Genomic DNA, 54,748 nt, shown 5'->3' with positions numbered 1-54,748 from the left:
CCCGGGGAGGCGTCGTCGCAGGTCGGGCCCTTCCGGTCAGCCGCTGCAGCGGCGGCCGGCGCAGGTCAGGGGGCGCTCAGATAGCCCTTGAGCAGCTTCTTGCACTCGGCGACCAGCACCGGGTCGCCTTCCGGATCGACCCGGAAGGCCAGCCGCAGCACGGCGTCCGCGCACTCCAGGGCGACCCGCAGCTGCACCTGGCCGTGGTTCTCGTCGCCCCGGCTGATGATCGGGCCGAACAGCGTCCACAGGCGGTTGGCGACGGCCGTGTTGTTCTCCAGTTCGGCGTCGAGCAGGTGGAGGCTGCCCGAGTCCTCCCGGCCCACCGGGCCGAAGTCCACGATGCCGAAGCCGGGGGTCACCCGGTGCATGGCGACGTACTCCTCCACGGCCAGGTCGACCAGGGCGGTGACGTCGGCGGGCTGCTCGGCCTCCATCCGCCGGGCCAGCCGGTCCGTGTAGTGGGTGAGGTTGCGCTCGGCCAGTGCGCCCAGCAGCCCCTCGACGCCGGTGAAGAACTGGTAGAGCGTCCCGATCGGCACCTCGGCGCGCCGGGCGACCTCCTTGGTGGTCAAGGCCGTGTAGCCGACCTCGTCCAGCAGCTGGGCGCAGGCGTCGAGGATCCGCTCGAAACGCTCCTGGCTGCGCCGCTGGACCGGACGGCGGCGGACGGAGGAGCCGGTGCTGGAACTTGCGAGGGGTTGCATGTCCCCACTCTGCCGGATGACGTGTACAGTCGGCCATCAGCAGAGATGAGTGTCACTCATGTTGGCTGGCGGATCGACCCCTGGAGGCGGACCGATGCATCCCGCAAGGCTTCCCGCAGGCTTCGAATGGGGCGTGTCCACCGCCTCGTACCAGATCGAAGGCGCCGTCCGGGAGGACGGCAGGGGTGCGTCCGTCTGGGACACCTTCACCGCCCGTCCGGGTGTCGTGAGGAACGGCGACACCGGCGACATGGCCTGCGACCACTACCACCGCTATCGCGAGGACGTCGGCCTGATGGCGGGGCTGGGGCTGGACGCCTACCGGTTCTCGCTGTCCTGGCCGCGCATCCTGCCCGAGGGCCGGGGCCGGGTGGAGCCGCGCGGGCTGGACTTCTACGACCGCCTGGTCGACGAACTGCTCGCGCACGGGATCACGCCCACGCCCACGCTGTTCCACTGGGACCTGCCCCAGGCCCTGGAGGACGAGGGCGGCTGGCTGCGCCGGGAGACGGCGGAGGCCTTCGCCGCGTACGCGGGGGTCGTCGCGGACCGTCTGGGCGACCGGGTCCAGCGCTGGATCACCCTCAACGAGCCCTTCGTGCACCTGGCCTTCGGCTACGCCTTCGGAGTGCACGCCCCCGGCCGTGCCCTGATGCTGGACGCCCTGCCGGCGGCGCACCACCAGCTGCTCGGCCACGGGCTTGCGGCCCGGGAGCTGCGGGCCAGGGGCGCGGGGGAGGTGTGGATCGCCAACAACTGCACTCCCGTGCGCGACGCCGGGTCCCCGGTGGCGGCGGAGGCGTACGACGCGCTGCACAACCGGATGTTCAACGACCCGCTGCTGGTAGGGAGTTACCCCGACCTGAGCGCGTACGGGGTGACCGGTCCCGAATGGGGAGGGATCGTCAGGGAGGGGGATCTGGAGCTGCTGCACGGTTCCCTCGACGGGCTGGGGGTCAACTACTACAACCCGACATGGGTGACAGCCCCGGGGGAGGGGGCGGGCCTGCCCTTCGAACTGGCGGAACCGGACAAGGACTACCCCCGCACCGCCTTCGACTGGCCGGTCGTCCCGGAGGGGCTGACGGAACTCCTGACGGGCCTTCAGGCCCGGTACGGGGACGCGCTTCCCCCGGTGTGGATCACGGAGAACGGCTGCTCGTGCGACGACGTCGTGAGGGCGGGGGGCGTGGACGACCAGGCACGCGTCGACTATCTGGCCGCCCACGTGGACGCGGTCGGGGAGGCGGTGGCGCGGGGGGTGGACGTGCGGGGGTACTTCGTCTGGTCGCTGCTGGACAACTTCGAATGGGCGGAGGGGTACGCGCAGCGCTTCGGCCTGGTGCACGTCGACTACGCGACGCAGCGGCGGACACCGAAGGCCTCCTACCACTGGTACCGCGACCTGATCGCCTCGCTGCGGTAGGGCACCCCCTGCGGGGCCCCCGCGCCCCTTACGGCGCGCGGGGGCTGGTGCGGTGTCCCTCGCGCCGCTACGCTCGGCGGACCAAACATGAGTTGGGCTCGTGAATCCCGGGAGGGACCGTGCAGCGGGTCGAGGACGGCACGGACGCGGCGCCGGCGGCCCTGCGGGAACCCACGCGCCGGGTCACCGGGGTGTGGGTGGCGAGCCTCAGCCTCGCGAACCTCGGCGTCTTCATGGCCTTCATGACGCCCATTCAGATGCTGCTGCCCCTGCAGCTCGAGCACCTCGACCCCGCCCACAAGTCCACCGCCCTCGCCTGGGTCACCGGGGCCGGGGCCCTCGTCGCCGTCGTCGCCAACCCGCTCGCCGGAGCGGTCTCCGACCGCACCGCTGGCCGGTTCGGGCGGCGGCGTCCGTGGATCCTCGGCGGGGCTCTGGCCGGCGCCGCCGGCCTGCTGCTGACCGCCGCCCAGCACAGCGTCCTCGGCGTGGCCCTCGGCTGGTGCGTGGCGCAGGCGGGACTGAACGGGATGCTCGCCGGGGCGACCGCGCCGGTCGCCGACCAGGTGCCGGTGGGCCAGCGGGCGGAGGTGTCGGGCTGGACCGGGATCACCCAGTCGCTCGGGCTGGTCCTCGGCGCACTGCTGACCGTGCTGCTCTTCACCGGCGTCCTGTCCGGATACGCCGCGCTCGCCGTGCTGGCCGTCGCCCTGGCGCTGCCCTTCGTCCTCGGCTTCGGCGACCCCGTGCTGCCGCGGGCCGCGCGGCCGCCACTCCGGCTGACGTGGTGGATCAGCCCGCGCGAGCATCCGGACTTCGCCTGGGCCTGGGGCACCCGATTCCTGCTGAACCTCGGCAACGCCCTGGGGACGCTCTACCTGCTCTACTTCCTCACCGACGCGGTCCACTACCGCGGCGACGCGGCCACCGGGGTGCTGATCCTCACCGTCGTCTACACCGTCTGCGCCGCCGCCACCGCGGTGCCCTGCGGGCGCCTCTCGGACCGCCGGGGCAGCCGCCGCGGCTTCGTGCTGCTGTCCGCCGTCGTCATGGCCGCGGCCGCGCTGCTGCTCGCCCTCGTGCAGACCTGGCCCGCCGCCCTGGCCGCCGCCGCGGTGCTCGGGGCCGGCTTCGGGGTCTACCTCGCCGTGGACCAGGCGCTGGTGACGCAGGTGCTGCCGAACGCCGTGGACCGGGCCCGGGACCTGGGCGTGATCAACATCGCCAACTCCGGCCCGCAGGTACTGGCCCCCCTGCTCGCCGCGCCGGTCGTGGCCCATGCCGGCGGGTACGCCGGCCTCTACCTGGCGACCGCGCTGGTGACCCTGGCCGGCGGGGTGCTCGTCCGCCGGATTCGCTCCGTGGCCTGAACGGACCTGAACGCCGCTTGTGTCTTCAGCCTGACGAAGCCGCAGGCTGACCGATTCCTCCGCTTCTGCGGCATAGGTTTGGCAACGATCCGCCTTCAACCTTGACGGGAGATTGCCTGGCGGGCTGAGCTAAGAGTTCACAAGTTGTATGCCAAATGGCCCAACGGGGGTTTGGCACAGAGCTCCGCCGCAAGGGCGCGGGGAGGGTGGAACATGTCCGTGGAGACGCCGGGATCGCAGTCGTCACTGCACCGGGCCAACCTGGAGCGGGTGCTCAAGGCGGTCCGGATGGCAGGATCGCTGACCCAGGCCGAGATCGCCCGGAGCACCGGGCTGTCCGCAGCGACGGTGTCGAACATCGTCCGGGAGCTCAGCGAGGCGGGGACGGTGGTGGTCACCCCGACCTCCTCCGGCGGCAGACGGGCCCGCAGCGTCTCGCTCAGCGGGGACGCCGGCATCGTCGTCGGGGTCGACTTCGGGCACACCCACCTGCGCGTCGCGGTCGGCAACCTGGCCCACCGGGTGCTGGCCGAGGAGAGCGAGCCGATCGACACGGACGCCTCGGCCGACGAGGGCTTCGGCCGGGCCGAGACGCTGGTCGCGCGGCTGCTCGAGCAGACCGGGTTCGCGCCGGGGAAGGTCATCGGCGTCGGCCTCGGCGTCCCCGGCCCGATCGACGTGGAGACCGGCGCGCTGGGCTCCACCGCCATCCTCCCCGGCTGGACCGGGATCGCCCCCGCCCACGAGCTGTCCCAGCGCCTGGGCATGCCGGTGCGGGTGGACAACGACGCCAACCTGGGCGCGCTCGGCGAGCTGGTCTGGGGAGCCGGGCGCGGCCTGGGCGACCTGGCCTACATCAAGGTCTCCAGCGGCGTCGGCGCCGGCCTGGTGATCAACGGTCAGATCTACCGGGGGCCCGGCGGCACCGCGGGCGAGATCGGGCACATCACCCTGGACGAGTCCGGGCCGGTCTGCCGCTGCGGCAACCGCGGCTGCCTGGAGACCTTCGTCGGCGCCCGGCACGTGCTCGGGCTGCTCCAGGCGAGCCACGAGCCCGGTCTGACCATCCCCAAGGTCGTCCAGTTGGCCCAGCGCGGAGACCTGGGCTGCCGGCGCGTGATCGCCGACGCGGGCCGCCAGATCGGCACCGGAGTGGCGAACCTGTGCAACCTGCTCAACCCGCGCCGGGTGATCCTCGGCGGCGACCTCGCCGAGGCCGGTGACCTGGTGCTCGATCCGATCCGGGAGTCGGTGGCCCGCTACGCCATCCCGTCGGCCGCGCGGCAGCTCTCGGTGGTTCCTGGAACTCTCGGTGGGCGCGCCGAGGTCCTTGGAGCCTTGGCGCTGGTAATGTCCGAAATGGTCGACTAAGTACTGAGTTACGGGCCGCCGATCCGTCGGCCTGTAAGTTTCGTTGCGGTCTTGCCTTCAGGAACATAACGAAACGGTTCGGATTCGACGGAGCATGGTTTTACTTATTGACGCCAGGCTCGTCGGGGATGTTGACTCCCTGACACCTCGGTCGCAATGTGGCGACCGCGTCAGGGAGGCACCCCAAAGATGAACACCACTCTGCGCCGTACCGTCGTCGCGACTGCGGCCGTCTCCATCGCGCTGGGCATGGCGGCCTGTGGCAAGGCCGGCTCCAGCAACAGCTCTTCCTCCACTTCCTCCGCGTCCGCCGCCGGCGGGTCCGGCTCCGGCTCCATCGCTCTGCTGCTGCCGGACAACGTGACCACCCGTTACGAGAAGTTCGACAAGCCGCTGTTCGAGGCCAAGGTCAAGGAGCTGGCCCCGAACGTGACCGTCGAGTACGCCAACGCGGCGGGCAGCGCCCAGACCCAGGCGCAGCAGGTCACCACCATGATCAACAAGGGCGTCAAGGTCATTGTGATCAGCTCCCAGGACGCCGCGGCCATCAAGTCCTCCATCCAGGCCGCGCACGACAAGGGCATCAAGGTCGTCGCCTACGACCGCCTCGCGCAGGGCCCGGTCGACGCCTACATCTCCTTCGACAACTACAAGGTCGGCCAGCTCCAGGGCCAGGGCCTGCTGCAGGTCATGGGCGCCAAGGCCACCCCGTCCGCCAACGTCGTGGAGATCGACGGCGACTCGGCCGACCCGAACGCCGCCGACTTCAAGAACGGCTTCACGGACGCGGTCAAGGGCAAGGTCAAGATCGCGTACGACGCCTCCGGCCTGTGGAAGCCGGACGTCGCCGCGCAGAAGGCGACCGCCGCGATCAACCAGCTCGGCAAGAACAACATCGCCGCCTTCTACTCCGCGAACGACGGCATGGCCGGCGGTATCGCCGCCTCCATGAAGAACGCGGGCCTCAGCTCCCTGCCGCTGACCGGCCAGGACGCCCAGCTCGACGCCATCCAGCGGATCGTCGCGGGCACCCAGAGCCTGACCATCTACAAGGCCTACAAGCCCGAGGCCGAGGGCGCCGCCCAGCTGGCCGTCGACCTGCTGAACGGCACCGACGTCAAGTCCGTGGCCACCGCCACCAAGACGAACGCCTCCGGCAACCAGGTCCCGTCGGACCTGCTGACCCCGGTCCTGGTCACCAAGTCCAACATCAAGTCCACCGTTGTCCAGGACGGCCTGTACTCGGTCAGCGACATCTGCACCGGCGAGTTCGCCGCGGCCTGCAAGTCGGCCGGCCTCCAGTAAGTCCCCTGCAGCCCGCGCGGGTTGCCCTGTCTCCAGGGCTTCCCGCGCGGCTCGCGGAGGGGGACATTTCTCTTGTGGCCTGCGTGTTGTGACGACATGCGGGCCCTGCCCCCAAGACTCTCCAGTCTTTGCTCTACCCCGCAGGCGCCTGGGACGGCGCGGCACCCACCCGAGGCACCGGGTGGAGAAGGAGTTGGTTCACGTGACAAGCGCACCCGTACTGGCGTTGCGCGGGGTCTCCAAGCGGTTCGGCGCGGTGCAGGCCCTGACCGACGTCGATCTCGAGGTCCACGCCGGAGAGGTGGTGGCCCTGGTCGGTGACAACGGCGCCGGAAAGTCCACCCTGGTCAAGACGATCGCCGGTGTTCATCCCATCGACGAGGGCGTCATCGAGTGGGAGGGCAAGCCGGTTTCCATCCAGAAGCCGCACGACGCCCAGAACCTCGGTGTCGCGACCGTCTACCAGGACCTCGCGCTCTGCGACAACCTCGACGTCGTCAACAACCTCTACCTGGGGCGCGAGCTGAAGAGCCTCGGCACCCTGGACGAGGTCTCCATGGAGAAGAAGGCGCTCGAACTGCTGAGCACCCTCTCCATCCGCATCCCCAGCGTGCGCATCCCGGTCGCCAGCCTCTCCGGCGGCCAGCGCCAGGTCGTCGCCATCGCGCGTTCGCTGATCGGCGACCCCAAGATCGTCATTCTGGACGAGCCCACCGCCGCCCTCGGCGTCGAGCAGACCGCTCAGGTCCTCGACCTGGTCGAGCGGCTGCGCGAGCGCGGTCTCGGCGTGATCCTGATCAGCCACAACATGGCGGACGTCCGCGCGGTCGCGGACCAGGTCGCCGTGCTGCGGCTGGGCAAGAACAACGGCACCTTCCCGGTGCAGGAGACCACGCAGGAAACGATCATCGCCGCGATCACGGGCGCCACGGACAACGCGGTGACCCGTCGTCAGGCGCGCACGGCGGAGGCCGCACAGTGAGCACCGAGAAGACCACCACCGACCAGACGCCGCCGCCCGCCGTAGAGCAGGCGATCGACCCCCGGCTCCTCGTCCGCGAGGAGGGGTTCAAGGGCTACTGGACCGAGTTCAAGCGCAAGCTGCGCGGCGGCGAGCTCGGCTCGCTGCCGGTCATCATCGGCCTGATCATCATCTGGGCCATCTTCGGCGTGAAGGGCACCAACTTCCTCACCGCCGACAACATCTCCGCCGTCCTGTACTACATGTGCGGCATCGGCACCCTGGCCATCGGCCTGGTCTTCGTGCTGCTGCTCGGCGAGATCGACCTGGCCGTCGGTTCGGTCAGCGGCCTGGCCGCCGCGATCTTCGCGGTGCTGAGCGTCTCGCACGGCGTGAACATCTGGCTCGCCGCCGTGCTGACGCTGATCACCGGCATCGCCATCGGCTCGCTGCACGGCTGGATCTTCGCCAAGATCGGCGTTCCCGCGTTCGTGGTCACCCTGGCCGGCTTCCTCGGCTGGCAGGGCCTGATGCTGTGGATCCTCGGCTCCACCGGCACCATCAACCTGCCCGACACCGGCGTGATCCACCTGCTCGGCGGCAACTCCTTCTTCATGGGCGGCGACATCGCCGGCGGCTACATCCTGGCGATCGTGGCCACCGTGGCCGTGGCCCTGTCGCAGCTGAACGAGCAGCGCCGGCGCCGGGCGGCGAAGGTGCTGTTCCGGCCGACCAGCGAGATCGCGCTGCGCACCGCCCTGGTCGCCGTGGTCTCCTTCCTGGCGGCCTACGTGCTCAACCAGAGCAAGGGCGTGCCGAACGTCCTGGTGCTGTTCCTGATCCTGCTGATCGTCTGCGACTTCGTGCTGCGCCGTACCTCCTACGGCCGCAAGGTCTTCGCGGTCGGCGGCAACATCGAGGCCAGCCGTCGTGCCGGTATCTCGGTGCCGATGATCCGGATCAGCGTCTACGCGATCTCCGGCTTCTTCGCGGCGCTCGGCGGTCTGATCATCGCCGCGCAGATCAGCTCCGCCAACCAGGGCGGCTCCGACCCGAACAACCTGATGCTGGCGATCGCCTCCGCGGTCATCGGCGGCACCAGCCTCTTCGGCGGCCGCGGCCGCGTCTGGTCGGCCCTGCTCGGTGTGCTGGTGATCCAGTCCATCAAGACCGGCCTGGACAACCTCGGTCTGCAGCTGTCCATCCAGTACATGATCACGGGTGCCGTCCTGCTGGCCGCCGTCATCATCGACTCCCTCTCGCGCCAGACCCAGAAGTCCTCGGGTCGCGCGTGACCTGACCCGCCGCCGACCGCCCAAACCGGCTGCGCGCCTCTTGAGGGGGAGGACCCGCGGCCGGGGTCGACGGGGCCCAAGGGAGGGCGGATCAGTACCGCTCGGCCCTCCCGAACCGCCCGGCACCGCATACCGCTCCGGTGCCGGGCGGACCCATGTCCGCGCCCGGTGCGTCGCCCGGCCGTCCGCGCCGGGACGACACGCCGGGCCGGCCCGTGGGCGTGACCGGATGTCGACGCACTGTTCCGGCCCGGAAACCGGATCCGGACATCCGGCATCTAGACTGTGACGGTCTCCGGGTCAGCCCGGGGTGAGCGGGCGAGGAAGCCCCGCTGATCGGCGACGAAGGAGGAACGGGTGGCCCTGCTGACCCGCATTCAGGGACCGCGCGACCTGGACCGGCTGACACCCGGTCAGCTGGCCGAGCTCGCCGAGGAGATCCGCGGCTTCCTCGTCGAGTCGGTGTCCCGGACGGGTGGGCACCTCGGCCCCAACCTCGGCGTCGTCGAGCTCACGCTGGCCCTGCACCGGGTCTTCCAGTCGCCCCGGGACCGCATCCTCTTCGACACCGGTCACCAGAGCTACGTGCACAAGGTGCTGACCGGGCGTCAGGACTTCTCCCGGCTGCGGATGAAGGGCGGCCTGTCCGGCTACCCGTCGCGCGCCGAGTCCGAGCACGACGTCATCGAGAACTCGCACGCCTCCACGGTGCTGGGCTACGCCGACGGCCTGGCCAAGGCCAACGAGCTGCAGGGCCGCCGGGACCACCACGTCGTCGCGGTCATCGGCGACGGCGCGCTGACCGGCGGGATGGCCTGGGAGGCGCTGAACAACATCGCCGAGGCGCAGGACCGCCCGCTGATCATCGTCGTCAACGACAACGAGCGCTCCTACTCGCCGACCATCGGCGGCCTGGCCAACCACCTGGCCACACTGCGCACCACCCAGGGCTACGAGCGCTTCCTGGCCTGGGGCAAGGACGCGCTGCAGCGCACCCCCGTCGTGGGCCAGCCGCTGTTCGAGACGCTGCACGGGGCCAAGAAGGGCCTCAAGGACTTCATCGCCCCGCAGGGCATGTTCGAGGACCTCGGCCTCAAGTACGTGGGCCCGATCGACGGCCACGACCTCGGGGCGCTGGAGTCCGCGCTGCGCCGGGCCAAGGGCTTCGGCGGCCCGGTCATCGTCCACTGCCTGACCCAGAAGGGCCGCGGCTACCGCGCCGCCGAGCAGAACGAGGAGGACCGCTTCCACGCGGTCCCGGTGATCCACCCGGACACCGGCCTGCCGGTGAAGACGGCGGGGCAGGACTGGACCTCGGTCTTCGGCGAGGAGATGGTGCAGATCGGCCGCGAGCGGGAGGACGTCGTCGCCATCACCGCGGCGATGCTGCACCCGGTCGGCCTGGCGCCCTTCGCCAAGGAGTTCCCGGAGCGCACCTTCGACGTCGGCATCGCCGAGCAGCATGCCGCGGTGAGCGCGGCGGGCCTGGCGACGGGCGGCCTGCACCCGGTCGTCGCGGTCTACGCGACCTTCCTGAACCGCGCCTTCGACCAGGTGCTGATGGACGTGGCGCTGCACCGGTGCGGCGTCACCTTCGTGCTGGACCGGGCCGGCGTCACCGGAACCGACGGTGCGTCGCACAACGGCATGTGGGACATGAGCATCCTTCAGGTGGTGCCCGGCCTGAAGCTGGCGGCCCCGCGCGACGCCGAGCAGCTGCGGCTGCAGCTGCGGGAGGCCGTCGCGGTGGACGACGCGCCGACGGTCGTCCGCTACTCCAAGGGCACGGTCGGCCCCTCGGTCCCGGCGGTGAGCCGGATCGGCGGGATGGACGTGCTGCGGGAGCCCGGCGAGTCCGTGGGGGCCTACCGGGCGGACGTGCTGATCGTCTCGATCGGCGCGCTGGCCCCGCTCTGCCTCGCGGCGGCCGATCTGCTGGCCGAGCAGGGCATCAGCGCGACGGTGGTCGACCCGCGCTGGGTCAAGCCCGTGGACGAGGCGCTGGCCCCGCTGGCCGCCCAGCACCGGGCCGTGGTGACGGTCGAGGACAACGGCCGCGTGGGCGGCGTCGGCGCGGCGATCGCGCAGGCGCTGCGCGACGCCGAAGTGGACGTGCCCCTGCGCGACCTGGGCATCCCGCAGCGGTTCCTGGACCACGCGTCCCGCGACGAGATCCTCACGGAGATCGGCCTCACCGCCGAGGACGTCGCCGCCAAGGCCGCGGCCCTCGTGGCCAAGGCCACGGCGGACTCCGTCGCCCTCTGAGCCGGTTGCACCCCGTCAGGGGCGCCAGGCTGTTGCTGATGTGCGGCTCCGCCGCGCGGGCGCGACCAGCCCACCACCCACGGAGGTCCGACCCGCGGACGGGGCCGGACCTCCCCGAGTGGTGGGTTTCTCGCGGTGGGGCGCCTCCTGCCCGACGGGTGGGGGACCCTCGCGCCCCTGGTGGGGCCGCCAGGCCGATCGTCTGATGAAACACAGGAGCGGGGTCCGGGTGAGCCGGGTAGGTTGAGGGCGTGCTGAGGGAGCCAGGAGAGCATCGGGTGGGAGAGCTGGCGCTGCCGGCCGGCTGGCTCATGCCCGGGGAACTGATGGCCCGGGCCCGCACCGCGCTCAGCACGGGCTACTGGACCCGCTTCCTGCCGATCCTCGGGGCCCTCGTCGCCTTCACCCATCTGCCGTCCTTCGCCCGCTCGGTCTGGAGCCCCGACGAGGGGTACCTCGCCACCCAGGCGCGCATGCTGGCCGGGGGCGGCGTGCTCTACGACACCGTCGTGGACCGCAAGCCCCCTTTGCTGCCCTGGCTCTACGAGGCGGCCTTCTGGCTCTTCGGCTCTGCCTCCCTGTGGCCCCTGCGGGTCCTGGCCCTCGGCGCGCACCTGACCACCGCCGCGCTGCTCGCGGCGCTCGCGCGCCGACGCTGGGGCGACCGGGCGGGCGTCGTCGCCGGCGTGGGCTACGCGCTGCTGTCCATCGGACTCTCGCCCGAGGACACCCAGGCGGCCACGTTCGAGGTCTTCATGCTGCCGGCCACCGTGCTCGCGTTCTGGTTCGCGCAGAACTCCCGGTGGGCCGCCGCGGGCTTCGCCACCGCCGTGGCCGCGCTGACCAAGCAGACCGGCGGCGCCGTGCTCTTCCCCGTGCTCTGGCTGCTCTGGCGGGGCCTGCGCGGCTCGGACGGGCTCGCCCGCCGGGACGCCTGGCTCCGGCTGGGGCTGGGCTTCCTGCTGCCCGTCTCGGTGATCGCTCTCGTCACCGGGCCCGCCCACTTCGTCTTCTGGGTGGTCTCCGGCAGCAGCGACTACGCCTCGTTGGACGGCGCCTGGCTCACCATGCTGGGCCGCGCCTTCGGCAACCTCGGCATCCTCGGCGCGGCCGGCCTCGGCCTGCTCGTCCCGCTGGCCACGGGCCTGCGCCGGTCGCTGCGCGAGGACCGGGACATCTGGATCTGGCTCGCCGCCTCGGTCGCCGGGGTGCTCACCGGGCTGCACTTCTTCGGTCATTACTACCTGCAGCTGATGCCGCCGCTGGTGCTGCTGGGAACCGGAGCCCTGGCGCGGCTGACGCGGCGTCAGGGGCTGCTCCAGCGGTTCGCCCTGGGGTACGGGGCCCTCGCCGCGACGGTCTTCTGCGTGCTCGGCTTCGTCTGGCCGCACCAACCGCTCCAGCAGGCCACCTCCGTCGCCGAGGACGTCACCCGGGACACCAGCCCGCAGGAGACCGTGCTGGTGTGGGGGATGCACCCGGAGATCTACTGGCTGGCCGACCGCATCCCCGGCACCCGCTACCTGACGGCGGGCCTGCTCACCAACTTCGCGGGCGGCCGGGACGGCAAGGGCGTCGGCGTGGACCGGGGCATGGCCGACTCCTGGGCGACGTTCGAGGCGGAGATGAAGGAACGGCTGCCGGAGGTCTTCGTCGACTACTCCGACGGCGCTCCCTACGCCCCGCAGAACATCGCGCCGATCCGGCAGCTGCTCGCCGACCACTACACGCTGGTCGGCCGGGACGGCGACGCCGTGATCTACCGGATGCGGCCCAGCCGTCAGCTGAACGACCGGCTGCACTCACGGAACGTTCCGAACTGACTCCAACTGCCCCCGTGGCAACGCGGTTTCCGGGGCATGGCATCCTGTCCAGCGGCAGAGAAACGGTGAGGCCGAGGATGGAACCAGAGTGAAGCGCCGGTTCGGCAGGAAGAACGTGTCCCCAGCGCAGGAGAACGGCAGGCCGAACCCCTGGCCGCGCCGCCTCGGCTGGCTGGTCGTCGCTGCGGCGGTCTTCGCCGTCGCGGGCGGGGTCGGTGCGCTGGTGCGCCACAACAACGCCAACAAGCTGCAGATCCCGGTGGGGGCCGTCGGTCCGCGCGGCCTGGCCCTCCCGGCCAACGGCAGCCCCGGGGTGACGCTGACCCTCTTCGAGGACATGCGCAGCCCGGAGACCCGGGCCTTCCAGCACACCTACGGTGCGGCCCTGAACCGGCTGGTCGACGCGGGCCTGGTCAAGATCCAGTACCGCGAGATCGCGGGCGTCGACCGCGCCCAGGGCGGAACCGGCTCGCTGCACGCCGCCAACGCCCTGGCCTGCGCCCAGAACGCCAAGGACTTCCTGTCGTACCGCCGGGTCCTGCTCGCCCACCAGCCCGCGGCCTCCGACGACGCCTTCGGTTCCAACGCCTACCTGATCAAGCTCGCCAAGCGGGTGCACGGGCTCGACACCGACGTGTTCCGGGCCTGCGTCGACAAGGGCGACTACCGCGTGTGGGCGCGGACCTCGACGGACGCGTTCGTGCAGCAGTACCCGAACCAGAGCACCCCCGTGCTCGAGCTGACCAAGGGCTCGCTCGACGAGACCCTGGTCCCCGGGCAGGGCGGCCAGGCGATCACCCCGGACGCACTCGTCGACCGGGTCGTCGCCGTCGCCCTCGGCCGGCCCAGCGCCTCGGCGACGCCCTCGCCGTCGCCGAGCAAGGCCGCGGCGAAGTCGAAGAAGAAGCACAAGGCCGGCGCCGACCCGACCGCCACCGCCGGCGCCTCGGCGAGCGCCACCCCCTGACGGACCGTCGGAAGAACGCCGGANCCGGCCCCCGGGAAGGGGGCCGGGCTCCGGCGTTTCAGCTGCGGCGGCTGACGGTCACTCAGGGACGCTGGCGATGCCCGGGGCCAGGAAGCGCTTGCCGTTCACGCGCTCCGAGACGCCCTCGCGATCCAGGTACGGGGTGATCCCGCCCAGGTGGAACGGGTAGCCCGCGCCGGTGATCAGGCACAGGTCGATGTCCTGGGCCTCCGCCACGACGCCCTCGTCCAGCATCAGCCGGATCTCCTCGGCCAGGGCGTCGAGGATCTGCGCCCGCGCCTGCTCGGCGGTGAGCACCGTGTCGCCGAACTTCAGCAGGGACAGCACCTCGGGGTCGAGCACCTGCTGTCCGTCCACCCAGGTGTAGAAGCCGCGCTTGCCCGCCTTCACCACCGCGGCCAGGTTCTCGGAGACGCGGAAGCGGTCCGGGAAGGCGGCGGTCAGCGTCTCCGACACGTGCAGCAGGATCGCCGGGCCGACCAGCTCCAGCAGCACCAGCGGGGACATCGGCAGGCCCAGCGGCTCGACGGCCTTCTCGGCCACCTCGATCGGGGTGCCCTCGTCGATGATGCGCTGGAACTCGACGCTGAACCGGGTCAGCACGCGGTTGACCACGAACGCAGGGGCGTCCTTGACCAGCACGGCCGTCTTCTTCAGCTTCTTCGCCACACCGAACGCGGTGGCCAGCGAGGCGTCGTCGGTCCGCTCGCCGCGGACGATCTCCAGCAGCGGCAGCACGGCGACCGGGTTGAAGAAGTGGAAGCCGACGACCCGCTCCGGGTGCTCCAGCTTCGACGCCATCTCCGAGACGGACAGCGAGGAGGTGTTCGTCGCCAGGATCGCCGTCGGCGAGACGACGGCCTCCAGCTCGGCGAAGACCTGCTGCTTGACGCCCATCTCCTCGAAGACGGCCTCGATCACGAAGTCCGCGTCCGCGAAGGCCGCGGCCTTGTCCAGCGAACCGGTGACCAGGCCCTTGAGGCGGTTGGCGTTGTCCTGGTTGATCCTGCCCTTGCCCAGCAGCTTGTCGATCTCGCCGTGGACGTAGCCCACGCCCTTGTCGACGCGCTCCTGGTCGATGTCGGTCAGCACGACCGGCACCTGCAGGCGGCGGGCGAACAGCAGGGCCAGCTGAGAGGCCATGAGACCGGCGCCGACGACGCCGACCTTGGTGACCGGACGGGCCAGCGACTTGTCGGGGGCGCCGGCGGGGCGCTTGCCGCGCTTCTGCACCAGGTTGAAGGCGTAGATGCCGGAGCGCAGCTCGCCGCCCATGATCAGGTCCGCCAGGGCCCGGTCCTCGGCGTCGAAGCCGGCCTGCAGGTCGCCGTCCTTGGCGGCGGCGATGATGTCCAGCGCCCGGTACGGGGCCGGGGCGGCACCGTGCACGCGGCCGTCGGCCACGAGACGGCCCCAGGCCACGGCGGTGTCCCAGGCCTCGCCGCGGTCGATCTCCGGGCGCGCGACCACCGTCTCGCCCTTGACCACGGAAGCCGCCCAGGTGAGCGACTGCTCCAGGAAGTCGGCCGGCTCGAAGATCGCGTCGGCGATGCCGATCTCGAAGACGTCCTTGCCCTTGAGCTGCTTGTTCTGGGCCAGGGAGTTCTCGATGATGACCTGGATCGCCTTCTGCGGGCCGATCAGGTTCGGCAGCAGCGTGCAGCCGCCCCAGCCCGGCACCAGGCCCAGGAAGCACTCCGGCAGCGAGAAGGCGGGGACGCCGGTGCTGACGGTGCGGTAGTCGCAGTGCAGGCCGACCTCGACGCCGCCGCCCATGGCCGCGCCGTTGTAGAAGGCGAAGGTGGGGACGGGGAGTGCGGCGATCCGCTTGAAGACGTCGTGGCCGCCCTTGCCGATGGCGAGCGCGTCGGAGTGCTCCTTGAGGATCTCCACGCCCTTGAGGTCGGCGCCGACCGCGAAGATGAACGGCTTGCCGGTGACACCGGCGGCGACGATCTCGTCGGCCGCGGCCTCCCGCTCGACCTGGTCCAGCGCCTCGGAGAGTTTGGCCAGCGAGCCGGGGCCGAAGGTGGTCGGCTTGGTGTGGTCGAAGCCGTTGTCCAGCGTGATCAGCGCGAAGCGCCCGGCGCCCAGGGGCAGGTCCAGGTGACGCACGTGAGCGCTCGTCACCACCTCGTCGGGGAACAGCTCGTGAGCACGCTTCAGCAGCTCCGCAGTGTTCGCGTGGGTGTCGCTCATGCTCACTTACCTCCCTCGAAGTTCGGGTTCTCCCAGATGACCGTGCCGCCCATGCCCATGCCGATGCACATGGAGGTGATGCCGTAGCGCACGTCCGGACGCTCCTCGAAGCGGCGGGCCAGCTGGTTCATCAGCCGGACGCCGGAGGAGGCCAACGGGTGGCCGAAGGCGATGGCGCCGCCGTAGGGGTTGACCCGCTCGTCATCGTCGGCGATGCCGAAGTGGTCGAGCATGGCCAGCACCTGGACGGCGAAGGCCTCGTTGATCTCGAAGGCGCCGATGTCGGTGATGGAGAGGCCGGCCTTGGCCAGCGCCTTCTCGGTCGCCGGGACCGGGCCGATGCCCATGACCTCGGGCTCCACGCCCGCGAAGGCATAGGAGACCAGGCGCATCCTGACCGGCAGGCCCAGCTCGCGGGCCACGTCCTCGGCCGCGATCAGGGAGGCGGTGGCGCCGTCGTTGAGACCGGCCGCGTTGCCCGCGGTGATCCGGCCGTGCGGACGGAACGGGGTCTTCAGGTTGGCCAGGGACTCCATCGTGGTGCCCGGGCGCAGCGGCTCGTCCACCGTGGCCAGGCCCCAACCGGTCTCGCCGCCGTCCGGGTTGGTGCGACGGACGGCGACCGGGACCAGGTCCGGCTGGATCTGGTTGTTGGCGTACGCCTTGGCGGCCTTCTCCTGCGAGCGCACGGCGTAGGCGTCGGCGCGCTCCTTGGTGATGGCCGGGAAGCGGTCGTGCAGGTTCTCCGCGGTCATGCCCATGAACAGGGCGGACTCGTCCACGAGCTTCTCGGAGAGGAAGCGCGGGTTCGGGTCCACGCCCTCGCCCATCGGGTGGCGGCCCATGTGCTCGACGCCGCCCGCCAGGGCGATGTCCAGCGCGCCGAGGGCGATGCCGCCCGCGACGGAGGTGACGGCGGTCATCGCGCCCGCGCACATGCGGTCGATGGAGTAGCCGGGGACGGACTTCGGCAGGCCCGCGAGCAGGGACGCGGAGCGGCCGAGGGTCAGCCCCTGGTCGCCGATCTGGGTGGTGGCGGCGATGGCGACCTCGTCCACCTTCGCCGGGTCCAGGGCCGGGTTGCGGCGCAGCAGCTCCCGGATGGCCTTGATCACCAGATCGTCGGCGCGCGTCTCGGCGTAGATGCCCTTCGGGCCTGCCTTGCCGAAGGGGGTGCGGACGCCGTCGACGAAGACGACGTCCCGGGCGGTACGAGGCACGGTGGCTCTCCTCCCAGGTAACAGCGATGGTTACGCGGGCGCGTGTCGCTACCGCGACGGCGGCGTCCCACCCCGAATGCTACCCGTGGGTAACTCCCTTGCCCAGCCTCCCACGCCCGGGTGCTAGTGAGTCACGACACGTTGCACCACGCCCGAAGGGGCGCGGGGAACTGCGCGGGCGACCCACCACCCGCGGAGGTTCGTCCCGCACATGGGGCCGGACCTCCGTGGGCCGGTCGCGCAGTTCCCCGCGCCCCTTCGGGCCTCAGGCCGTGGGCACCCGGGCCGTGGCGAAGGCGTCGGCGATGACCGGGGCGACGAGCTCCGTCTGCCAGGGGCGCGCGCCCAGGGAGCGCAGCGCGGTGGCGACCGTCGCCGCGGAGAGGGGCTTGGGCGGGGCCCAGGCGACGCGGCGGACCAACTCCGGCGTCACCAGGTTCTCCTGAGGCAGGTTCAGCGACTCCGCCAGCGTCGTCACCGCCGCCCGCGCGGCGGAGAGGCGGGCAGCGGCCAGGGGGTCCTTGTCGGCCCAGGAGCGGGGCGGGGGCGGCCCGTCGTGGGGCGCACCCTGCGCCGGCAGCGCGGTCTCCGGCAGCAGCCGGGCCGCCTCCACCGCGGCTATCCACTGCTCCAGCAGCCGCCTGTTGGCCCGCGGGCCGAAGCCCGGAAGCGCCTGCAGCGCCTGGACGTTGGCGGGCATGGCGGATGCCGCGGCGATGATCGCCGCGTCCGGGAGGACGCGGCCCGGGGAGACGTCGCGTTCCCGGGCGATCCGGTCGCGGGCCTCCCACAGTTCCTTCACCGCCGCCAACTGCCGTCTGCGGCGCAGCTTGTGGACACCGGAGGTGCGGCGCCACGGGTCGACCCGCGGGGCGGGCGGAGGCGCCGAGGCGATCGCGGCGAACTCCTGGCGGGCCCAGTCGAGCTTGCCCTGGGAGTCCAGCTCCAGTTCGAGCGCGTCCCGGAGCTGGACCAGCACCTCGACGTCCAGTGCGGCATAGCGCAGCCACGGCTCGGGCAGCGGGCGGGTGGACCAGTCCACCGCCGAGTGGCCCTTCTCGAGCGTGTAGCCGAGGACCGACTCGACCATGGCGCCCAGGCCGACGCGCGGGAAGCCGGCGAGGCGGCCGGCGAGCTCGGTGTCGAACAGGGACGTCGGCCGCATGCCGAGCTCGGCCAGGCAGGGCAGATCCTGGCTGGCGGCGTGCAGGACCCATTCGGCATCCGCCAGGACCAGGCCGAGTTCGGTCAGGTCCGGGCAGGCGACCGGGTCGATCAGGGTGGAGCCCGCGCCCTCGCGGCGCAGCTGGACCAGGTACGCGCGCTGGCCGTAGCGGTAACCGGAAGCGCGCTCCGCGTCGATGGCCACCGGACCGGTGCCGGCGGCGAAGCGGGCGACGACCTCCTCGAGCGACGCGGCGTCCGCGACGACGGGCGGGATGCCCTCGCGGGGCTCGAGCAGGGGGACCGGCCCGGGGGCGGCGGTGCTGTCGATTGCGTCGTCTTGGCGGGCGTCGGTCACGAGCCCAAGACTACGCCCGCGCAAGGACAACGAACCTCCGCGCGCCGCCCCGCCCCCGGACCCGCCGGCCCAGAGAAACGTTCCCTCCCAGGAGTGACCCGCTGGTCAGTGGATGATGCCGGTGCGCAGCGCCACCGCCACCATCCCGGCCCGGTCGCCGGTGCCCAGCTTGCGGGCGATGCGGGCGAGGTGGCTCTTGACCGTGAGCGCGGACAGGCCCATGGCCAGGCCGATGGCCTTGTTCGACTGGCCCTCGGCGACCAGCCGCAGCACCTCGACCTCGCGCCCGGACAGCTCGCGGTACGAGGGCGGTACCGGTGCGCCGGTGGCGCCCGGCGTGCCCGGGGTCGCGCCGGGGACGGGCGGAAGGCCGGGACGGCGCATCTGGCCGCCCGCGCCGATCCCGGGCCGGGCGCCCAGTCCCAGGCCGGGGCGCGAGCCCAGGGCCGCGGCGGCCCGGGTCCCGGTGACGACGTAGCCCTTCACGCCGCTGGCAAGCGCCGAGCGGACGGCGCCGATGTCGTCGGCCGCGGAGAGGGCGAGGCCGTTGGGCCAGCCCGCGGCCCGGGTCTCGGCAAGGATCGCCAGGCCGGAGCCGTCCGGCAGGTGCACGTCCGCGACGCAGATGTCGCGCGGGGTGCCGACCCGCGGCCGGGCCTCGGCGAGGGAGGACGCCTCGATCACGTCGCGCACGCCCAGAGCCCACAGATGGCGGGTGACCGTGCTGCGGACGCGCGGGTCCGCGATGACCACCATGGCGGTGGGCTTCGTCGGACGGTAGGCGACCAGGTTTGCGGGGTGCTCAAGAAGAACGGACACCAGGCCTCCTGGGTGGGGCGGGCGAGGCACTCCGACGGTTGTGGGACCGATGGAGATCGTGCTGCCTCGCGTGGGGAAGGGTCACTGTCTGCTTCGGCACCTGGGGTGCCCGGCTTTAGCGAATGATCACGATTGAGTGAGTTACAAATCGGGCACTTCGCGCAAAACGCTCAGTCTGACTGAGCTTAAGTCACTCGAAAGTGATCAAATTCGGTCGACACGCCGAATGCGGATGGGGATGTTCCGATGAACTGACGGATCGCCGGCGAAGCACTGCTGACGGCGGCTCAGCTGATCCGGCGTCAGGGTCGGCGGCGGGTGGGCATCGGGACCACGCTGCCCGGCTGCTGACTCGGCGGCGCCGGAAGCGTCGGGGGCAGCCCCGCGCACAGGCACAGCAGCTCGCACCAGCCGCGCAGGTGCGCGGCCCAGTCGGTGCCGACCGGGGTCCAGGAGGCCCGGATCTCGATCTCGGTGCTGGCCTGACGGTCCGCCAGCGCTCCGAAGTAGTGCGAGGAGGAGCGGGAGACCGTGCCCGAGGGCTCGGTCCGCTGCGCGCCCTGCTGGTCGAGCGCGTCCATCAGCCAGGACCAGCCCACGTCCGCGAGCAGCGGGTCGTGCGCCATCTCCGGTTCGAGCTCCGCGCGGACCAGCGTGACCAGCCGGAACCGGCCGTCCCAGGCCTCGTGCCCGTCGGGCTCGTGCAGCAGCACCAGGCGTCCGCCCGCCAGCTCCTCGCCCTCCTCGTCGGCGACGGAGGCCTCCAGGGCGAAGGCGTAGGGCGCGAGCTTGCGCGGCGCGGGGGTGTCGGCCAGTTCGACCTCGGGACGGACGCCGGTCGCCCGCAGTGCCGCGACGGCCGCGCGGAACTCCGCCGGCGTGTTCTCCTCGCCGCTGTTCTCCTGAGCCGGGTGACGCCCGCTGACCGCTGCCATGCCGGAAGAGTATGCGCCGGGCGGGTTCGGACGGTGGAGGCACCACGAGTCGCCGGGGCCGGGGGCCGCAGGGGAGCCGGACCGGACCTCCTGCCCGGCATGCGAGGATTCGGGGCGTGAGCGAGAGCGAGAGCACCCCGACCGTCCGTCCGACCAGCCCGGCGCACGACTCCGCGTTCCTGCGCGCCTGCCGCCGCGAACCCGTGCCGCACACCCCGGTGTGGTTCATGCGCCAGGCGGGTCGTTCGCTGCCCGAGTTCCGCAAGGTGCGCGAGGGCATCCCGATGCTCGAGTCCTGCACCCGGCCGGAACTGATCAAGGAGATCACGCTGCAGCCGGTCCGTCGGCACGGCGTGGACGCGGCGATCTACTACAGCGACATCGTGGTGCCGCTGAAGGCGATCGGGGTCGACCTCGACATCAAGCCCGGCGTCGGCCCGGTCATCGCCCACCCGGTGCGGCGGTGGGAGGACCTGGAGCAGCTGCGTCCGCTGGAGCCGGACGACGTCCCCTTCGTCACCGAGGCCGTCGGCCTGCTGGTCGCCGAGCTCGGCGCCACCCCCCTGATCGGTTTCGCGGGCGCCCCCTACACGCTCGCCAGCTACCTGATCGAGGGCGGCCCCTCGCGCACGTACGAGAACACCAAGGCGATGATGTACGGCGAGCCCGAGCTCTGGGCCGCCCTGCTGGACCGCCTCGCGGTGATCACCTCGGGCTTCCTCAAGGTGCAGATCGAGGCGGGCGCCTCCGCGGTGCAGCTCTTCGACTCCTGGGCGGGCGGCCTGGCCCCCGACGACTACCGGCGCTCGGTGCTGCCCGCCTCGGCGAAGGTCTTCGAGGCGGTCGCCGGATACGGCGTGCCCCGCATCCACTTCGGCGTCGGCACGGGGGAGTTGCTGCGGCTGATGGGCGAGGCCGGCGCGGACGTCGTCGGCGTCGACTGGCGCGTCCCGCTGGACCGCGCGGCGGAGCGGATCGGCCCGGACAAGGCGTTGCAGGGCAACCTGGACCCGACCGTGCTGTTCGCCCCCGAGGAGGCGGTGCGGACGAAGACCCGCGAGGTCCTGGCCGCGGCGGCGGCGGTGTCGGACACCGGCCACGTCTTCAACCTCGGCCACGGCGTCCACCCCACGACGGACCCGGACGCCCTGACCCGGCTGACCGCCTTCGTGCACGAGAGCACGCAGCGTTAGTCACCCCGCGCCTGTCCCGCCCCGGGGCGGGCGCCTGCCCGGCCGAAGGCCGGGGTTCCGCCACCCCGGGGCTTCGGCGGGGCGGCCCCGCGCCGGGGCTTCGGCGGCGGGGCTCCGGGGGCCCGGCCTTCGGTGGGGCGGCCCTCTCCTCGGGCCTTCGGTGACGTCGCTCCGGGCTCCCGGCCCCGGCCTTCGGCGGGGGGCAACCCGCCGGAGGCGGGGGTGGCGCACCCGTAGGGCCGTCGCACCGGCGGGGCAACGTCGCCCGACGGGGTTCGGCCCTCCGGTTCGGCGCTTTACTCCGTGGGTGGTTCCTCGCGCAGCGGCACCTGGGCCTGGCGCTCCCGCCTGCGCAGGAACCAGATCAGCGCGGCCACCGGGACGAGGATGAGCAGGAACGGCGCGATCGCGCCCAGCGCGATCAGGATGCCCCGGCACACCAGGTAGAGCGCGTGCCAGCCGGCGGCGATCGCGTGGCCGGTGGCCTGCCAGACGTCGCGCCCGTGCTTGGCGGGGGCCGGGGCGGCCACCGCGGGCTGCTGGATCGTGACGGTCACCGTGGACATCGCCACCTGGTCCTGCAACGCGGCCAGTTGGGACTCCATCGACTCAAGGTCCGCCTCACGCTGGGTCAGGTCGCTCTCCAGCTCCACGATCGCGCTGATGCTGGTCGCCTGGGCCATCAGCGCTCGGACCCGGTCCACGCTGGCCCGCTGGGTCTTCAGACGGCTCGTCAGGTCCACGACGTCCGACGTCACGTCCTTGGCCGTGCGCTGCTGGGACACCACCGTGCCCAGCGTCAGCAGTTGCCGGTAGGCCGTGTCGAAGGAGGCCGTCGGGATCTTCAGGGTGACCGAGGCCGTGCGGCCTTCCGTGCCGCCGTTCCCGAAGGCCGATTCCGCGTCGATGTAGCCGCCGAGGCCGGTGGCGACGGCCTCCGCGCCGTGCAGGGCCGCGTCGGCGTCCTCCGAGCTGAGCTGGACCGTGCCGGTGTAGATCACCTGCCGGGCCGTCACCGTCGTCCTCGCCCCGGCCGAGGGCGCCCCCGCCTTGCCCGTCGCGGGCGCGGCGGAGGGCGCGGACGTCACCGCGCCCCGGTCGACGGCCGCTCCTCCCGCCGCGGACGAGCTGCCGGCGCTCCTGCTCTCACTGCAGCCCGCCACCGCCAGCCCCGCGGCGAGCAGGACCCCCACCAGCCGTACCGTCGTGCCTCTGCCGATCATCGGCTCCACCTCCTCGGTTGTGGCGATGGGACTGCGTCGCCGCCCTCCAGGTTCCCGACGGGGCGTCAACTCCCGGTAACGATCCGGCCGCTGACGTGACCGAGACGGGGACGTGATCCTTCCGCGACCCCGTGTGCGAGAGTGGGAGCCATGAACGCGCAGGTCTCCCCCCACAGCGCCCTCCCCACCGTGCTGGTGGTCGGCGGCGGCATCGCCGGGCTCGCAGCGGCGGCCCGGCTGAGCGGTGCGGACGGCAGTACGCCCACCGCCCGGGTGGTGCTCGCCGAGGCGGGCGACCGGCTGGGCGGCAAGCTGCGCGTCGGCGAGATCGAGGGCATCGCCGTGGACCTCGGCGCTGAGTCGATGCTCGCCCGCCGCCCGGAGGCGGTGGCCTTCGCCCGGTCCGTCGGCCTGGCGGACGACCTGCAGCCGCCGACCACGGCCAAGGCCGCGATCTGGACCAGGGACGCGCTGCGCCCGATGCCCACCGGCCACCTCATGGGCGTCCCCGGCGACCTGGACGCCCTCGCCGCCTCCGGGGTGCTGTCGCCCGAGGGGCTGGCGCGGGTGGCAGCCGACCTGGAGCTGCCCGCCACCGAGGTCGGCGCGGACATCAGCGTCGGCGACTACGTCACCGCCCGGCTCGGCCGGGAGGTCGCGGACCGGCTCGTCGAGCCGCTGCTCGGCGGCGTCTACGCCGGCCACGCCGACCGGCTCTCGCTGCGGGCCACGGTCCCGCAGCTGCTGACGATCGCTCAGCAGGAGCGGTCCGCCATCGAAGGCGTCCGGGCCCTGCAGGCCAAGGCCCCGGCCAACCCGGCTCCCGTCTTCCAGGGCATCGCCGGCGGCATCGGCCGGCTGCCCCTCGCGGCCGCCGACGCCTGCCGCGCGGCCGGGGTGGACCTGCGCCTGAACGCACCGGTCAGCGCACTGCGCCGGACCGCCGACGGGTGGCAGGCCTTCGTCGGCGCCGAGCCGCTGCACGCCGACGCGGTCGTCCTCGCCGTCCCCGCACCGGCGGCGGCCGCCCTGCTGCGGGAGGAATCCCCGGCGGTGGCACGGGAGTTGGACCAGATCGAGTACGCGGGCATGGCCCTGGTCACGCTGGCCTTCCGCCGCGCGGACGTGGGCGCCCTGGAGGGCAGCGGCTTCCTGGTGCCGCCCGTGGACGGACGGTCCATCAAGGCCTCGACCTTCTCCAGCAACAAGTGGGGCTGGCTGGGCGCCGCCGCGCCGGACAGCTTCGTGCTGCGCACCTCGCTGGGCCGGCAGGGCGAGGAGGGCGTGCTCGACCTGGACGACGCCGAACTCGTCGCCCGCTCGCTCGCCGACCTGCGCGCGGCGGTGGGCCTGACCGCCGTCCCGTACGCCACCACGGTCACCCGCTGGCGGGCGGGCCTGCCGCAGTACCCGGTCGGGCATCTGGACCGGGTGGCCCGGGTGCAGCGCGACCTGGCCGACCTGCCCGGGCTCGCCGTATGCGGCGCGGCCTACGAGGGCGTCGGCATCGCCCCCGTGATCGCGAGCGCCTGGCGCGCGGCCGAGCAGGTGCAGGGGGTGGCGGCAGGAGCAGTCCGGGCGGAGAGGACAATGGGCGCATGACCGAGACCGACACCACCGCCACCCCGAAGCCCAAGGCGCGTGACCTGAACCAGGTCATCCGCTACACCCTCTGGTCCGTCTTCCGCCTCAAGGACGTCCTGCCGGAGGACCGCGCCGGCTACGCCGACGAGGTCGAGGAGCTGTTCGCCCAGCTGGCCGAGAAGGACGTCACGGTGCGCGGCACCTACGACATCTCCGGCCTGCGCGCGGACGCCGACGTGATGATCTGGTGGCACTCCTCGGACAGCGACAACCTGCAGGACGCCTACAACCGCTTCCGCAGGACGCGCCTGGGCCGCGCCCTGGAGCCGGTGTGGTCGAACATGGCGCTGCACCGCCCGGCGGAGTTCAACAAGTCCCACATCCCCGCGTTCCTCGCGGAGGAGCGGCCCCGCGACTACGTCTGCGTCTACCCCTTCGTCCGCTCGTACGACTGGTACCTGCTGGACGACACCGAGCGGCGCGAGATGCTCGCCGAGCACGGCAAGATGGCCCGCGGCTACCCGGACGTCCGGGCGAACACCGTGGCGTCCTTCGCGCTGGGCGACTACGAGTGGGTGCTGGCCTTCGAGGCGGACGAACTGCACCGGATCGTGGACCTGATGCGCCACCTCCGCGCTTCCCGCGCCCGCCTGCACGTCCGCGAGGAAGTGCCGTTCTACACGGGCCGCCGCAAGGCCGTCGCCGACCTCGTCAACGGTCTCGCCTAACAGGAGTTGCACCTCCTTGGGGCGGCGCAGCCGCCAGGGGCGCGAGGAACTGCGCGACCGGCCCACCACTCGCGGAGGTCCTGTCCCGCACAGGGGGTCGGACCCTGTGTGAGTGGTGGGCCGGTCGCGCAGTTCCTCGCGCCCCCAAGGGGCCCCGCGGGCCCCGAGGAGGCGCTCAGAGCGCTCGCCGGGGGCGGAGGGCGACGCGGAGGCGGCGGTCGGAGACGGCGCTGAGGCCGGCGACGGCGACCGCGAGGAGCAGGTCCGTCGAGCGGACGGTCCGCCGCGGGCGCAACGCCCGCAGCAGGGCCTGTCCGTTCGGGGCGGCCCACCGCGTCACCGGGTACAGCTCGATGCGGGCCAGCGCCAGCGTTCCCCCCGCCAGCACCAGGGGCAGCGCGAACCACGCCAGCAGAGGGGCCGCCGCCCCGTCCCCGCGGCCGACCGTGCACAGCGCAGCGGCCAGCAGGGCCAGGGTGGTCAGCCCCGCGCGGCGCACCGCCGCGACCGCGGCGGCGACGTCCTCGCGGAGCGCCTTCGGCACCGCGAGGCCCGCCGCTGCCAGGCGGCCGGCGAGTTGCTGGACCGTCGGGCCCGAGGCCAGCGCGGCGCGCAACTCGCTGGTGGGGCACTGCCCTTCGGGCCCGATGGCCTCAAGTGCGGCCCGCTCCAGCTCCGTTCGCGCTGACGCCTCGACCACCGTGGTCCAGCCGGTGTGCGCCAGGTGCAGCCGGCCGTGTTCGGCCATGGTGACCAGGGTCAGGTCCACCACCCGCTCAGGTCCCCCGGCCAGGTAGGCCGCCTCGTACAGGTCCACCCGCTCCGGCAGCGGCTCCGGCCGCGGAGCCCAGGAGACGTCCGTCGCCGCGACGAGGCGGCACAACCTGAGCGCGCTGAGTGACGTGACCAGGAAGGCCGGGAGCAGGAAGAGCAGCCACACGGCACTGTTCTAGCGCCGGGGCAATCCCCGGCTCCACGCGGCGTCCCGAGTGGATGCCGAACTGTGACGTCCGGCGGGCCGCCGCCAGGCCGACGAATCCGAGCACGAGCAGGACGAGGAACCAGGCGAGCGGCGGGCTGGCCGGGCGTCCGGCCGCGCTGCTGCGGATGTTCGCGTCCGCCCAGCGCAGGGTGGACACCGTGGCCAGGGCCAGGGTCAGCACCAGGGCGGCGACCAGGATCCGGCGCTCACGGGTGAGCGGGCCGGGCGGTCCCGGGCGGGCCGCGCGGACCAGCAGGTTCAGCGCTGCCGCGGTGACCACGACGGTCGCGGCGACGGGCTCGGGTGCGAGGCTCATGCCGACACCTCCGGAGACGGGTGGAGCCGGGTCCCCCGCACCCGGCTCCTGGGGAGAGGATGGCTCCTCGGCCGACGGCCGGGGAAGCGGGCGGGCCCAATTCCAGAGCTAGATTTGAGCTTTACGCGCGTTCAGTCGACGAGGTCCGCAGGCGAGGCGGAGGTCCGGTGCAGGCGGCGGCCGACGGCTGTCATCCGGCCGAGCAACTCGTGGCCGTCGGCCGCCGTGACGAACTGCTCCCGGACGGCGATCCGGACCAGGTCCATGGTCTCCAGCGTGGTGATGCCCCGGCGCCGGGAGAACTGGGCCGCCGCCCGGTCGTCGGTGATCCACACCGAGTGCCGGAACTCCCGTCTGGTCATGATCAGCAGGCAGGTCTGCGCCTCCCCCAGATGCTGCGTGGGCCGGCGCCGGTCGCCGCCGAGCACGGCGCGGCGCAGCCGTTCGACGGCCTCCCGCTCCTCCGGATCGGTGATCGCGATCGGCTCGCCGAGCCAGCCGTCCCGTTCCAGTGCCGTCAGCGGCGTCAAGTGCCGTGCGGAGAGCCGGGCTTCGCGGGCGACGGCCTCGGTCCAGCGGCCGCGGCCGTCCAGCACCTTCTCCAGCAGCGGCAGCCGGTCCACCGCGGCGAAGTTGCAGAGCACCGTGTTGTCCGGGAACCACCAGGTCATGGCTGGTACGCCTGGGCCGGGGCGTGGGCCGGCTCGGCCTCCTCCAGCGGCTGTTCGAGCAGGTGCCGCAGTTCGTCCGGCCCGGTGCCGAGCAGCGCGGCCAGCGGGCGCAGCGTGGTCTCCCCGGCCTCGTAGGCCGCGTACAGACCGCGGGCCAGCCGCTGCGGGGGCCGTTCGGCCTCGGCCAGGGCGACCTGGCGCAGGTAGCGGTCCATCGCCCCGACGGCCAGATGGCACTCGGCCGTGGTCCGCCGCCGCAACCGGGACCGCTCCTCCGCGTCGATCAGGCCGAGCGCGTGCAGTCGTGCGGCCAGGGCGCTGGGGGAGACCCGGAAGCGGACGACGAGGGCGGCGAATTCGCCGCCGGCGGTCGCGGCCTCGCGCAACTCCGCCTCGGGCAGCAGGAGATGGGCGGCGAAGGCGTTCGCGCGCACCTCGTCAGGCTCGGCCTGGCGCCCTGGGGCGACGGGGGACTCGGCGAGCGGCTGCCGGGCGTCCCGGGCGAGCAGGTGGCCGAGTTCGTGGGCGAGGGTGAACCGCTGGCGGGTCCACCGGTCGGTGCGCCGGGCCAGCGCGAGCCGGAAGCCCGACTCCTGCCAGGCGAAGCCGTCCACGCCCGGGGGCAGCGCGGTGATGCCGAAGTCCGTCCCGAAGACCTCCTCCCAGGCGGCGAGCAGCCGGTCCGTCTCCAACTCGGCGGCGGGCGGCTGCCCCTGTGCCGCGAGCAACTCCCGTGCCGCGGCCGCGAGTCGGGCGCCCTGGTCGGCCGGCTCGCCCGGCCCCGGCTCCGGCAGCGGCGGCAGCTCGACCGGCGTGCCGAGCAGTTCCAGCACGTCGTAGGCCGCGGTGAAGCGCTCGGCGGCGTGCTCCAGCCCCTCCTGGGTGCCGAGACCGCGCGCGGCGAAGGAGACGGCGGCGGCCTGACGCCCCGTCAGCAGCCAGTCCACGCTGACCCCGCCGACCTCGGCGATCAGGGCCAGCTCCAGCGAGCTGAAGCGGCGCACGCCGCCCAGCGACTTCGACAGCTTGTCCGGCGACATCTCGACGCGGCGTGCGAACTGCGCCTGACTGCCGCCCGACGCCCGCACGACCTCGCGCACCCGCCCCGCTACGGTCTCGTCCATACGCCGACGCTACGGCGGCGTTGCGAGAATCGCAAGGGTGCTTTCGGCCGCCCTCCGCGGGCCGGGACGCCCCGCCCGGACGGGCCGCGGGTACCCTCACCCCTCGTGACCGACTACCGTCCCCGCCTGACCGAGGCCGAGCAGCGGCGCATCCGCGCCTGGCACGACTCCGCGCTGGCCATGATGAGGGTCGAGGCGGGCGCGGCCGGCCAGACCTTCGACTACCTCGGGCTCAGCCTCTTCGTGCCGCCGCAGGTGCAGCCCATCACGGGCATGTCGCACCTGCTGGGCGAGGCGGTGCTCGCCGAAGTGCGCCCGCAGGACCGGGTGTTGGACATGGGCACGGGCAGCGGTGTCAACGCGCTGCTGGCCGCCGGCACGGCCCGCGAGGTGGTCGCCCTCGACGTCAACCCGGAGGCGGTGACCGCGGCGCGGGCCAACGCCGAGCGCAACGGCGTCCGGATCGACGTCCGCGAGAGCGATGTCTTCTCCGCGCTGACGGACGCGGACGGCCGCTTCGACCTGGTGGTCTTCGACCCGCCCTTCCGCTGGTTCGAACCGCGCGACCTGCTGGAGCAGGCCACCGCGGACCCCGGGTACCGCGCGCTGACGGCCTTCTTCGCGCAGGTGCGACGGCACCTCGCCCCCGGCGGACGGGTGCTGCTCGCCTTCGGCTCGTCGGGAGACCTGGCCTACCTGAGGGAACTGATGGACCGTCACGGCTTCACGGTGCAGGAGGTCGCGCGGGCCGAACTGGTCCGCGACGGCGTCACGGTGGAGTACCTGACCTTCCGGCTGCACTGAGACCCAGCGCACGCGGCCCGGCCGCACCGGGACCCGGCGGACTGTTTACGCCAGTACTTACTGGCAAGTAGATTCAGGCCCGCACCCCTTCGCCGCCGTCGCCGCAAGGAAGAGCAGGGCCTCGCCATGACCCGTGCCGTCCCCGCCCCCACCACCAGCGCCGCCCAGCGCGCCGAGGTCACCGTCGCCGGGATCCCCGGAGTCGCCGTCGTGTACGAGCGGCGCGGCTCCGGGGAGCCGCTGCTGCTGCTCCACGGGATCGGCCACCACCGCCAGGCGTGGGAGCCGGTGATCGACCGGCTCGCCGTCGAGCGGGACGTGATCTGGGTGGACCTGCCCGGATTCGGCGAGTCCCCGGCCGCGCCCGAGGGCGTGCCCTACGTCATCGACTCGTACGCCGAGGGCCTGGCCGCCTTCTGCGAGCAGATCGGCGCGCCGCGCCCACACGTCGCCGGAAACTCGCTGGGCGGCCTGGTCGCCCTGCGGATGGGCCAGTTGGGCGCGGCGCGGAGCGTCACCGCGCTGTCCCCGGCCGGCTTCTGGAACCGCGCCGAGCGTGCCTGGGGCTTCACCGTGCTGGCGCTGATGCGCCGCGGCGCGCTGGTGCTGCCGCCCGCCCTCGTCGCCCGGCTGTCCCGGAGCGCCTTCGGGCGCTTCCTGCTGACGAGCACCATCTACCACCGCCCCGGCCTGCGCGCGCCGGAGGCGGTCGTCGCCGAGACCGCCGCACTGCGCAACGGGCCCGCCTTCGAGCAGGTGCTCGCGGCGGGCAAGGCGGACGGCCTGTGGCACGGCGACATCCCCGACGTCCCGGTCACCGTCGGCTGGGGCAGCCGCGACCGGATCCTGCTGCGCCGTCAGGCGCTGCGGCTGAAGCGGCAGATCCCCGGCGCCCGGCTGGTCCGGCTGCCCGGCTGCGGGCACGTGCCGATGAACGACGACCCGGCAGCCGTCGCCCGGGTGATCCTCTCCGGCAGCAGCGTCAGTTCCTGACGCTGAGGCAGCAGGCGGCGAAGTCGCGTACGACCGGGTTGGCGTCGTCGGCGGCCGACCAGGCCACCGCGACCGTGCTCGGCCTGATCCCCGTCACCGGCCGGAAGGCCACACCCCGGCGGACCGTTCCGGCAAGGGTGCGCGGCACCAGCGCCACGCCCCGGCCCGCCGCGACGGCGTCCAGCCAGTCGTCCCCGGGCCGGGCCTCCGCGCCGATCCGCACCCGCCGGCCACCGCGCTCGTCGGCGGCGAGCCAGTGCTCGCGCCAGACCCCGCACTCGGCCGGACCGGCCACGAAGGGCTCGTCCCAGAGCTGCTGAGCGGGGATCAACTGCCGGGCCGCCAGCGGGTGCTGCTCCGGCAGCGCCGCCCACCGCTCCTCGGCGCACAGCGGCTGCAGCCGCAGCCGCTGCTGCCCGGGGAACGGCAGTCGCACCAGCGCGGTGTCCACCGCCCCCGACGCCAGCCCCGCTCCGGGCTCGCCCCAGGACGCCGCACGCAGCTCCACCCGCCAGCCGGGATGCCACGCCTCGAACGCGGCGACCAGCCCCGGGACCGCCTCCGCCGCCCCCAGCACCGAGCCGACCCGCAGCACCTGGGCCGCGGAGTCCCCGGCCCGCCGGGTCTCCCGGGACGCCCGCTCCCAGTCCCGCAGCAGCCCCGGCACCCGCCGCGCCAGCACCCGGCCCGCCACCGTCGGCGCCATCCCGGCCCGCGTTCTGATCAGCAGACGGACCCCCAGCCCGCCCTCCAACCGCCCGATCTCCTCGGCGAGCACGGCCTCCGACATCAGCAGCCGCCGCGCGGCCTGCGTCTCACTTCCGGTCTGCGCGACGGCGAGAAAGCTGCGGAGCTGACGGGTGTCCACATCCATTCCGCCAGGTTAGGCAGCCGCCCCGGACCCGCGCCGGGACGGCACGCCGAAGGGCCCGGGCGCCCGGGCCCGGGCTCACTCCTTCGGCTTGAGCGTCAGCGAGATGGAGTTGATGCAGTAGCGCTGGTCCGTCGGGGTCGGGTAGCCCTCGCCCTCGAAGACGTGGCCGAGGTGGGAGCCGCAGGCGGCGCAGCGGACCTCGACGCGGCGCATGCCGTGGGAGGTGTCCTCCAGGTACTCGACCCGGTCCTCGGCGAGCGGGGCGAAGTAGGAGGGCCAGCCGCAGTGGGAGTCGAACTTCGTCTCCGAGGAGAACAGTTCCGCCCCGCACGCGCGGCAGGCGTAGACGCCGACGGTCTTGGTGTCGGTGTACTCGCCGACGAAGGGGCGCTCGGTCGCCGCCTCGCGCAGCACCGCGTACTCCGCGGGGGAGAGCTGGGCGCGCCACTCGGCGTCGGTCTTGTGGACGGGGTAGTTCGCGGGCTGGTTCGTCATCTCACGCTCCCGGGTCTCGTCTGGGCTCAGGCGAGGCGGGCCAGGATCTCCGGGCCGAGCAGGGTCACGTCGCCGGCGCCCATGGTCAGAACGAGATCACCCGGGCGGCTGATTCCCGCCAGCAGGTCCGGCACGGCGGCCAGCGAGTGCGCGGCCTGGACGTCCGCGCCTGCGGCGCGTGCGGCCTCGATGACGATCTCGCTGGTGATCCCGGGCTCCGGGTCCTCGCGGGCCGGGTAGATGTCGAGCACCACGGCGAGGTCGGCAAGGGCCAGGGCCTCACCCATCTCGGTGCCCAACTCCCGGGTGCGGCTGAACAGATGGGGCTGGAACACGACCAGCACCCGGCCCTCGCCCGCCGCCTCGCGGATCGCCCGCAGGTCGGCCGCGATCTCGGTCGGATGGTGCGCGTAGGAGTCGATCACCTGGACGCCGCGGACCTCGCCCTTGAGCTGGAGCCGACGCCGCACGCCCTGGTAGCTGCCCAGCGCCTGCGCGAGGGCGGCGGCGTCCACGCCCAGCGCGATCCCGGCGGCGAGCGCCGAGACGGCGTTGTGGGCGTAGTGCCGGCCCGGGACGTTGACGGTGAAGGACAGCTCGCCGGTGCCCGGCAGCGCCACCGTCACCTCGCTCGTCATCCCGCGCGGGACGACGGACAGGATCCGCACGTCCGCGTCCTCGGCCTCGCCCACGGTGACGACGGTGAGCCCGTCGCGCCCGCGCACCCGCGAGGTCAGCTCGCGCGCGCCCGGGTGGTCGGCCGAGACGACCAGCGTGCCGCCAGGGACGACGCGGGCGACGAACTTCTCGAAGGACTCGTAGATCTCGTCCATCGACGCGTAGTTGGCGTGGTGGTCCAGCTCGACGTTGAGGACGATGGCGACCTCGGGGGAGTACTTCTGGAAGCTGCGGTCGCTCTCGTCGGCCTCCGCGACGAAGATCTCGCCGCTGCCGTGGTGGGCGTTGCTGCCAGGTTCGTTGAGGTCCCCGCCGATGGCGAAGGAGGGGTCGAGCCCCAGTGCGGTCAGGCTGACGGCCAGCATGCTCGTGGTGGTCGTCTTGCCGTGGGTGCCCGCGACGGCGAGGGCGCGGCGGCCCTCCATCAGCGCGGCCAGCGCGTCCGCGCGGTGGACGACGGGCAGACCGCGCTCACGGGCGGCGACCAGCTCGGGGTTGTCCTCGCGGATGGCGGAGGAGACGACCACGCTGTCCGCGGCGGCGGGCAGGTGCTCGGCGGCGTGCCCGACGTGCACCTCGGCGCCGAGCTGGCGCAGGGCGACGACGGTGGTCGACTCCTTGGCGTCACTGCCGGAGACCTTGGCCCCGCGCAGCGCGAGGATCTTGGCCAGCCCGGACATGCCCGCGCCGCCGATGCCGATGAAGTGGGGGGCGGTGAGCGAGGGCGTTTCGGTGGTCACGCGAGGTCTCCGAGGGTGCGGGCCGGCGGCTGTCGCCACGATTCTGCCGCAACACCCGCCCCGGCACGGAAACCACGCACGACGCCCCCGGGCCCGACCGGTGGCCAGGGCCTGTCCAGCGGATCTTCCCGGGCCCGCGCCGCTCCCCCACCCTCCGGGCCGGAGGTATCCCAGCCACGGCCTGCCCCAGCCTCCGGCCGGGAGGGTGGGGGAGCGGCACGGGCTGATCCGGGAGGACCCGCCGACAGGCCCCTAGCTAGTCCTGCTGTGCGAAGAGCTGCAGCACGGGCACGCCGACCTTGTGCCGGGCCTGGGAGGCCCAGTCGCGGTGGAACAGGCTCTCCACCCAGTGCGGGGCGACCAGCACGATCACCTCGTCCGCCTTGACCTGCTCGACCAGCTCGCGCAGCCCCTCCAGGGGGTTGTGCTCGACGACCGTGCCCTCCGCCTCCGCGCCGGCCCGGCGCAGGTGGCGCAGGGAGTGCTCCAGCGCCTGCTCTGCCTGGGTGACGGCGTTGCTGCCGTGCGGCTCGTCCCGCTCGTGGGCGGCTTCCTCCAGATATCCGAAGGCCACGTCGTCGATGGCGCGAAGGAGCTCGTCCTGCTTGCCGCGGGGCTGCATGACGACGTGGAAGGAGACCTTCTCGTCCCCGTGGAGTGTGGTGACGAGCTCGACGTCCCGGTCGGACATCGCTTTCTCGATCAACAGAACGCTGGTGAACACGCGTGCCCCTTCTAGGAAACGGAACGTCACATTCCGCTAATCCGATGCCACCACGCTACGGGCGTAGCGGGCGAAGAGGAAACCTTTCTCCTCAAGGAGGGCGACCAATTCCAGCCGTTCGGTGACCTCTTCGGCCGCATGAGCGATACGTGTGGCCGTACCGGCCGTGACCAGGGGGGCGAGGCTCAGGCAGAGCTCGTCCAGAAGGTCCTGGGCGACCAGCTGGCCGAGGAGGGTGGGGCCGCCCTCGGTGAGTTGGCGCACCAGCCCGCGTGCGGCCAGCTCGGCCCGCGCGCGGGCCAGGTCCACGCGCCCCTCCCCGGTGATGACGACGTCGGCGACTTTGCGCGCTTCCGCCAGGGCTTCTGACGGGGCGTCAGCAATCGTGAGCACGATCGTGGGGGCCAGCGGCTCGGTGAACAGCGGGTCGGCGAAGTCAAGGTCCAGCCGCGCCGAGACCAGCGCGATGGCGGGGGCTGGGCCCTGCCCCCGGGCGGCCCGCTCGGCGGCGAACTCCTTGCGCGCCCGGGCCGGGCGGTAGCCCTCGGCGCGGGCGGTGCTCGCGCCGACCACGATGACGTCCGACAGGGCCCGCAGTACCCCGAAGATCCGCTTGTCCGCGGGGGAGGAGAGCCCCTCGGAGAGACCGGCGGCCTGGGCGGAGCCGTCCAGGGAGGAGACCATGTTCGCGCGCAGCCAGGAGTCGCCGGGTTCGAGCCCGGGGTAGGCGTAGGCGGCGGCGAGGCCCTCCAGGCTGGTGAGGTCGGTCACATCCGGGCTTGCAGGGAGCAGAACGCGCATATTGCGCAGTCTTCCACGCGGGCCCGCGCCGTACCCTGGGGATTCGTCAGCCCCGTCGGCCCGTGGAGTCCTCCCGTGAGCAGCACCCTCCCGCCCGGATCGCTCGCGGAGCGCACCCCGGTGGTCGCCGCCGAGCGGCTGATCGCGGAGATGGTCCCGCCGCCCCGGTTCCGGAGCGCGCGCTTCTCCACCTACCTCCCGGACCCGGAGCAGCCCTCGCAGGCCGAGGCGGTACGCATCCTGGAGTCCTTCGCCGCGTCGCTGGCGGAGCGTCAGGCCCCTGTGAAGAAGCGCTGGTTCGGGCGGGCGGCCGCCGCCGCCCCGAGCGCGCCGGGAGGCGTCTACCTCGACGGCGGCTACGGCGTCGGCAAGACCCACCTGCTCGCGTCGCTGTGGCACGCCGCCCCCGGCCCCAAGGCGTTCGGGACCTTCGTGGAGCTGACCAACCTGGTGGGGGCGCTGGGCTTCCAGCAGGCGGTCAAGGCCCTGTCAGGGCACACGCTGCTCTGCATCGACGAGTTCGAGCTGGACGATCCCGGCGACACGGTGCTGGTCTCCACACTGCTGAGCCGGCTCGCGGAGGCCGGGGTCAAGCTGGCGGCCACCTCCAACACGCTCCCGGGCAAGCTCGGCGAGGGCCGCTTCGCGGCGGCGGACTTCATGCGGGAGATCCAGGGCCTGTCGTCCCGGTTCCGCAGCGTCCGCATCGACGGCCAGGACTACCGCCACCGGGGCCTGCCGGAGGCCCCGCCCCCGTACGACGACGCCCGGGTGACCGAGCTGGCGGAAGGTTTCGCCGGAGCGACGCTGGACGACTTCGACGCGCTCCTGGCCCATCTGTCCGAGGTGCACCCGAGCCGGTACGGCGCGCTGCTGGACGGCGTCGGGGCGGTCTGCCTGCGCGGCGTGCGGGAGGTCTCCGACCAGAGCACGGCGCTGCGGCTGGTGGTGCTGGCGGACCGGATGTACGACCGGGAGCTGCCGGTGGTGGCCTCGGGACTGCCGTTCGACGCGATCTTCACGGACGAGATGCTGAAGGGCGGCTACCGGAAGAAGTACTTCCGCGCGATCTCGCGGCTGGTCGCTCTCGCCCGCGACAGCCGGAAGCTCGCCACGGCCTGAGGCACCCACCCCCGGGCCCCGGAGGGGCCCTTGGGGGCGCGGGAACTGCGCGAGCAACACACCACCCGAGGAGGTCCGTCCCCATGTGCGGGACGGACCTCCGCGGGTGGTCGGCTGGTCGCGCAGTTCCTCCCCACCCTTCGGGCCGGGTATCCCCAGCGCCCCTGCGGGGTGCAACCGGATCCGGATTGTCAGTGCCGGGTCGTACCGTGGACAGCGTGAGACCCATCACCGATCTTGAGCGATCCGTGGCGCCTTTCGAGGTCGTCAGTCCCTACCAGCCCAACGGCGATCAGCCCCAGGCGATCGCCGAGCTCGCGCGTCGCATCAACGCGGGCGAGAAGGACGTCGTCCTGCTCGGTGCCACCGGCACCGGCAAGTCGGCCACCACGGCCTGGATGATCGAGCAGCTGCAGCGGCCCACGCTGGTGATGGCTCCGAACAAGACCCTCGCCGCCCAGCTGGCCAACGAGTTCCGCGAGCTGCTGCCCAACAACGCGGTCGAGTACTTCGTCTCGTACTACGACTACTACCAGCCCGAGGCGTACATCGCGCAGACGGACACCTACATCGAGAAGGACTCCTCGATCAACGAGGAGGTCGAGCGGCTGCGCCACTCGGCCACCAACTCGCTGCTCACCCGGCGCGACGTCGTCGTGGTGGCGTCGGTGTCCTGCATCTACGGCCTGGGCACGCCGCAGGAGTACGTCGACCGGATGGTCAAACTCCGCGTCGGGGACGAGATCGACCGGGACGCGCTGCTGCGCAGGTTCGTCGACATCCAGTACAACCGCAACGACCTCGCCTTCACCCGCGGCACCTTCCGGGTCAGGGGCGACACCATCGAGATCTTCCCGGTCTACGAGGAGCTCGCCGTCCGTATCGAGATGTTCGGCGACGAGATCGAGGCGCTGAGCACCCTGCACCCGCTCACCGGCGAGGTGATCAGCGAGGACCAGGAGCTGCACGTCTTCCCGGCCACCCACTACGTCGCCGGTCCGGAGCGGATGGAGCGCGCCATCGCCGGGATCGAGCGGGAGCTCGAGGAGACGCTCGCCCGCCTGGAGAAGCAGGGCAAGCTGCTGGAGGCGCAGCGGCTGCGCATGCGCACCACCTACGACATCGAGATGATGCGGCAGATCGGCACCTGCTCCGGCATCGAGAACTACTCCCGCCACATCGACGGCCGCGAGCCCGGCAGCGCCCCCAACACCCTGCTGGACTTCTTCCCGGAAGACTTCCTCCTGGTCATCGACGAGTCGCACGTGACGGTCCCGCAGATCGGCGCGATGTACGAGGGCGACGCCTCGCGCAAGCGCTCGCTGGTGGAGCACGGCTTCCGGCTGCCCTCCGCGATGGACAACCGCCCGCTCAAGTGGGAGGAGTTCCTGGAGCGGATCGGTCAGACGGTCTACCTGTCCGCCACGCCCGGCTCCTACGAGCTGTCGCGCTCCGACGGCCAGGTCGAGCAGATCATCCGCCCGACGGGCCTGGTCGACCCGGAGGTCGTGGTCAAGCCGACGGAGGGTCAGATCGACGACCTGGTCCACGAGATCCGGCTGCGCACGGAGAAGGACGAGCGCGTCCTGGTCACCACGCTGACCAAGAAGATGGCCGAGGACCTCACCGACTACATGCTGGAGCTGGGCATCCGGGTCCGGTACCTGCACAGCGACATCGACACGCTGCGCCGTGTCGAGCTGCTGCGCGAGCTGCGCGCCGGCGAGTACGACGTCCTGGTCGGCATCAACCTGCTGCGCGAGGGCCTGGACCTGCCCGAGGTGTCCCTGGTGGCGATCCTGGACGCGGACAAGGAGGGCTTCCTGCGCTCGCCCACCTCGCTGATCCAGACCATCGGCCGCGCAGCGCGCAACGTCTCCGGCCAGGTGCACATGTACGCCGACAAGATCACCCCGGCGATGGAGCGGGCGATCGAGGAGACCAACCGCCGCCGCGAGATCCAGCAGGCCTACAACCGCGACCACGGCATCGATCCGCAGCCGCTGCGGAAGAAGATCGGCGACATCCTGGACACCCTGGTCCGCGAGGATCTGGACACCGAGGCCCTGCTGAGCACCGGCTACCGCCAGTCCGGCGGGGCGAAGGCCCCGGTCCCCGCGCTGGGCCGGGACGCCAAGGCGTCGGGCCGGAAGGCGCTGCCGGCCGAGGAACTGGCGGACCTCATCAAGGATCTGACGGACCGTATGCACGCCGCGGCGGCGGAGCTCCAGTTCGAGGTGGCGGCCAGGCTCCGGGACGAGATCAAGGAGCTCAAGAAGGAGCTGCGCCAGATGCAGGCGTAGCGCCCGGCCAGGGGTGCGGGGATCCCCCTTCGGGGGAGGGTGCGTTGCTCGCGCCTGTCGCGGGGCCGAGCGTAAGCTGTGCGCCGGACGAAGGGGGAGTAGGCAGTGTCGGTGAATCTCGGCAAGGGACAGAGCGTCAGCCTCGCCAAGGCCAGCGGGGGCAGCGAGCTGAGCGTGGTGCGGATGGGCCTGGGCTGGAAGGCCGCGGCCAGGAAGGGCCTGTTCGGTTCGCTGCGGCGGCGGGAGATCGACCTCGACGCCTCGGCGGTGCTCTACGACGCCGAGGGGCGCCTCGCCGACGTCGTCTTCTTCCAGCACCTGGTCAGCAACGACGGATCGGTCCGGCACACCGGGGACAACCTGGTGGGCGGCGCCGGTGCGGGTGAGGACGACGAGTCGATCCTGGTCGACCTGGGCCAGGTGCCGCAGGCCATCCGGCAGATCGTCTTCACCGTCAACTCCTATACCGGGCAGACCTTCCAGGAGGTCGAGAACGCCCACTGCCGGCTCGTGGACGAGAGGTCCGGCCAGGAGCTCGCGCGCTACACGCTGAGCGGCGGCGGCCCGCACACCGGGCAGGTGATGGCGAAGGTGTTCCGTGACGGCGACGGCGGCTGGCAGATGCTGGCGATCGGCGCGCCGGCCCGGGGCCGGACCTTCCAGGACATGCTCCCTGCCATCGCGCCCCATCTGTGAACCGGCGCTGACGGAGCGTCAGCCGCCCGGGTGCTGACGCCCCGTCAGGCTGACGGATCATCAGACTGACACGCCGTCAGACCACTGCTGACGGCGTGTCATCATCCGTGCGGGTGTATAAGGTTGCCGCCCGTTTGTCGGACCTGTGTGCGTGCATACGCTGAAAGCATCCGTAGCCCAGTCGCGGATTCCTGCGCCGACGCACCGCTGCTCGCCCGGTCGGGGCAGGACTGCACAACCTGACGAAGGGCGGCACGAGGGGCGTTCGACCTCGCCGGTGTGGAGAGAAGCACTATGTCCATCAGCCGTGCGGCGCGCACGCTCGCCGGTCTCGCCGCTGTTCCGACTCTCCTGGCCACCTCCCTCGCCCTCCCCGCACGGGCCGCCGACTGGACACCGCCGTCGGTGCCCGCGCCGGTCACGATCCCGCAGCTGCCCGGGATCACCGTTCCCGACGTCAGCAAGGTCATAAAGACGCCCGGGTGGCTGCCCAACCCCGTCGACGCCGAGCAGCTCGCGGACTTCGCCCTGTTCAAGGCGCTCTCCGTGTTCCCGCAGCTGTCCGTCTCGCCGCTGTGCACGCCGTGGTGGGCCGGACGCGACGGCTGCAAGCCCTCCCTGGGCGTGGGCTCCACGCCGGTCTTCGACGAGGAGTTCGACAAGCCGCTGTCCCAGAGCAAGGACTGGGTGGCGACCACCACCTCCTCCTACCGCTACGGGAACCACAATCCCGACGACAGCAAGCTGGACTGGATCAGCCCGCAGGCGGTCCAGGTCGCCGACGGCGTGGCCACCTTCACCGCGAGACCGGGCAACCGGTGGCTGGAGAACGGTGAGCGCGCCTGGACCACGGGCCTGCTCACCACCGAGGGCTCGCCCAAGGGGTTCATGGTCCGCACCGGCGACTACGTGGAGGCCCGGGTCAAGCTGCCCACCGGGCTCGGCGCCTGGCCGGCGCTGTGGACCTGGAAGGACGGCGGCAACGAGATAGACAGCTTCGAGTACCACCCGGACAACCCGGCCATCCTGGAGCTGAGCAACCGGGTGCTGCCGGCCTACGACTACTGGTCCGGCCTGAGCGCCGCCGGGGACGACGGCTGGGTGACCATCGGCACCAAGTACGGCCAGAACTCCGTCGAGTGGTACGTCGACGGGGTGCGCGTCTACAAGGACCTCAAGGGCGTCGGCCCCGGCTGGTCCGCCTACCTGATCCTCAACCTCTCGGTCTCCGACGGCCGTTACCACCCGGGGCCGGACGGCACCGGGCCGATCCGGTTCCAGGCGGACTACGTCCGGGTCTACCGCTGAGGCCGCAGTCGCGGAACCACGTTTACCGCCTCCTTAGGTGACGGGCTGTTAGGCTCGCCGTAAGCGGAGGGGAGTACTCCCACTCGCGACGGCCCCGTCATCACGGCGCACCGCGCCCGGGGCCGTCGGCCCCGGGCGCGTTCGTGCGCGCGGAGCGGAGGAGACCTCCGGCAGCAGCCGTACGCCGTTCTGGCCTGCCGGAGGAGAAGTCCCCCCATGCACGTGTCCGCCGCCCTGTGGGCGACCACCGTCCTCGTCCTGACCGCGCTGATCGCGGTCGACCTGCTGGCGCGCCGCCGCCCGCACGAGGTCTCCCTGCGCGAGGCGGGCCTGTGGACGGTCGTCTGGGTCGGGCTCGCCGGCCTCTTCCTCGGTTTCCTCGCCTGGCGGTACGGCTCCGAGCCCGCCGGGGAGTTCCTGGCGGGCTATGTCACCGAGAAGGCGCTGAGCGTCGACAACCTCTTCGTCTTCGTGCTGATCATGGCGCGCTTCGCGGTCCCCAAGGCGCAGCAGGAGCGGGTGCTGATGGTCGGCATCCTGATCGCCCTGGTGCTGCGCGCGGTCTTCATCGCCGCCGGGGCGGCGCTGGTGGCCTCGTTCTCCTGGGTCTTCTTCCTCTTCGGCGGCTTCCTGGTGTGGACCGCCTGGAAGGTCTTCCGCGAGGCCCGCGCCGGGCACGGCGAGCAGACCGTGGAGGAGCGCGAGGAGGGCAGGCTGCAGGCGTTCCTCACCCGCCGCTTCCCCACCCGGCCGCTGCTCGCGGTGATCCTCGCGATCGGCGTGACCGACGTGCTCTTCGCGATGGACTCGATCCCGGCGATCTTCGGACTGACCCAGAACGCCTACCTGGTCTTCACCGCCAACGCCTTCGCGCTGATGGGCCTGCGGCAGCTGTACTTCCTCATCGGCGGGCTGCTGGACCGGCTGGTGCACCTGTCCTACGGCCTGGCGGCGGCGCTGGGCTTCATCGGCGTCAAGCTGGTGCTGCACGCCCTCCACGAGAACGGCTGGCACGGCGCCCCGGAGGTCGGCACCGGGCTGTCCCTCTCGGTCATCGGCGGCGTGCTGGCGCTGACCACCGTGACCAGCCTGCTGGCAACGCGTAGGCGATGATGGAGAAGTGAGTGAGCATCAGGAGCAGCCGCCGCCCGCGCGCCGACCCGGACGGCGGCCCGGCGGCCCGGACACCCGGCGGGCGGTGCTGGAGGCGGCGCGGGCCGAGTTCGCCGCGCACGGCTACGAGAAGGCGAGCATGCGCGGCATCGCCCGCGCCGCGGACGTCAACGCCGCGCTGCTGCACCACTACTTCGGCAGCAAGGACCAACTCTTCCTGGCCGCACTGGACTTCCCTGTCGATCCGCAGGTGGTCGCGCCGCTGATCCTGGCCGGTGACCGGGCCGAGGTGGGGGAGCGGCTGGCCCGCTTCGTCGTGTCCCTGTGGGCGCAGCCGGAGGTGCGAGACCGGCTGCTGGCCGTGCTGCGCACGGTGACCAGCAGCGAGGAGGTGGCCGCGCTGGTGCGCGGCTTCGTCGTGCGCGAGCTGGTGGGCCGGGTCGCCGAGGGCCTGCGGCTGCCCGACGCCGAGCTCCGGGTGGAGTTCGCCCTCGCCCAGATCCTCGGCCTCGCCCTGGCCCGCTACGTCGTCCGGGTCGAGCCGGTCGCCTCGGCGGGAGCGGACGAGCTGGTGGCGCTGCTGGCCCCGACGCTGCAGCTGTATCTCGGTGGGGAGGCTTGACGGGAGTGGCCGCAGCCGAAAAACTCAACGCATGATTAATTCCTCGGCGGGCGACCGGCCCGCCATCGAGGTGCGCGGGCTGCGCGTGTCCCGTGGCGGCCGCCCGGTGCTGCACGGGCTGGACCTCACCGTGCCGCGCGGCTCGGTCACCGGCCTGCTCGGCCCCTCCGGCTGCGGCAAGACCACGCTGCTGCGTGCCGTCGTCGGCGTCCAGCGCACCGAGGGCGGCGAGGTGAGCGTGCTCGGACTGCCCGCCGGCAGCGCCGCGCTGCGCTCCCGCGTCGGCTACGTGACGCAGTCCCCGTCGGTCTACGGCGACCTGACGGTGGCTCAGAACCTGCGCTACTTCGCCCGGGTGCTCGGCGCCCCGCAGGACGACCCGGCCCGCGTCGTCGCCGAGGTCGGCCTTGACGGGCGCGAGCACGACCTGGTGGCGCGCCTCTCCGGCGGTCAGCGGGCCCGCGTCTCGCTCGCGGCCGCCCTGCTGGGCACACCCGAGCTGCTGGTGCTGGACGAGCCGACGGTCGGTCTGGACCCGCTGCTGCGGCAGGAGTTGTGGGCGCTGTTCCACCGGCTCGCCGCTGCCGGGACCACCTTCCTGGTGTCCAGCCACGTCATGGACGAGGCCGCCCGCTGCACCCGGCTGCTGCTGATGCGCGACGGCCGGCTGCTCGCCGAGGACAGCCCGCAGGGGCTGCTGGAGCGGACCGGAGCGGTCGACGTCGAGGACGCGTTCCTCGCCCTGGTGGGGGAGGCCGCCCGGTGAACGCCGCGCGCACCCTGGCCACGGCCCGCCGCGTGCTGCTGCAACTGCGTCACGACCCGCGCACCGTCGGCCTGCTGCTGGTCGTACCCTGCGTGCTGCTGGTGCTGCTGAAGTACATGTTCGAGGGGCAGCCCGGGACCTTCCAGCGGATCGGGGCGCCGCTGCTGGGGATCTTCCCGATGATCGTGATGTTCCTGGTCACCGCGGTCGCCACGCTGCGCGAGCGGACCTCGGGCACCCTGGAGCGGCTGCTCACCATGCCGCTCGCCAAGCTCGACCTGCTGCTCGGCTACGCGCTCGCCTTCGGCGCGGTCGCCGTCGTCCAGGGCGCGCTCGCCTTCGGGCTCAGCCTCGGCCCGCTGGGGCTCGACCCCGAGGGACCGGCCTGGCTGCTGTTCCTGGTGGCGGTGGCGGACGGGCTGCTCGGCACCGCGCTCGGCCTGTTCGTCTCGGCCTTCGCCGCCACCGAGTTCCAGGCCGTGCAGTTCCTGCCGGCATTCCTCTTCCCGCAACTGCTGCTGTGCGGGCTGTTCGTGCCGCGCGGGCAGATGGCCCCCTGGCTCGCCTGGATCTCCGACCTCATGCCGCTGTCCTACGCGGTGGACGCCATGGAGCGGGTCACCGCGGGAGCGGGCCTGACCGCAGAGGTCGGCCGCGACCTGCTGGTGGTCGGCGGCAGCGCGCTGCTCGCCCTGGCCCTCGGCGCGGCCACGCTCCGGAGGCGGACCGGCTGAGGTCGGCTTACGGTCGGACCATGGTGGTACTGGAGATCATCGGGTTCTCACTGCTGGTCATGGCCTTCTGCGTGGGCCTGCTGCTCTTCCTCATGGGCGGTCCCCGGTACCGTGGGGAGCGCTGANCCCGTTCCCGGTCCGGGAACGGGGGCTCCGCCGCTTGGTCAACGGGTTCAGATGACCCGGATGTTCTCGGCCTGCGGGCCCTTCTGGCCCTGCGTGACGTCGAACTCGACCTTCTGGCCCTCGAAGAGCTCACGGAAGCCCTGCGCGGCGATGTTGGAGTAGTGGGCGAAGACGTCGGCGCCGCCGCCGTCCTGCTCGATGAAGCCGAAGCCCTTCTCGGCGTTGAACCACTTCACGGTACCGGTGGCCATGGTGCCCTCCTTCTGACGGGGTGTAATTCGGTGGAACGTCGCCGAAATGATCACCCTGGTCCGGAGGCCGGACCTGAGAAGTCCTCAGAAAACACGAACGCCCGTGATCGCGATCACGGGCGGCACTGCTCAGGGAACCACGACTGCAACTACTCAAACCCTACAGGAAACCGGCCCCGCGCGACACGCCAGTTCACCCCGATACGCGCGCCTCGCGTCGGAATGATCGCGAAACGTGTAGCGTCTCGCCTTGCACGACCGACAGGAGAGAGACAGGTTATGGCCACCGGTACCGTCAAGTGGTTCAACGCGGAGAAGGGCTTCGGCTTCATCGAGCAGGACGGCGGCGGCGCCGACGTCTTCGCCCACTACTCCAACATCAACGCCCAGGGCTTCCGTGAGCTGCTCGAGGGCCAGAAGGTCGAGTTCGACGTCACGCAGGGCCAGAAGGGCCCCCAGGCGGAGAACATCACCATCATCTGAGCCGCGGCTCGCTCGCGACGGCAGGCCCTGTTCCGGAATCCCGCCCGGCGGGAGTCTCCCGAAGAGGGCCTACGCCCCCGTACCGCCTGCCGGTGCGGGGGCGTGGTACGTCCCGGGGTCCGCGGTCGCGGTGTCTGCGAGGTACCGGGGAAACCCCGGCGTGCAGCGCAGCGAGCCGTCCGGCAGGACGGCCAGGGCCTCCACCTCCGGGCGGCGGTGGGCCCAGCGGAAGCCGCGCTCGGGGCCCATGGCGAAGACGGCGGTGGCCCAGGCGTCCGTCCGGGCGACGCCGGCGGTCTCGGAGACGAGGGTCAGCGAGAGCCAACCGCCGTGCACGGGGCGGCCGGTGTGCGGGTCGGTGATGTGCGCCCCGCGCTCACCCGTGCCCGAGGTGGCCACGGCGAGCCCGCTTCCCTCGACGACGGCCTTGAGCCGTCCGGCGTCCTCCGGATCGGCGATGCCGATGCGCCAGGGCCCGCCCAGAGTCTGCAGGTCGCCACCGCCACCGACGCAGTGGTCCGCGGAACCTGCCTCGGCCAGGATCCGCGACGCCTCGGCGACGGCCCAGCCCTTGACCCACCCGCTCGGGTCGAGGGTGCGACCGTCGGGGCGCTCGGTGAAGAAGCCGTCGGTCTGGGCGGCGGTCTCGCGGCAGCGGGCCAGTACCTGCGCGAGCTCGCCGCGCGCCTGATCCGGCGTCAACTCCCCGGCATTCACCCGGCTCACGTCGCTGTCGGGGCGGAACGGCGAGAAGCGGCGGTCCAGCTCGTGGAGGCGGGCGACGGCGGCGTCGAGCGCGGCGGGGGTCCGGTCGTCGGCGTCGCGCACGGCGAAGGAGAAGACCGTGCCCATGACGTGCTCCGCGTGACGCAGCATCAGCTTCCGCCTCTCAGTTCTGGTCCGGTCAGCTTCTGGTCAGCTCTTGTCGAGGGCGCTCTGCAGCGACTGGATGTAGCCGTCGCTGGTGACGGTCGCCCCGCTGACCGCCTGGATGTCGGCGTTCTGGGCGGAGAGGGTCTCCTGGGTGAGGACGGGCAGCGCGTAGCTGTTGATCTCCTCGTCCTTGCGGTTGTTCTGCGGGTACTGGACCACGTCGACCTTGGTGATCTTCTTGCCCTGCATGGTCAGCTGCACCTGGACCGGTCCCCAGCGGGTGTCGACGGAGTCGCCGGTGACCGTTCGCGTCGCGGAGGAGGACGAGGAGGAACCCGAGCCGGTGCCGGGGGCCGAGGTCTTCCCGCTCCCGGAAGCGCTCCCGGAGCCCGTTCCGGCGCTCGTCCCGGCGCTCGTCCCGGACGAGGCGCCGGCGCTGGGCGTCGAGGCGGCCCCGCTTCCGGAGCCGGCCGCGGTTCCGGTGCCCGAGCCGGTGGAGCCCAGGGCGGTGGAGCCGCCCAGCTCGGTGCCGTGGGGCTTCATGGACAGCAGCATGACGATGCCCGCTGCGGTGGCCGCTGTGGTGACGACGGCGCGACGCATGGATGTTCTCCTCGGAAGGCGCTCAGAAGGCGAAGGACTCGTGGTGGATGCGGTGGCGGGGGACGCCCGCGGCGCGCAGCGCGCGGACCGTCTGTTCGGCCATCCGCTCCGGACCGCACAGGTAGACGTCGTGCCGGGACAGGCCCGGTACCAGCCGGGACAGCGACTCCGCGGTCAACGGGTCGCCGACCTCGGACCGGCGGCCGACCAGGTAGTGCAGCCTGGCCCCGCGCTGCGCGGCGATCTGCTCAAGTTCCTGACGGAACACCAGGTCTCCTGCGTCGCTGGCCCGGTAGAGCAGGGTCAGCTCGCCCGCCCCGGCGGGGATCGTCTCGAACAGGGCCCGCAGCGGCGTGATGCCGACGCCCGCGGCGACCAGCAGCACCTCGCGGGCGCGGCGGCGGCGTGCCGTGAACGCGCCGTACGGGCCCTCCGCCCGGACCTTGGTCCCGGGACGCAGCGCGGCCACCGCAGCGCTGTGGTCGCCCAGGTCCTTGACCGTGAACCGCAGGTAGTGGGCGGTCGGCGGGGCCGACAGCGAGTAGGGGTGGGACACCCAGCGCAGTCCTGGCGCCTGGAACTGCAGCCGGAAGAACTGGCCCGGCTCCGCGCCGAGCTCGTCCAGCCGACGGCCCGTCAGGAACAGGGAGACCACGCCCGGGCCCTCGGCGCGCACCTCGGCCAGCGTGAGCCGGTGCCGCCGGTCCAGCAGCCACGGCCGCAGCAGCCGGAACCAGGCGACCAGCGCCGCGCAGCCGAAGTACAGCAGGTACCAGAAGGCGCGGCCCTTGCCGTCGCCCAGCTCCGCACCGTTGCTGATGGCGTGGGCGAAGGTCAGCGCGATGGCGACGTAGGTGCCGAGGTGGAGGTAGTACCAGACCTCGTAGCTGACCCGCTTGCGCGCGGCCCTGGCGGACACGATGCCCACGGCGAAGAGCAGCAGCGTGCCCAGCGTCGCCTTGATCATGTCCGGGTAGTGGAAGACGACGTCCCAGCCCTCGGCGACCACGTTCTGGTGCGCCGTCAGCGAGTAGCCCCAGACGATCGTCAGCACGTGCACCAGGACCAGGCAGGTCATCCAGCGGCCGCCCGCGGCGTGCCAGCGGGCCAGCCGGTCCGAGCCGACGTTGCGCTCCAGGAAGGGAATCCGGGACATCAGCACGATCAGCACGGGGGCCGCGTAGCCGGCCAGCAGGCCGGCGATCCGCCCGGCGTTGGTGAGCCAGCCGTCCAGGCCCAGCACGCCCAGCTCGCCGTCCCACCAGAGGGCGACCGGTATCAGGCCGCCGAGCAGGATCGCGGCGAGGGCCAGGGCGGGCACGGTGTCCGCGGGCGGCCGGAGGCGTCCCGGCGGAGCGGGAGCACGGTGTGCGCGGCGGGTGGTGACGGTGGACATGTGAGCGACAGTGACACCGCCAGCTCTCAGTTCGCTCTGAGCAGGCACCCGGAATCCCTCCCGTCGTGCCGCATCGGCGCAGGTCAGCGCCGTGCGGCCGGGCGAGCCCGGCGTCCCGGAGGGACGGAGATCTCATGGCATTCTCATTCCGTTCAGCACAATGGCCTGCATGAACGGCGACAACAGCACCCCCTGGCGCGTCCTGGTGGTGGACGACGAACCGGACCTCGTCGAGGTCCTCTGCGGCGCCCTGCGCTACGAGGGCTGGGAGGCCCGGGGTGCCGGCACCGGCGCGGAGGCCGTCGCCGAGGCTTCGGCCTGGCGGCCGGACGCCGTCGTCCTCGACGTCATGCTGCCGGACCTGGACGGAGTCGAGGTGCTGCGCCGGATCCACGCCGACCGGCCCGAGGTGCGGGTCCTCTTCCTCACCGCGCGGGACGCGCTGGAGGACCGGATCGCCGGCCTGGCCGCCGGCGGCGACGACTACGTCACCAAGCCGTACAGCCTGGCCGAGGTGGTGCTGCGGCTGCGCAGCCTGCTGCGCCGGGCCGCGCCGACGCCGCCGGTCGCCTCCGAGCACACCCTCGCCCTGGCCGACCTGCTGCTGGACGAGCAGAGCCACGAGGTCACCCGCGGCGGGGAGTTGATCGACCTCAGCCCCACCGAGTTCGCCCTGCTGCGCTACCTGCTGCAGCATCCGCGCCAGGTGCTGAGCAAGGCGCAGATCCTCGACGCCGTCTGGTCCTACGACTTCGGCGGCCAGGCGCACGTGGTCGAGCTCTACATCAGCTACCTGCGCAAGAAGATCGACCACGGACGCACCCCGCTGATCCACACCGTGCGCGGGGCCGGCTACGTCCTCAAGGCCCCGGCGTGAGGCGGCTGCTGCGCCCGGTGCGGACCCTGCGCGAACGGCTGATCGCCGGCCTGCTGGCGCTGCTCGTGGTCACCTGCGCCGGGGTCGGCTTCGCCACCGTGGGCTTCGTCGAGCACTTCCTGGTCCAGGGCGTGGACCAGCGGCTGGCCGACAACGGCGTGCGCTACCCGCTCAGCCTGGAGCACGGGGGCGACACCCGGGCGGTCTCCCCGGGCACCTTCGGCGCCCGGCTCTCCGGCGGCCAGGTCACCGTGTGCGGCCTGGTCGACGGCGACGCGGACGACACCCGGACCACCGACACGGACGACGTCCCCAAGCTCAGCGACGCCGACCGGGCCGCGCTCGCCGCGCTCACCCCCGGCGGCTCCGGACGCAGTGTCGAGCTCAGCTCCCTGGGCTGGTACCGGCTGCGCGCCTTCGCCGGACGAGACCGCGACGTGCTGGTGACCGGCGCGCCGCTGCGCGGCGTCAAGGAGACCGTGGACCGCGTGGTCCGGGTCGAACTCCTCATCTTCGCCGTGGCGTTCGCGACCACCGCGGTCGCCGGCTGGCTCTGGGTGCGCTTCGCGCTGCGTCCGCTCGACCGCGTGGTCGCCACCGCGACCCGGGTCAGCGGCCTGCCGCTGGCCACCGGCGCCGTCGCGCTCTCCGAACGGGTGCCGGACGAGGACCCGGACACCGAGGTGGGCCGGGTCGGCCTGGCCCTGAACCGGCTGCTGGGCCATGTCGGCGACGCGCTGGCCAAGCGCCACTCCGTCGAGGAGCGGCTGCGCGGCTTCGCCGCCGACGCCAGCCACGAGCTGCGCACCCCGGTCGCTGCGGTGCGCGGTCATGCGGAACTGGCGCTCCGTCACCCCGGCCCGGTCCCCGACCCGGTGCGGCACTCGCTGCGCCGGATCGACGCCGAGTCGCAGCGGATGGGCGCCATCGTGGACGACCTGCTGCTGCTGGCCCGGCTCGACGCGGGCCGCCCGCTCGCCGCCGAGGAGGTGGACCTGACCCGGCTGGTGCTCGACGCCGTCACCGACGCCCGGGCCGCGGGACCGGGCCACCGCTGGCAGTTGGAGCTCCCCGAGGAGCCGGTGCTGGTCCTCGGCGACGCGGACCGGCTGCGGCAGGTGCTCGCCAACCTGCTGGCCAACGCCCGCAGCCACACGCCGGAGGGCACCTCGGTGACCGTCTCGGTCGGGCAGGAGGGCGACCGGGTCCGGCTGGCCGTGGCCGACACCGGGCCGGGCATCGCGGCGGAGCTGCTGCCGCAGGTCTTCCAGCGCTTCGTGCGCGGCGACCGGGGCCGCGCCCGCGCCACCGGCTCGACCGGGCTGGGCCTGTCCATCGTGCAGGCCGTCGTCACCGCGCACGGCGGCGCCGTCGAAGTGAGCAGCGCTCCCGGACGGACCGTCTTCACGGTGACCCTGTCGGCGGTCTGAGCCGACGGCCGGGGCAGGCCGCCGGGGCCGGACACGAAAGGGCCGGGCCCGGCGCCTTGGGGGGCTGGTGGTGCGCCGGGGCCGGCCTCGAAAGGGCGTGTGACCCGTCAGGCGGAAGTCATGCACGCGGACGGCGATGTTTCCCTCGGACGGCTCAAGACGGCTGTCGCCAGGGCCTGCTGACGGTGCGTCAGGAGCCGCGGTTCAGTCCGCCGAGCGGCGCTGCAGCAGCACGAAGAGCACGATGAGCACCGTCCACACCGCGGTCACCGGACCGTAGCCCCAGCCCAGACCGGTGTGCTCGTGGGGCGCGGCCATCCAGTCCGCGAAGGACGCCCCGAGCGGACGGGTGACGATGTAGGCGAACCAGAAGGCGAAGACGGCGTTCAGCCCCAGCTTCCAGTGGGCGAGCGCCGGAACGGCGATGACCACCGCGAAGACCACGCCCGAGGCGAGGTAGCCCCAGCCCAGCGTGCCGGCGGTCAGGTCGCCCGCGGCGGTGCCCAGCGCGAAGGTGGTCACCACCGTGAGCCAGTACCAGAGTTCGCGGCGCGGGGTGTTGATGCTGTGGATCGACAGCGTCCGCTCGACGGCGTACCAGACGGCGAAGACGGCGCCGAGGACGACCAGGAAGAACGCGGTCGAGACGGTGTAGGGGACGCCGAGCCCGACGTGGAGCGCGTCGGCGGCCATCGTGCCGAAGACGCTCACCATGACGATGGCGGTCCAGTACACCCCCGCGATGTACCGCTTCACGGAGAACTGGGCGACCAGGGCGGCGGCGAAGAGCAGCGCCCCGATTCCGACGGCGACCACCTGGTCCAGGGTGTGGCCGAGGTAGTCGGAGGCGGCCTCCCCCATGCCCGTGGTCAGGACCTTCGTGATCCAGAAGGCGGCGGTCACCTGGGGGACCTTGGTCAGACCGACCCGGCGGGCGGCCCTGCGGCCCAGCGGCCGTTCCTGCAGTTGTGCGCTCGACATGCGCAGCAGGCTTCCACGGGCGTGTGGGGCGAAAGGTAAGAGAACGTCAAAGCCCTGACGTGAACCGGTCGTTCCGCTTGCCGCCGAGGTGGACTACCAGCCCCGGTCGAACCACTCGCGCAGGTGCGGGCGCTCGGTGCCCAGGGTGGTGTCGTCGCCGTGCCCCGGGTAGACCCAGGTCTCGTCCGGCAACGGGGAGAAGAGCTTGGACTCCACGTCGTGGAAGAGCGACCGGAAGGCGTGCGGGTCGCCCCAGGTGTTCCCGATGCCGCCGGGGAAGAGGCAGTCCCCGGTGAAGAGGTGGGGGTGGCCCTTGGGGTCGTCGTACAGCAGCACGATGGCGCCGGGGGTGTGGCCGACGAGGTGACGGACCGTCAGCGTGACGTCCCCGAAGGTGATCCGGTCCCCGTCGTCCAGCAGGACGTCCGTGGGGACGTCGATGCCGTCGGCGTCGATGCGGCCGGCGGCGGTGCGGGCCCCGGTGGCCCGGACGACCTCGTGCAGGGCGCCCCAGTGGTCGTGGTGCCGGTGCGTGGTGACGACCAGGTCGAGCCGGTCGCCGACGGACTCCAGCAGGGTCTCCGGGTCGGCGGCGGCGTCGATGAGCAGTTGGGCGTCGGTGCGGCGGCAGCGGAGCAGGTAGGCGTTGTTGTTCATGGGGCCCACCGCGATCTTCGTGATCATGAGCAGCGGCAGCTCCCGCACGTCCGGCGTCCCGCCGACCTTCACCGCACCGTGGTAAGTCATGCACTCAGACTAGCCCCGCAGGGCGCGAGGAACTGCGCGAGCAACCATCCACCCACGGAGGTCCGTCCCGTCGGTGGAGCCGAACCTCCCCGGGTGGTGGGTTGCTCGCGCAGTTCCTACAGCATCGGGGGCACGGGCGGAAGTGCCGCGGGCGGGACGCTGAGGCCCTCGCCGGAAGACCGGCCGGAGAGCCAGGCCAGCAGGTCCGCGGGGGCTCCCGCGATCCGCTCGGGCGCGCCGCCCTCGCCGCCGATCCGGTGCTCCGCTCCGCTCGCGGCGTCCGTCAGCAGCATTGCGGGGAAGCGGTCGTCCTTCTCGTAGCGCGCGAGCAGTTCCGCGAGCTCCTCGGCCACGAAGTCCGCGGGCCAGTCCTTCGGGCGGTAGCCCAGGCCCAGGTCGACGTGGTGGTACTCGACCTCCTTGATCCGCTTGTGCGGGACCGTCCGCACCGCGAAGTCCGGGCCGGTCCGGTGCGGGACCAGGAAGTCCCAGCCCGACTCCGGGACCAGGCTCACCGACTCCACGAAGCGCCCGCACGCCGACCGCAGGTCGTCCAGTTGCTCGTCCAGCGGCCGCTTCGAGCCCGTCTCGATGTCCCGCTCGCGCGCCTCGGGGGAGGGATACATCGCCCGGCGCTCGCCGAGGCGGGCGCCGATCAGCAGGTTGGACAGCGCGTCCGCGTTCCGGGCGAGGTGGGCGATCACATGCCCCCGGGTCCAGCCGGGCAGCTGCGAGGGCTCGGCCACCTGCTCGGGGCGCATCGCCTCCAGCGTGTCCATCAGCCGGTGAGTGCTCTCGGCCAGCGCCGCGAGGTCTTCGGAAACGGTGGTCATGCGGTCGACTCCTGATCTCCTGCTGCTGCCTGCTGCGTCCGCGGTCTGCGTGACGCGGGGGCGGGTCCCCTCGTTACCAACGGACGAGTCGGCCGCGGTGAAGGTGCCCGCGCCAGAGTGTCACTCGATCGGGTGAGCTGTCTGCATTGCCTGGAAAATCGAACACGTGCTCCCATAGAGTCTCTGCGGCGCCGGGGATTGTCGGACCCGTTCCTTACGATGGAGAGTCGGTACGGACCCGTCTCTCCCGCGTCGCCCCCGAATCGTCGGGCGGCCCGGGATCGCCCCGTCCCGGACCGCCCGACTCACCCCTGCCCAACGGAAGGCGCAGAAGCGTGGCAGACCGCCTCATCGTCCGCGGTGCTCGCGAGCACAACCTGAAGAACGTCTCGCTCGACCTGCCCCGCGACTCGCTCATCGTGTTCACCGGCCTCTCCGGCTCCGGCAAGTCGTCCCTCGCCTTCGACACGATCTTCGCCGAGGGCCAGCGACGCTATGTGGAGTCGCTGTCCTCGTACGCCCGGCAGTTCCTGGGCCAGATGGACAAGCCCGACGTGGACTTCATCGAGGGCCTGTCCCCGGCCGTCTCCATCGACCAGAAGTCCACCTCGCGCAACCCGCGCTCCACCGTCGGCACCATCACCGAGGTCTACGACTACCTGCGGCTCCTCTTCGCCCGCATCGGCCATCCGCACTGCCCGGAGTGCGGTCGTCCGATCGCCCGGCAGTCGCCGCAGCAGATCGTCGACAAGGTGCTGGAGCTGCCCGAGGGCACCCGCTTCCAGATCCTCAGCCCGCTCGTCCGCGGCCGCAAGGGCGAGTTCGTCGACCTCTTCGCCGACCTGCAGACCAAGGGCTACGCCCGCGCCCGGGTGGACGGCGAGACGGTCCAGCTGACCGAGCCGCCGACGCTCAAGAAGCAGGAGAAGCACACCATCGAGGTGGTCGTGGACCGCCTCACGGTCAAGGCCTCCGCCCAGCGCCGGCTGACCGACTCGGTGGAGACCGCGCTCGGCCTCTCCGGCGGCACCGTGATCCTCGACTTCGTCGACCTCCCCGCCGACGACCCCGAGCGCGAGCGGATGTACTCGGAGCACCTCTACTGCACCTACGACGACCTGTCGTTCGAGGAGCTGGAGCCGCGCTCCTTCTCCTTCAACTCGCCCTTCGGCGCCTGCCCCGAGTGCACCGGCATCGGCATGCGGATGGAGGTGGACGCGGAGCTGATCGTCCCCGACGAGGAGAAGACTCTTGAGGACGGTGCCATCCACCCCTGGTCGCACGGGCACATCAAGGACTACCACCTGCGCCTGATCCGGGCCCTCGGCAAGGAGCTGGGCTTCCGCACCGACATCCCCTGGGCCGGCCTGCCCGCGCGCGCCAAGAAGGCGCTGCTGTACGGGCACCGGACGCAGATCGAGGTGAAGTTCACCAACCGCTACGGCCGCGAGCGCTCGTACACCACGGGCTTCGAGGGCGCGGTCCCCTTCGTCCAGCGCCGGCACGCGGAGGCCGAGAGCGACAGCGCGCGCGAGCGCTTCGAGGGCTACATGCGCGAGACGGCCTGTCCCGCCTGCCGCGGCACCCGGCTCAAGCCGATCGTGCTCGCGGTCACCGTGGCCGGGAAGTCCATCGCCGACGTCTCGTCCATGTCGATCAGCGACTGCGCCGAGTTCCTCGGCGCCCTGGAGCTGAACGCCCGTGAGAAGACCATCGCCGAGCGGGTGCTCAAGGAGGTCAACGAGCGGCTGCGATTCCTCGTGGACGTGGGTCTTGACTACCTGTCACTGAACCGCGCGGCGGGCACCCTGTCGGGCGGCGAGGCCCAGCGCATCCGGCTGGCGACGCAGATCGGCTCCGGCCTGGTGGGCGTGCTCTACGTGCTGGACGAGCCGTCCATCGGCCTGCACCAGCGGGACAACCACCGGCTCATCGAGACTCTGGTCCGGCTGCGCGACCTCGGCAACACGCTGATCGTCGTCGAGCACGACGAGGACACCATCCGCACGGCGGACTGGGTCGTCGACATCGGCCCCGGCGCCGGCGAGCACGGCGGCAAGGTGGTGCACTCGGGTTCGCGCGAGGAGCTGCTGGCCAACGAGGAGTCGCTGACCGGCGCGTACCTGTCCGGCCGGAGGTCGATCCCGGTCCCGGCCCAGCGGCGGGAGCGGGACCGGAAGCGCCAGATCACCGTGCACGGCGCCCGTGAGCACAACCTCAAGGACGTGGACGTCAGCTTCCCGCTGGGCCTGTTCACGGCGGTCACCGGGGTGTCCGGATCCGGCAAGTCCACGTTGGTCAACGACATCCTCTACACCCATCTGGCACGGGAGTTGAACGGGGCGAAGTCCGTCCCCGGCCGGCACACCCGGGTCACCGGCACGGACCTGGTGGACAAGGTCGTGCACGTGGACCAGTCGCCGATCGGCCGCACCCCGCGGTCCAACCCGGCCACGTACACGGGCGTCTTCGACCACGTCCGCAAGCTCTTCGCGGAGACCACGGAGGCGAAGGTCCGGGGCTACCTGCCGGGGCGCTTCTCGTTCAACGTCAAGGGCGGCCGCTGCGAGAACTGCGCGGGCGACGGCACGATCAAGATCGAGATGAACTTCCTGCCCGACGTGTACGTCCCCTGCGAGGTCTGCCACGGCGCCCGGTACAACCGGGAGACGCTGGACGTCCACTACAAGGGGAAGTCCATCGCCGAGGTGCTGGACATGCCGATCGAGGAGGCGCTCTCGTTCTTCGAGGCGGTCCCCGCGATCGCGCGCTACCTGAAGACGCTGGTCGACGTCGGTCTCGGCTACGTCCGGCTCGGGCAGTCGGCCACGACCCTGTCCGGCGGCGAGGCCCAGCGCGTGAAGCTGGCGAGCGAACTGCAGAAGCGTTCGAACGGCCGGACCATCTACGTGCTGGACGAGCCGACGACGGGTCTGCACTTCGAGGACATCAGCAAGTTGATCGCCATGCTGACCGGGCTGGTGGACAAGGGGAACTCGGTGATCGTCATCGAGCACAACCTGGATGTCATCAAGACCGCGGACTGGGTCATCGACATGGGCCCCGAGGGCGGCTCCGGCGGCGGCATGGTCGTCGCGGAGGGAACCCCCGAACAGGTCGCGGCGGTGGGGGAGAGCCACACGGGCAAGTTCCTCCGGGACATCCTCGGCGACCGCGTCTCCGACGCCCCCGCCCCGGCCCCGAAGAAGCGCGCTGCACGAAAGAAGTAGTTGCAGCCCCCGCCAGGGGCGCGAGGATCCCCCACCCTTCGGGCGGGAGGTGCCCCCACCGCGAGCAGCCCACCACCGTGGGAGGTCCGTCCCCGATCAACGGGTCGAACCTCCGCGA

At 72.3% G+C, this 54,748-nt stretch carries 48 protein-coding genes; 26 read left to right on the top strand and 22 right to left on the bottom strand.

Translation table 11 applies throughout. The annotated features are described in order from the left end of the window. Positions 1–65: 65 nt before the first annotated feature. Positions 66–707, bottom strand: a complete 642-nt coding sequence (locus tag ACFP3V_RS15335; RefSeq protein WP_380583609.1) for a TetR/AcrR family transcriptional regulator — start codon at positions 705–707, stop codon at positions 66–68. Positions 708–801: 94 nt separating this feature from the next. On the opposite strand from ACFP3V_RS15335, the gene ACFP3V_RS15330 reads away from it, so the two are divergent. The 9 genes from ACFP3V_RS15330 to ACFP3V_RS15290 all read left to right on the top strand — a co-directional run bounded on the left by ACFP3V_RS15330 (position 802) and on the right by ACFP3V_RS15290 (position 13,490). Then, positions 802–2,133: a GH1 family beta-glucosidase gene (locus ACFP3V_RS15330; protein WP_380583607.1), complete on the top strand. Its 1,332-nt coding sequence runs from the start codon at positions 802–804 to the stop codon at positions 2,131–2,133. 119 nt (positions 2,134–2,252) lie between these two features. Continuing rightward, entirely contained in the window at positions 2,253–3,503 is a 1,251-nt protein-coding gene (locus tag ACFP3V_RS15325; protein ID WP_380583605.1) for an MFS transporter, read from the top strand. 219 nt (positions 3,504–3,722) lie between these two features. Further along, positions 3,723–4,874: an ROK family transcriptional regulator gene (locus ACFP3V_RS15320; protein ID WP_380583611.1), complete on the top strand. Its 1,152-nt coding sequence runs from the start codon at positions 3,723–3,725 to the stop codon at positions 4,872–4,874. 189 nt (positions 4,875–5,063) lie between these two features. Then, complete coding sequence (locus ACFP3V_RS15315; RefSeq protein ID WP_380583603.1) at positions 5,064–6,179, top strand: sugar ABC transporter substrate-binding protein; 1,116 nt, start codon at positions 5,064–5,066, stop codon at positions 6,177–6,179. 193 nt (positions 6,180–6,372) lie between these two features. Continuing rightward, positions 6,373–7,161: an ATP-binding cassette domain-containing protein gene (locus ACFP3V_RS15310; protein ID WP_380583601.1), complete on the top strand. Its 789-nt coding sequence runs from the start codon at positions 6,373–6,375 to the stop codon at positions 7,159–7,161. Next, positions 7,158–8,435: a sugar ABC transporter permease gene (locus ACFP3V_RS15305; RefSeq protein ID WP_380583599.1), complete on the top strand. Its 1,278-nt coding sequence runs from the start codon at positions 7,158–7,160 to the stop codon at positions 8,433–8,435. The genes ACFP3V_RS15310 and ACFP3V_RS15305 overlap by 4 nt, the downstream gene beginning before the upstream one ends. 357 nt (positions 8,436–8,792) lie before the next feature. After that, positions 8,793–10,700: a 1-deoxy-D-xylulose-5-phosphate synthase gene (gene dxs / locus ACFP3V_RS15300; protein WP_380583597.1), complete on the top strand. Its 1,908-nt coding sequence runs from the start codon at positions 8,793–8,795 to the stop codon at positions 10,698–10,700. A gap of 278 nt (positions 10,701–10,978) precedes the next feature. After that, complete coding sequence (locus ACFP3V_RS15295; protein WP_380583595.1) at positions 10,979–12,523, top strand: ArnT family glycosyltransferase; 1,545 nt, start codon at positions 10,979–10,981, stop codon at positions 12,521–12,523. Between the two features lie 115 nt (positions 12,524–12,638). Beyond that, positions 12,639–13,490, top strand: coding sequence for a DsbA family protein (locus tag ACFP3V_RS15290; RefSeq protein WP_380583593.1), 852 nt, complete (start codon positions 12,639–12,641; stop codon positions 13,488–13,490). Between the two features lie 78 nt (positions 13,491–13,568). Here the strand turns inward: ACFP3V_RS15290 and ACFP3V_RS15285 are convergent, their stop codons facing one another. The 5 genes from ACFP3V_RS15285 to ACFP3V_RS15265 form a co-directional block, all read right to left on the bottom strand. Next, positions 13,569–15,710 (bottom strand): 3-hydroxyacyl-CoA dehydrogenase NAD-binding domain-containing protein, encoded by a 2,142-nt coding sequence (locus ACFP3V_RS15285; protein ID WP_380583591.1) that lies wholly within the window; start codon positions 15,708–15,710, stop codon positions 13,569–13,571. A gap of 2 nt (positions 15,711–15,712) precedes the next feature. Then, complete coding sequence (locus tag ACFP3V_RS15280; protein WP_380583589.1) at positions 15,713–16,930, bottom strand: thiolase family protein; 1,218 nt, start codon at positions 16,928–16,930, stop codon at positions 15,713–15,715. A gap of 265 nt (positions 16,931–17,195) precedes the next feature. Next, positions 17,196–18,452, bottom strand: coding sequence for an HRDC domain-containing protein (locus tag ACFP3V_RS15275; protein WP_380583587.1), 1,257 nt, complete (start codon positions 18,450–18,452; stop codon positions 17,196–17,198). A 105-nt stretch (positions 18,453–18,557) separates the two neighbouring features. Continuing rightward, positions 18,558–19,271 carry a LuxR C-terminal-related transcriptional regulator gene (locus ACFP3V_RS15270; RefSeq protein WP_380583585.1) on the bottom strand — a complete coding sequence of 238 codons (714 nt, stop codon included), beginning with the start codon at positions 19,269–19,271 and terminating at the stop codon, positions 18,558–18,560. A gap of 302 nt (positions 19,272–19,573) precedes the next feature. Continuing rightward, on the bottom strand, positions 19,574–20,206 hold the full coding sequence (locus ACFP3V_RS15265) for a DUF3000 domain-containing protein (protein WP_380583583.1): 633 nt from the start codon (positions 20,204–20,206) through the stop codon (positions 19,574–19,576). 116 nt (positions 20,207–20,322) lie between these two features. On the opposite strand from ACFP3V_RS15265, the gene hemE reads away from it, so the two are divergent. Beyond that, entirely contained in the window at positions 20,323–21,399 is a 1,077-nt protein-coding gene (gene hemE, locus ACFP3V_RS15260) for a uroporphyrinogen decarboxylase (RefSeq protein ID WP_380583581.1), read from the top strand. Positions 21,400–21,695: 296 nt separating this feature from the next. Here the strand turns inward: hemE and ACFP3V_RS15255 are convergent, their stop codons facing one another. After that, positions 21,696–22,622 (bottom strand): DUF4349 domain-containing protein, encoded by a 927-nt coding sequence (locus tag ACFP3V_RS15255; protein WP_380583579.1) that lies wholly within the window; start codon positions 22,620–22,622, stop codon positions 21,696–21,698. A gap of 150 nt (positions 22,623–22,772) precedes the next feature. Here ACFP3V_RS15255 and hemG point away from each other — a divergent pair, with 150 nt between their 5' ends. Together hemG and hemQ are read left to right on the top strand one after the other, a co-directional pair. Next, the gene (gene hemG / locus ACFP3V_RS15250) at positions 22,773–24,224 is read left to right on the top strand and encodes a protoporphyrinogen oxidase (protein ID WP_380583577.1); all 1,452 of its coding nucleotides are present in this window, start codon (positions 22,773–22,775) and stop codon (positions 24,222–24,224) included. After that, positions 24,221–24,934 (top strand): hydrogen peroxide-dependent heme synthase, encoded by a 714-nt coding sequence (hemQ, locus tag ACFP3V_RS15245; protein ID WP_380583575.1) that lies wholly within the window; start codon positions 24,221–24,223, stop codon positions 24,932–24,934. The genes hemG and hemQ overlap by 4 nt, the downstream gene beginning before the upstream one ends. 175 nt (positions 24,935–25,109) lie before the next feature. Here the strand turns inward: hemQ and ACFP3V_RS15240 are convergent, their stop codons facing one another. From ACFP3V_RS15240 to ACFP3V_RS15230, 3 genes are all read right to left on the bottom strand, one after another. Next, positions 25,110–25,874, bottom strand: coding sequence for a TIGR04222 domain-containing membrane protein (locus tag ACFP3V_RS15240; protein ID WP_380583573.1), 765 nt, complete (start codon positions 25,872–25,874; stop codon positions 25,110–25,112). Positions 25,875–26,363: 489 nt separating this feature from the next. Beyond that, positions 26,364–26,903 (bottom strand): PIN domain-containing protein, encoded by a 540-nt coding sequence (locus ACFP3V_RS15235; RefSeq protein ID WP_380583572.1) that lies wholly within the window; start codon positions 26,901–26,903, stop codon positions 26,364–26,366. After that, on the bottom strand, positions 26,900–28,027 hold the full coding sequence (locus tag ACFP3V_RS15230; protein ID WP_380583570.1) for a helix-turn-helix domain-containing protein: 1,128 nt from the start codon (positions 28,025–28,027) through the stop codon (positions 26,900–26,902). Before ACFP3V_RS15230 ends, ACFP3V_RS15235 begins: the two co-directional genes overlap by 4 nt. Before the next feature lie 105 nt (positions 28,028–28,132). Here ACFP3V_RS15230 and ACFP3V_RS15225 point away from each other — a divergent pair, with 105 nt between their 5' ends. Together ACFP3V_RS15225 and ACFP3V_RS15220 are read left to right on the top strand one after the other, a co-directional pair. Continuing rightward, positions 28,133–28,831, top strand: a complete 699-nt coding sequence (locus ACFP3V_RS15225; protein WP_380583568.1) for a methyltransferase — start codon at positions 28,133–28,135, stop codon at positions 28,829–28,831. A 126-nt stretch (positions 28,832–28,957) separates the two neighbouring features. After that, positions 28,958–29,824, top strand: a complete 867-nt coding sequence (locus tag ACFP3V_RS15220) for an alpha/beta fold hydrolase (RefSeq protein ID WP_380583566.1) — start codon at positions 28,958–28,960, stop codon at positions 29,822–29,824. Here ACFP3V_RS15220 and ACFP3V_RS15215 read toward each other — a convergent pair. The 5 genes from ACFP3V_RS15215 to ACFP3V_RS15195 form a co-directional block, all read right to left on the bottom strand. Next, a complete protein-coding gene (locus ACFP3V_RS15215) occupies positions 29,814–30,698 on the bottom strand; it encodes a LysR family transcriptional regulator (protein WP_380583564.1) in 885 nt (294 codons plus the stop codon). The two genes, ACFP3V_RS15220 and ACFP3V_RS15215, sit on opposite strands and share 11 nt — an antisense overlap. A gap of 75 nt (positions 30,699–30,773) precedes the next feature. Beyond that, a complete protein-coding gene (gene msrB, locus ACFP3V_RS15210; RefSeq protein ID WP_380583562.1) occupies positions 30,774–31,193 on the bottom strand; it encodes a peptide-methionine (R)-S-oxide reductase MsrB in 420 nt (139 codons plus the stop codon). 26 nt (positions 31,194–31,219) lie between these two features. Then, on the bottom strand, positions 31,220–32,611 hold the full coding sequence (murC, locus tag ACFP3V_RS15205; protein WP_380583560.1) for a UDP-N-acetylmuramate--L-alanine ligase: 1,392 nt from the start codon (positions 32,609–32,611) through the stop codon (positions 31,220–31,222). A gap of 256 nt (positions 32,612–32,867) precedes the next feature. Further along, complete coding sequence (locus ACFP3V_RS15200) at positions 32,868–33,335, bottom strand: indole-3-glycerol phosphate synthase (protein WP_380583558.1); 468 nt, start codon at positions 33,333–33,335, stop codon at positions 32,868–32,870. Positions 33,336–33,371: 36 nt separating this feature from the next. After that, positions 33,372–34,136, bottom strand: a complete 765-nt coding sequence (locus ACFP3V_RS15195; protein ID WP_380583557.1) for a pyrimidine reductase family protein — start codon at positions 34,134–34,136, stop codon at positions 33,372–33,374. Positions 34,137–34,211: 75 nt separating this feature from the next. On the opposite strand from ACFP3V_RS15195, the gene zapE reads away from it, so the two are divergent. The 8 genes from zapE to ACFP3V_RS15155 all read left to right on the top strand — a co-directional run bounded on the left by zapE (position 34,212) and on the right by ACFP3V_RS15155 (position 42,800). Continuing rightward, positions 34,212–35,258: a cell division protein ZapE gene (gene zapE, locus ACFP3V_RS15190; protein WP_380583555.1), complete on the top strand. Its 1,047-nt coding sequence runs from the start codon at positions 34,212–34,214 to the stop codon at positions 35,256–35,258. Positions 35,259–35,476: 218 nt separating this feature from the next. Further along, positions 35,477–37,561, top strand: coding sequence for an excinuclease ABC subunit UvrB (gene uvrB, locus ACFP3V_RS15185; RefSeq protein ID WP_380583554.1), 2,085 nt, complete (start codon positions 35,477–35,479; stop codon positions 37,559–37,561). A gap of 105 nt (positions 37,562–37,666) precedes the next feature. After that, positions 37,667–38,257, top strand: a complete 591-nt coding sequence (locus ACFP3V_RS15180; RefSeq protein WP_380583552.1) for a TerD family protein — start codon at positions 37,667–37,669, stop codon at positions 38,255–38,257. A 294-nt stretch (positions 38,258–38,551) separates the two neighbouring features. Continuing rightward, entirely contained in the window at positions 38,552–39,565 is a 1,014-nt protein-coding gene (locus ACFP3V_RS15175) for a glycoside hydrolase family 16 protein (protein WP_380583550.1), read from the top strand. 216 nt (positions 39,566–39,781) lie between these two features. Then, positions 39,782–40,678: a TerC/Alx family metal homeostasis membrane protein gene (locus ACFP3V_RS15170; RefSeq protein ID WP_380583548.1), complete on the top strand. Its 897-nt coding sequence runs from the start codon at positions 39,782–39,784 to the stop codon at positions 40,676–40,678. 7 nt (positions 40,679–40,685) lie between these two features. Then, entirely contained in the window at positions 40,686–41,300 is a 615-nt protein-coding gene (locus ACFP3V_RS15165) for a TetR/AcrR family transcriptional regulator (protein ID WP_380583546.1), read from the top strand. Positions 41,301–41,331: 31 nt separating this feature from the next. Then, complete coding sequence (locus tag ACFP3V_RS15160) at positions 41,332–42,066, top strand: ABC transporter ATP-binding protein (protein WP_380583544.1); 735 nt, start codon at positions 41,332–41,334, stop codon at positions 42,064–42,066. Beyond that, positions 42,063–42,800, top strand: a complete 738-nt coding sequence (locus ACFP3V_RS15155) for an ABC transporter permease (protein ID WP_380583542.1) — start codon at positions 42,063–42,065, stop codon at positions 42,798–42,800. Before ACFP3V_RS15160 ends, ACFP3V_RS15155 begins: the two co-directional genes overlap by 4 nt. A gap of 173 nt (positions 42,801–42,973) precedes the next feature. Here the strand turns inward: ACFP3V_RS15155 and ACFP3V_RS15150 are convergent, their stop codons facing one another. Beyond that, complete coding sequence (locus tag ACFP3V_RS15150; protein ID WP_380583540.1) at positions 42,974–43,177, bottom strand: cold-shock protein; 204 nt, start codon at positions 43,175–43,177, stop codon at positions 42,974–42,976. Positions 43,178–43,456: 279 nt separating this feature from the next. On the opposite strand from ACFP3V_RS15150, the gene ACFP3V_RS15145 reads away from it, so the two are divergent. Further along, positions 43,457–43,660, top strand: coding sequence for a cold-shock protein (locus ACFP3V_RS15145; RefSeq protein WP_380583539.1), 204 nt, complete (start codon positions 43,457–43,459; stop codon positions 43,658–43,660). Positions 43,661–43,729: 69 nt separating this feature from the next. On the opposite strand, the gene ACFP3V_RS15140 is transcribed toward ACFP3V_RS15145, so the two are convergent. From ACFP3V_RS15140 to ACFP3V_RS15130, 3 genes are read right to left on the bottom strand one after another with little or no spacing between them, the layout of a single operon-like run. Continuing rightward, positions 43,730–44,536, bottom strand: a complete 807-nt coding sequence (locus tag ACFP3V_RS15140; RefSeq protein WP_380583538.1) for an FAD:protein FMN transferase — start codon at positions 44,534–44,536, stop codon at positions 43,730–43,732. A gap of 39 nt (positions 44,537–44,575) precedes the next feature. After that, the gene (locus tag ACFP3V_RS15135; protein ID WP_380583537.1) at positions 44,576–45,136 is read right to left on the bottom strand and encodes an FMN-binding protein; all 561 of its coding nucleotides are present in this window, start codon (positions 45,134–45,136) and stop codon (positions 44,576–44,578) included. 22 nt (positions 45,137–45,158) lie between these two features. After that, the gene (locus ACFP3V_RS15130; RefSeq protein ID WP_380583536.1) at positions 45,159–46,532 is read right to left on the bottom strand and encodes a ferredoxin reductase family protein; all 1,374 of its coding nucleotides are present in this window, start codon (positions 46,530–46,532) and stop codon (positions 45,159–45,161) included. 160 nt (positions 46,533–46,692) lie between these two features. Here ACFP3V_RS15130 and ACFP3V_RS15125 point away from each other — a divergent pair, with 160 nt between their 5' ends. After that, positions 46,693–47,409 (top strand): response regulator transcription factor, encoded by a 717-nt coding sequence (locus tag ACFP3V_RS15125; protein ID WP_380583535.1) that lies wholly within the window; start codon positions 46,693–46,695, stop codon positions 47,407–47,409. Then, positions 47,406–48,839 carry a sensor histidine kinase gene (locus tag ACFP3V_RS15120; protein WP_380583534.1) on the top strand — a complete coding sequence of 478 codons (1,434 nt, stop codon included), beginning with the start codon at positions 47,406–47,408 and terminating at the stop codon, positions 48,837–48,839. Before ACFP3V_RS15125 ends, ACFP3V_RS15120 begins: the two co-directional genes overlap by 4 nt. 204 nt (positions 48,840–49,043) lie before the next feature. Here the strand turns inward: ACFP3V_RS15120 and ACFP3V_RS15115 are convergent, their stop codons facing one another. The 3 genes from ACFP3V_RS15115 to ACFP3V_RS15105 form a co-directional block, all read right to left on the bottom strand. Further along, the gene (locus ACFP3V_RS15115; protein WP_380583533.1) at positions 49,044–49,820 is read right to left on the bottom strand and encodes a COG4705 family protein; all 777 of its coding nucleotides are present in this window, start codon (positions 49,818–49,820) and stop codon (positions 49,044–49,046) included. 93 nt (positions 49,821–49,913) lie between these two features. Then, positions 49,914–50,567, bottom strand: coding sequence for an MBL fold metallo-hydrolase (locus tag ACFP3V_RS15110; RefSeq protein WP_380583532.1), 654 nt, complete (start codon positions 50,565–50,567; stop codon positions 49,914–49,916). A 116-nt stretch (positions 50,568–50,683) separates the two neighbouring features. Next, positions 50,684–51,400 (bottom strand): maleylpyruvate isomerase family mycothiol-dependent enzyme, encoded by a 717-nt coding sequence (locus tag ACFP3V_RS15105; RefSeq protein WP_380583531.1) that lies wholly within the window; start codon positions 51,398–51,400, stop codon positions 50,684–50,686. Between the two features lie 335 nt (positions 51,401–51,735). Between ACFP3V_RS15105 and uvrA the strand changes: the two genes are divergently transcribed. Beyond that, a complete protein-coding gene (uvrA, locus tag ACFP3V_RS15100) occupies positions 51,736–54,630 on the top strand; it encodes an excinuclease ABC subunit UvrA (RefSeq protein WP_380583530.1) in 2,895 nt (964 codons plus the stop codon). Positions 54,631–54,748: the final 118 nt, after the last annotated feature.

This window comes from Streptacidiphilus monticola, from assembly GCF_042658505.1.
Lineage (GTDB): Bacteria > Actinomycetota > Actinomycetes > Streptomycetales > Streptomycetaceae > Streptacidiphilus > Streptacidiphilus monticola.
The sequence above is the reverse complement of the archived record's forward strand: the minus strand, read 5'-3'. Positions and strand labels throughout refer to the sequence as shown.

Bases quoted from the DNA above. Each gene is read 5' to 3' on its own strand.
- ACFP3V_RS15140 (WP_380583538.1), bottom strand. From the start codon at position 44,536: ATGCTGCGTCACGCGGAGCACGTCATGGGCACGGTCTTCTCCTTCGCC.
- ACFP3V_RS15135 (WP_380583537.1), bottom strand. From the start codon at position 45,136: ATGCGTCGCGCCGTCGTCACCACAGCGGCCACCGCAGCGGGCATCGTC.
- ACFP3V_RS15255 (WP_380583579.1), bottom strand. From the start codon at position 22,622: ATGATCGGCAGAGGCACGACGGTACGGCTGGTGGGGGTCCTGCTCGCC.
- ACFP3V_RS15115 (WP_380583533.1), bottom strand. From the start codon at position 49,820: ATGTCGAGCGCACAACTGCAGGAACGGCCGCTGGGCCGCAGGGCCGCC.
- ACFP3V_RS15335 (WP_380583609.1), bottom strand. From the start codon at position 707: ATGCAACCCCTCGCAAGTTCCAGCACCGGCTCCTCCGTCCGCCGCCGT.
- ACFP3V_RS15150 (WP_380583540.1), bottom strand. From the start codon at position 43,177: ATGGCCACCGGTACCGTGAAGTGGTTCAACGCCGAGAAGGGCTTCGGC.
- ACFP3V_RS15110 (WP_380583532.1), bottom strand. From the start codon at position 50,567: ATGACTTACCACGGTGCGGTGAAGGTCGGCGGGACGCCGGACGTGCGG.
- ACFP3V_RS15330 (WP_380583607.1), top strand. From the start codon at position 802: ATGCATCCCGCAAGGCTTCCCGCAGGCTTCGAATGGGGCGTGTCCACC.
- ACFP3V_RS15265 (WP_380583583.1), bottom strand. From the start codon at position 20,206: ATGGCAGCGGTCAGCGGGCGTCACCCGGCTCAGGAGAACAGCGGCGAG.
- hemG (WP_380583577.1), top strand. From the start codon at position 22,773: ATGAACGCGCAGGTCTCCCCCCACAGCGCCCTCCCCACCGTGCTGGTG.
- ACFP3V_RS15235 (WP_380583572.1), bottom strand. From the start codon at position 26,903: ATGACCTGGTGGTTCCCGGACAACACGGTGCTCTGCAACTTCGCCGCG.
- ACFP3V_RS15130 (WP_380583536.1), bottom strand. From the start codon at position 46,532: ATGTCCACCGTCACCACCCGCCGCGCACACCGTGCTCCCGCTCCGCCG.
- ACFP3V_RS15170 (WP_380583548.1), top strand. From the start codon at position 39,782: ATGCACGTGTCCGCCGCCCTGTGGGCGACCACCGTCCTCGTCCTGACC.
- ACFP3V_RS15215 (WP_380583564.1), bottom strand. From the start codon at position 30,698: ATGGATGTGGACACCCGTCAGCTCCGCAGCTTTCTCGCCGTCGCGCAG.
- ACFP3V_RS15195 (WP_380583557.1), bottom strand. From the start codon at position 34,136: ATGCGCGTTCTGCTCCCTGCAAGCCCGGATGTGACCGACCTCACCAGC.
- hemQ (WP_380583575.1), top strand. From the start codon at position 24,221: ATGACCGAGACCGACACCACCGCCACCCCGAAGCCCAAGGCGCGTGAC.
- ACFP3V_RS15175 (WP_380583550.1), top strand. From the start codon at position 38,552: ATGTCCATCAGCCGTGCGGCGCGCACGCTCGCCGGTCTCGCCGCTGTT.
- msrB (WP_380583562.1), bottom strand. From the start codon at position 31,193: ATGACGAACCAGCCCGCGAACTACCCCGTCCACAAGACCGACGCCGAG.
- ACFP3V_RS15160 (WP_380583544.1), top strand. From the start codon at position 41,332: ATGATTAATTCCTCGGCGGGCGACCGGCCCGCCATCGAGGTGCGCGGG.
- ACFP3V_RS15230 (WP_380583570.1), bottom strand. From the start codon at position 28,027: ATGGACGAGACCGTAGCGGGGCGGGTGCGCGAGGTCGTGCGGGCGTCG.
- ACFP3V_RS15285 (WP_380583591.1), bottom strand. From the start codon at position 15,710: ATGAGCGACACCCACGCGAACACTGCGGAGCTGCTGAAGCGTGCTCAC.
- ACFP3V_RS15315 (WP_380583603.1), top strand. From the start codon at position 5,064: ATGAACACCACTCTGCGCCGTACCGTCGTCGCGACTGCGGCCGTCTCC.
- ACFP3V_RS15220 (WP_380583566.1), top strand. From the start codon at position 28,958: ATGACCCGTGCCGTCCCCGCCCCCACCACCAGCGCCGCCCAGCGCGCC.
- ACFP3V_RS15105 (WP_380583531.1), bottom strand. From the start codon at position 51,400: ATGACCACCGTTTCCGAAGACCTCGCGGCGCTGGCCGAGAGCACTCAC.
- ACFP3V_RS15145 (WP_380583539.1), top strand. From the start codon at position 43,457: ATGGCCACCGGTACCGTCAAGTGGTTCAACGCGGAGAAGGGCTTCGGC.
- ACFP3V_RS15125 (WP_380583535.1), top strand. From the start codon at position 46,693: ATGGCCTGCATGAACGGCGACAACAGCACCCCCTGGCGCGTCCTGGTG.